Here is a 47,032-nt window from a genome sequence, read left to right on the forward strand (position 1 = left end):
GTGCACCAGGATGGCCTGATCCACATCTCCGCCTTGTCCGATACCTTCGTCAAGGACCCGCGCGACGTGGTCAAGGCCGGTGACATCGTCAAGGTCAAGGTGCTGGAGGTGGACGTGCCGCGCAAGCGCATCGCCCTGACCCGTCGCCTGGACGACGCACCGGCGCCGAAGAAGTCCGAGAGCGAGGAGCGCGGCGCAGGGCAGGGCATGGCGCCGCGTCGTGACAGCGGCAATGGCGGCCGCGGGGCACGTCCGGGAGGCAATGGCAACCCGCGCCCGGCGCAATCGGCGCCGCCGATCAACAACGCCCTGGCCGAGGCCTTTGCCAAGGCCCGCAAGGGCTGAAGCGAGGCGGAGCATGCCTTCTCCCGGGTAACGGGAGGAGGCGGGCGAGCGGGAGGAGTCCGGGCGTCGTCAGCGCCTGCGGCGGCTCAGGCCGGCGCCAGCGCCCTGCGCAATGCGGCGCCGAGGTCCGCGCCGGTATAGGGCTTGCGCAGCTTGATTCCCGCGTTGAACACGGCCGGCAACTGGCTGATATCCATGCCCGTCGCGACCAGGAAGGGCGTGCCCAGCGCCACCAGCCGTTCGGCCACCGGGGTGCTGTTCTCGTTGCGGGCCAGCCAGTAGTCGAGGAACACGACCTGCGGCTGCAGCTCATCGACAAGGCGCAGGGCATCGGCCACGGACGGGGCCACGCCGGCCACGTGCATGCCTTCACCTTCCAGCTGCAGCTGCAGCAGCATGGCATTCAGCTCGTCGTTCTCGACGACGAGCACCTGCACGTCCTGAAGCGAGGTCATCGCTTGTCTGTACCCTTGATCAGTCAGTCGAAACAAGTATAGCCAGTCGGCGAAACACCCATTACACAAAAATTGTGCCGCAGAGGCTGCCCAATCGCCGAGGCGTCCGCTATACTCCCGCTTCGGCCAGCCGAAGTGGCGGAATCGGTAGACGCAGCGGATTCAAAATCCGCCGCCCTTAAAAGCGTGTGGGTTCGAGTCCCACCTTCGGCACCATTTGAAAACAGGCACTTAGGTGCCTTTTTCTTTGCCTGCGATTTGGGTCGGCTGCTCCGCAATATAGGAGCAGCTCCGCAATCTGATTTGGTCGGGGTCACCTTGTCGCCCTTGCGCTTCCGGGCGTGGTGCTCGGTCATTGACGCTGTGGTGTGCCCGAACTGCCTCTGAGTCTGCCGGATATGGTCGTATCGCCGGCCGCGGTGATCCTTGCGGGCTTCAAGGTCGCTTACGTTCGACGTGCGGCGCAGTACTTCGGGATCGATGGGGGCCGACCGTAGAGCCCAAGGGGCCGACGTCGCCGTGACGCAGAGCGATGCTTGGTTCATCCGCGGCGAACCCTTCGAGTATGGACAGCGTCGTGAAGTCTGCATTGGCATCTATAAGCGCAAGGTCACAACCGATCTGTCCGTGCTTGGACGTGTGGACAGTGCGTGTATCAGAACGCCACCGCTGTCGTTCCAGATCGGGAATGGCTCCGATGGGGGATGGCCCCTATGCAGGCTGGGAGGCAACTTCGGGAGCGAGGCCATTGATGAATGGCGTCGCGTCCATGACCGCGTGAGGTATCTTGACGAAGGGGAGAAGGCCACTCTTTCGCATGAAGCCATGCTTCAGAACTTTCCCAAGAATCAGGCATAGACCGCTCGTTTCGATGGTCAAGAAGAGCGATGGCGTCCAGCTCAGGATGGACGACCATCAGATGCTGCGCGCACGGGTGCAGACCGGTTGCAACCGTCAGTCAAGTGCTGCCGGCGTACGTCAGGCAGTGGACGGTGACATGGAACTTCTCGTTGCCTGGCATCCGCCCGTTGGAGATGCCTGATTCTACGAATCCCACGGATTTGTAGAATGCCAATGCGGCCTCATTCCCGGACAGGACCTCGATGGAAAGTCCGTTCGGTCGTTCCAGCAGCGTCGCCTTCGTCAAAAGCTTTCCGACGCCGGAGCGGTAGGATCCCGGGTCTACGTACAGCCACGCGAGTTCGTCCTCACTGAAGGCGACGAAGCCCAGAACAGTGCCGTTCCTCTCGGCGACAAGGATGTCATAGTCAAAGAGACCTTCTTTCTCGGCGGCGATCTCCAGGGGAATGAATGCATCCTGCAGGCCCGCTTCGCGCAACTCATCCATGCGGGCCAGGTCATGAATCGCGCATAGGCGGGGCCAATCGGCATTCTGGTAGGGACGAATGTTCATGCGATGCCTGCGTCTGGTTACCAGCTCGTTGTGCTGGGCTGCATGCGGATTGTAGCCATGGTGGTTGGCGGGTTGAGGCTGGGGCCCCGGTCTGGCTGAGTCCCGGTTCCCGGCAATCTCTACGTGTTCCATGACATCCTCGATGGCACGCGGCCCCGTTCTACGAGTACGAAGTTGCTGCTTGAGGGCCCGACTTTTTCTGATTGCGATGGTGCCGCCTGCGCGGGCGATTTGCGGGTGCGCCTGGCCATCACTTGGCTTCGATTGACGTCGCGCCCACGCTCAAGCAGGTCGGCGGGCGCAAATGTGCGCCGCGAAACAGAATGGTCGTTACATCGCGTCCTATGCTCTGTCTGCCTGAATGATCAGGCCTACAAGGAGAGTGGCATGAAGAAGTGGATCAAGCGCGTCGTCGCCTGTGGCTTCCTGTCGATGGCCGTTTTCGGGGGAGTGGCCTCCGCGTCCTGGTGTGGCACGGGCTGTCTCAACAGCTACAACGCCTGCATTGCCCGTGGTACCGCGCAGGACAAGTGCGAAGCCATCTATGAAAGCTGCCTGGAACTGATGTGCCCGAACGGTTGATGCGGTCCCAAGGCATTGCTTGAAGACGCCGCCGGCTTACGTGCCGGCGGCGTTCTTGCGAGGGGTTCTGTTTCGAAGCGAAGGAGTAAGCGCTGTCAGTGTGAGCGTTGCTTGATCCGGGTGAGGGATTGGACCATGCCCTCCTTGGTGACCATGCACAGGAAGCGACCATCGGGATAGTCCACGATGAGCTCGTCCAGAGTGTCGTTGACCGGGACACGGGTGACCAGGGCACCGTCGGCGTTCGCTCGCATGTTGCAGGCGCCCAGCTGGACGCCGCCATTCGCGCTGGCGTGGTGCGGCGTGTGGCCCTCGGAAGCGCTGTTGCGGAACACGGCGCGGCAGCCGTCCTTGACCCAGATCGAGTGGCGGTTGAGGCCCCAGCTTTGGCCTTCGACGCAGGCGCTGTGGCTCAGTTGGCGTACCAGCTCCACGTTGCCGCGGGTATCCATGTCGCATTCCTGCTGCTCGCTACCGCGTGATTCGCAGGTGACTTCCATGGGCAGTCCGCTGGACGTGGCGGGCCCGCTTGTTGCGGGGGCGGGCCCGGTTCCGGCGACGATCTGCCTGGCGACGACGCAAACGCCATTTGCACCACCGCGCCCCGTGTAGGAGAGGTCCACGCCGCCGTCCGGCTTGCGGCTGAGTGACAGGGTCACGCCGCTCTGGCTGTCGAAGGCCTCGTAATAATTCTCGTTGAATTGCTTGAGCTTGGTCTCACGACCGTTCACGTAGATCGGGCCACCTTCGTCCGCGTGGACTTCAAGGTCACCCGGGCAGAGGGCGTTGGTCAGCGGAATAGCCGCCTGGACAGCTGCGGCGTGGCCCAGGAGTCCGGCAAGTGCCAAGGTCGGGAGAGCGAGTGAGCGCAGCATGGGCGGACTTCCTGCAGGTGGTTTGTGCGGAAATCCTATAGCAGGTCGGGGCGAGTGTCTTTACAGAGCGGCACCTGCGCAACCCCTGCCTGGAAGGCGCCTCACGACAGGGGGCAACCGCCCGACAACCGCCATCACCGTGGATCAGCCGGGGCTCACTGCCGATGGGCAAACCGGGGTTGCAGCACGCCGCCCACCTCCACCTGTTCGACGAACATGGTGTAAGGCCGTGCCCAGATGCCGAGATCTCCGTACAGCGGCTTGTAGAGGACCAGCGGCTCCAGCGTCTCGCTGCTCCTGGCAAGGCCAATCACCTCGTATTCGCCCCCTTTGAAATGCCGGTAGCGACCGAGCGGAAGGGGCGGGAGGGGTGGCAGGTCGGTCATGGCGCGTCTTCCGTGCGTGGAGGGAGCGGATCGTAGCATCCGTGGAAGCGATGGCATCCGAACTCGAGGAAAGGGGGGGGAGGCTGTTCGCGGGAGGCCATGCCGTACCTCTCTCAGGTCCCCGGATGCTCACGTGATTGGTGAGGAAAGCAGCGTGTGTCGATCACAAATGCGGCACTGTCGAGAGTGACAATGCATCGCGTCCCGGGAGGGCGGCCGGGTATCGGGTCTTCTGCTTTCGCGACGAATCCGTGAGGGATACGCAGACCTGTGAGCAGGACATCGGCAGGTGACGCGCGTATGCAGGGCGGAATGAGAACGAAGCGAGTGAGACGCAGCGGGCGTGTCTTCACTCCAGTGATGAGGCAACGGCGTACTGCCGTTGCCTCATACGAGAACTTTCACGCCAATTCTGGGCTTCAACGAGCGGCTGTCGCTTGATTGAAGCATTGCGCTCATTTGCTACGGCATCGCAGCGGCCAAGGATGGCGGCTCGGGATGGCTGGAGAGTCGTGCCTAGCTGGAAAAAGAGAACTTTCGCGCTGCGTTGGTGAGGCCTCGTGGCAGTGCGTCCAGACCCGCAGCATCGCTTTGCCCTCCCATGAACGGATGCTCGCTTGCCTTGACGGTGAATTCGCCCGGGCAACTGAAGGTGATGTCGCCGCCCTCCAGCGTGATCGCACTGCTGCCGGCCTGCAGCACCACCTTGCTCTGGGCGAGCACGTCGATGCGCTTGTCGGTGGCGGTCACCGTGAGTGCCTGTTCGGCGAGCAGTTCCAGTTCACCGTCATTGGCCTGCAGGCTGACCGGTCCCTGCGCGGCGATGACCCGCAACGGGCCGGCCTGCGAGAACAGGGAAACACTGCCGCCGGACACCGAGGCCAGTGTTTCGCCGGCGTTGGCATGCAGGTCCTGTTGTACGGTCAGTTCCAGGTTCTGGCCAGCGAAGGCCACGGCGCTGGCCGGGGTGGCCCACGCAACGTGATGTGGTGCTTCGGCCAGCAGGAGCGGCTTGCCGAAGCGTTCGACCGGCGTGTCGCCGGGGGTGCGGCCGTCGTCAGGCTTGAACCCGGATTGCCCGTTGACCTCACCCTGGTAACGGCCCTGTTGCTCGGGGTCGATCAGTTCGCGCAGCTTGCCGGTCTGCTGCCAGGCACTGAGGCCGGGCACCTGCTGCTGGCCGAGCGTCTGCTGCATGGCGTCCAGGCTGCGCTCGGCGCCCTTGAGCTGGGAAACGACGCTGGCATTCTCCATCACGGTATTGGCAGCACGCTCCTGCGCGCTTGCCGACAGCAGCATGCCTTCGGCGGCATGCACATTGCCCCAGCCCGTGGTGGCCAGTTCGAACCCTTCACCGCGCAGGTTTCCGCGCGAGGTGTTCTGGTGTTCGATCAGGTAGCCCAGTTCCAGGCGGCTGTCGGCCAAGGAGCTGTGCAAGCGGGTGCGCAGCTGCCCGGGGGTATCGTCGATCACCCATTGCTGGCTGCCGCCGCCATCATGCGAAGTGGTGTGCAGGCCGCTCAGCACGCCGGGGTGCTTGGCGTCTTCGTCCACGCCGCCACCGAAGGGCGGCGCAACCTCCCCGTTGTACAGCTGGCCGGTCACGCGTGGCTGGTCGATGTCGCCGTGAAGGAATTCAACGAGCACCTCGCTGCCAATGCGCGGCAGGAATGCCGTGCCCCAGTTGGGGCCGGCCACCCATTCGGCAACGGGAACCCAGCTGCCGGTGGTCTGGTCACCGGGGGCATGGCCGTCCTGGGTACTGCCGGTATCGCTCAGGCCGCCGCTGTTGGGCTGCGCGCCGCGCTGCCAATTGAACTGCACGCGGACCTGGTGCTCGCGATTGGGGCTGAGTGCGGCGTCGGCGACGCCAACCACGCGCGCGGATTGTGGGCCGTGCAGGGTGGGGCGGTCCTGCGGCAAGGCGCGGATGGCTACCTGCGCGTCGGTGGCGAGGAACTGGTTGCGGTAGCTGCCACGCTCGAGTTCCGCACTGCCAAGCAGTTCGGCGATGCCATGTTCCAGATTGTTGACCGCGACGTGCTGGACCGACAGCAGGTGAAAGGACTGCCCTTCATGCTGGGGGTGCTGGGCCAGGGCGAAGCGGCTGCCCGCGGCAAGGCGACGTTCGCTGCCGCCGCCGCTGAACAACTGCTGCGGCACGCGCAGGGCATCCAGTCGTGCCTGCGCCTCGTCTTCGGCCCACTGCGCCTCGTTGAAGCGGCCGGCACGCGGCTGCACGTAGACCTCCAGCGGGGGCAGGTTGCCGGCATCGGCCTCCAGTTGCGCAGCCACGGCGACAAGTTTCTCGCTGTGCCAGCTGGAGGTCGTGCTGATGTTGGGAACCAGTTGCCGTCGCTCCGAAAACTGCGTGATGCCATCGCTGCTCTCGGTGGCATGGGCGCGATGGAAGCGGATCGTGCCAAGGTCGGCCAGCTCGCTGGCGGGTTCGTAGATCACCAGTTGGTGCTTGCCATCGCCGTCCTGGTTCTGCTCGATCCGCCAGGCCAGGCCAGCTTCGGCGAGCAGGCGGTTGATGAACTCGCCGTCGGTCTCGCGGTACTGCGTGGTGATGGCGCGGCGGGGGAGGCTGGCCTTCACGTCAAAGCGATAGTCCGCCTGCGGGTAGTCGGCGAAGATGGCCTCGCAGATGGCACGCGTATCGATGTCCTGGAAGATCACGGCGTTGCGGCGCAGGCCGAGCAACGCGGTCCATGGCTCCATCACCAGCCGGTAGCGCGCCAGGCCGCCGTCGCTGCCCAGCAGCGCGGTGGCCGTGCACAGGCCGTGCCACTGGCGCGTGCTGCCATCGGCCTGGCTGAGCTGCAGGGTGAGCGGCTGTTCCAGCCAGGCCTCGGTATCGAGGGAGGCATCGGTGGCCAGGCAGTCGATCTGGAAGCGGGTGTCGCCGCAGACGCTTTCCTCGCCCTCGAAGCGCTCCACCACCAGTGCATCCGAAATGCCCTGCAGGCGGATCAGGCGATCACGATGCGAAAGCTTGGAGAGCGAGGCGAGCAGGGTGGAGCTTGGGATATCCATATCGGCAGGCTCATGGCAGGGTGATCGTGATGTGGGCCGTGCGTTCCGGCATCTGCACCACATCGTTGTAGGCGGCCAGCTGCTTCTGGGTTTCATGGCCCATGTAGAACCGCAGGCCGAAGAAGGCCAGCACGCCGAAGCAACCGACCAGCACCGCCGGCAGCCACATCGGGATCACGCGGCGCAGCTGGTGGCGCACGCTGTCCGGCGGCAGGGCGTGCGGTGCGAAGCCGTGGCGCTTGCCCTTGAGGTACACGATTTCGTCGCCGAGCCGCGCGGTGAGGTAGCCAAGCTTCTCAGTGCCTTCCAGGCGGTACTTGCCTTCGAAGCCCATCAGCAGGCAGTAGTGGTAGACCTCGAGCGACGGCAGCCGCGGAGCGCCCTGGCGCCGTAGTTCCTCCAACCGGTCGAAGAAGTGCTCGCCGGCCAGGTGCTCGCCGAACAGCCGCAGTTGCAGCGGGTTGCGTTCCCAGACCTCATGCAGTGCCGAGGGCTGGGACAGGATCGCCTCGTCCACGGCCGCGCAGAACGCGTACTTGGACGCATAGACGTCCTCGGACGAGATTCCCAGGCGCATGGCGTTGCGTTCCACGCCATCCAGGAATTTCTGCACGGTCTGCACGAACGACTCGGCATCGTTCGGCAACTGGCCGCGCTTGAGCAGCAGCAGCAGGTAGAAGCCATCGGACATCAGGTCCAGCAGGCTTTGCGGCGCGGCGGCATTGGGCGTGGCATTGGCCATCGTCGCGTTGGAGGTCAGCGACGGCATCGGCCCGGGGGTCGGGGGAAGCTGGGAGTTCATCATGAGGTCACCGCGACAAGTTCCATCTTCAGGTCGGTAATGCCGGCCGGCACGTAGATCATCAGCGACTGCGCCTTGAGCATGCGCTCATACAGCGCGCCACGCGCATCCAGTTCGAAGTAGTGGCTGCCCGGGCGTACCGGGATGGCGGCAGGCACCTGGGCGGCGTGCGCGAGCTTGACGCCGGGCAGCGCCGAGAGCACGCACTTCTCCACGTCGTCCGGTGCGCCGACCTTGAACCGGACCGGGACGGTCTGGATGAGTTCCTGGGCGGGCAGGGCCGCCGACACGGACAGGTAGAACGAGGCGTTTCCATCGATGCGCTGCGAGTCCAGCCGGCCCAGGTGATAGGACGGCTTCACCTCGCTCAGCGCGATCTTGAAGTAACGCGTGGAGATCACCGTATCCAGCAGTGCGCGCACGATGTCCAGCAACCTGCGGAACGACTCTTCCGGTTGGTCGTGGCGGTACACCGGCAGGTCGCTCAGTGCATAGGCGTTGGAGAAAGTGAGCAATGCGCCGGCCATGCGCAGCAACTCCTGGTGCAGGCGCTCGGGATGCAGCTGCGGATGGTGCAGCAGGTGCGCCAACGCACTGAAGGAGGTGTTGATGGTGTGCAGCAGCCAGAACGAGGCAATGTCGCCGGAGCGGAACTCGATGATGTTCTGCGAGGTCTGCCGGTGCAGGCCGTACAGCGCGTCGACCTTGGCCTGCAGGGCGTCGAGCACCGAGCGCAGTTCGCGATGGAGGTAGGGCGAGGCCTGCAACTGCGCGCACGGCGGGATGAATTCGTCGTCCAGCTCGAAGCCGCCACTGGACGTGCGGCGGACACGGGCGATCGGCACGGTGGCGTAGGCGTCGCGCGGCTGGTCATCGGTGAGCAGCTTCACTGCCTTGCTCAGGTAGGCCAGCTCGGCTTCGGCGGCATCGGTGAACAGATCGCCGGTGACCTGGTTGGCCTGCCGGTAGCGCGCGAGCTGGGTACCTTCGGCATCGCCGCAGTTGTTGCCGTCGTCACGCAGCAGCGGCAACGCCAGGTGGATCACCGTGGATTGCACGCCCTGTGGCAGGCCCTGCAGCGAAACGGCATCGGGGAGGCTGTCGTGCGCCGGCGCGTCGTAGGTCTCGCCATCGGGGAACACCGCAGACAGGTCCAGTGGACGCAGCGCACCGCCGTTGAGCGCGTGCGGATCGAAGCGGACGCGGCGTGCGCCCCAGCCGTAGGGGTGAAGTGTGTGCGAAAGATCCTGCAGGCGTGCCTCGTAGTAGGCGTCCTGCCGCTGGAAATGCTGGGGGCGCAGGAACAGGCCTTCACCCCAGAGAACTTTGGACATCCTGCTTACGTAAGCCACATTTCAATCCTTGGAAATTCCGTTGAATCGACGGCCCCTATCCGTCGAGCGTCGCATGCGAATCCTTATGCTTTCCTGTTCACCGACATCGTGTTGACTGTTGTTCCAATGCCATCACAGCGGTGCAAATCCCCTGCCGCCATGTCGGTGAAAGACGCAAAGATACTAGCGCAAGCGTTAAATCCATGCCGCCTTGCTTCGTTGCTGAACAGGCTGAACGATAGAAAGGTCGGCGTTCATTATGAAGACTGCGTCTCTTAATCAGCGTGACGAGGCGCACCTGATGGAGGCCAGGCTGTTGGGATCGCCCGAGATCCTGGTCAGCAGCGCGGCACTGTCACTGGTCAGGGCGCACGCGTGCACGCCGATGGTCACGCCGGTGGCCGGGAGATCCTTGGATTTGGCATCAAAGGTGAGCCGCCAGCGGTTCTCGGCAGGTGCGCGGAACAGCGCCACCACGCCAAGCACCGTGGTTCCATCACTCAGTTGTTCGGACAATTCCTGGCGCACGCCCGGTGTCAGCACCACTTCGTTGGCGGACAGCAGGTCCGCACCCAGGGCTGCCTGCTCGCCGGCCTGATCGAGGAATGCGTTGAAAGGCGCCTGCTCGAAGCGTTGGCTGCTGCGCAGGTGGTAGATCTTCACGACGGCCGCGGTGGCGCGTTTGTCATTGGCTGCATTGAGATTGCTGCCGGCGTACAGCCGCAGTGGAATCACTGGGGGTTCGGCAGGTTTCTTCTCGCGCAGACCCACGGCCTGCAAGGTGCTGTCAACCGCTTTACCGATCTTTCCGTTGCTCGCGCAGCCGGGCGTTGTCAGTAGAACTATCCCCATGACAGTTGTAACTGAAACCACGCGTAGGAAATCTCTCATAGGCGTATTCATTATTGTGGTGACAGTGGATTTGTGTGAGCTACGACACGGAGTGACGTGTGCGCTGCAGCAGGTGTGCAATCTGCAACATGTGAAGAGTGTGTGTAGATCAGTGATTTCTGACTTGTTGAAAATCACTATACCGACGCGTGTTGGCGAATGTACACTCGCGCCGCAGGGGCTGGATTCCCGTGTGTTGTATCGGCGGTTGTCTGGTTCCCTTTAGAGGAACTTTCTCAACGAGGGATCACGATGGATGTGAAGGCAATAAGCGCGGTCGCCTATCGGCCGATGATGGCATTGGTTCTGTTGTCCGGTCTTGCCGCGTGTGCGTCCGCACCGAAGAAGCCGGTCGCAGTGCCATTCGAAACGACCATGGCGAATGCCGAGGCACAGGTCGCAACGGTCGGCGCGGATGCATCGATCAAGGCATTCGAAGATGCGGCGAAGTCGGATCCAACGCGCAAGGAGCCTTGGGTGCGTATCGCGCAGTTGCAGTTCGACCAGGGGAATTACGCGCGTGCGATCGTTGCGGCCGAAGAAGTGCTGCAGCGTGATCCGGATGACCTGGTGGCCGATGGCGTTCTCACCGTAGCCGGCTTCCGCGTGGCGAACCAATCGCTGCAGCGACTGCAGGGGCGTGGCGTGCTTGCCTCCGAGACCGCGCGCCGGGAAGCACAGACGCTTGCCGATACGCTGCGCGCGACGATGGGCGATGCGGTGCTGGTGGCGGAAAAGCCCAAGCCGCGCCCGCGCACGCCGGCCCGGTCGACCGGGCGTCGCGCCGCGACGGCAGCACCGGCCTCGGCTCCGGCCGCGGCGCCGGAACGGCCGCAAACACGCAGCGATAACTCCGATCCCTTTCAGAATATCGGCAACTGAGCCAACGAGCTCACAGTCAGGAGACACGTATGGCCAAGAAGGACAGTGTTCAGAAGCGGCTGCAGAAGATCCGGCCGCCGCGCGTCCAGCTCACGTATGACGTTGAGAAGGGTGACGCCATCGAGCAGAAGGAGCTGCCATTCGTGGTCGGCGTGCTGGGTGACTTCAGCGGCAATCCGGAACAGCCGCTGGCGAAGGTGAAGGACCGCAAGTTCGTCAGCGTCGACCTGGACAACTTCGACGAAGTGATGGAAGGCGCCGCGCCACGCGCGGTGTTCCGTGTTCCCAACAAGATCAGTGATTCGGGCGGTGAGTTCGGCGTCGAGCTGAAGTTCAATTCGATCGACGACTTCCGCCCGGAAGCCGTGGTCGAGCAGATCGAGCCGCTGCGGCGCCTGCTGGAGTCGCGCACCAAGCTGGCCGACCTGCGCAACAAGCTGGCGGGCAACGAGAAGCTGGAGGACCTGTTGACGGACGTACTCAACAACACCGAGCAGCTCAAGCAGCTCGGCGCGGGCAAGGGGGAGTGATCTATGTCGGTTGAAGCCAGCCAGTTGGGCGCAGCAGCAGCGGTCACCGAAGAGGTCGGCCTGCTCGACCAGATCGTCGAGAAGAGCAAGGTCGCCAAGTCGCAGACCGAACACGAGCGCGCCAAGGACATCATTTCCGCGTTGGCGCAGGAGGTGCTGGATGGCACGGTGGTGGTGTCCGACAACCTCAACCTCACCCTCGATGCACGCATCGCCGAGATCGACCGGATCATCTCCGAGCAGCTCAGCGCGGTGATGCATGCCAAGGAGTTCCAGCAGCTGGAAAGCAGCTGGCGCGGCCTGCACTACCTGTGCTCGCAGACCTCCACCGGCCCGAACATGAAGATCAAGGTCTTCAACGCGCCGAAGAAGGACCTGGTCAAGGACTTCAAGTCCGCGATCGACTTCGACCAGAGCGCGCTGTTCAAGAAGGTCTACGAGGAAGAGTTCGGCACCTTCGGTGGTGCGCCGTTCGGCGCGCTGATCGGCGACTACTTCCTTGGCCGCCAGCCGGAGGACATGTACTTCATCGAGCAGATGTCGCACGTGGCCGCGGCGGCGCATGCGCCGTTCATTTCCGCGGCGGGCGAGGGCATGTTCGGCTTGGAGTCGTTCACCGACCTGGGCAAGCCGCGTGACCTGGCCAAGGTGTTCGACACCGTCGAGTACGCCAAGTGGAAGTCGTTCCGCGAGAGCGAGGACAGCCGTTACGTCGGCCTGACCATGCCGCGCTTCCTCGGCCGCCTGCCGTACAACCCGAAGGACGGCACCACCGTGGAGGGCTTCAATTTCGTCGAGGAAGTCGAGGCCGCCGACCACAGCAAGTTCCTGTGGTGCAACACCGCCTACGCCATGGGCGCGCGCCTGACCCAGGCGTTCGAGAACTATGGCTGGTGTGCCGCGATCCGTGGCGTGGAAGGCGGTGGCCTGGTCGAGGACCTGCCCACCCACACCTTCCGTACCGACGATGGCGAAGTGGCATTGAAGTGCCCGACCGAAGTGGCCATCACCGACCGCCGCGAGAAGGAGCTGAGCGACCTGGGCTTCATGCCGCTGGTGCATTGCAAGAACACCGACTACGCCGCGTTCTTCGGTGCGCAGTCGGCGCAGAAGGCCAAGAAGTACAACACCGACTCGGCCAATGCCAACGCGATCCTGTCGGCGCAGCTGCAGTACATCTTCGCCGTCTCACGCATCGCCCACTACCTCAAGGCGATGATGCGCGAGAAGATCGGCAGCTTTGCCTCGGCCGGCAACGTCGAGGAGTTCCTCAACCGGTGGATCGCCCAGTACGTGTTGCTGGACGACAACGCCAACCAGGAAGCCAAGGCGCAGTTCCCGCTGCGTGAGGCTTCCGTGCAGGTTTCGGAAGTGCCGGGCAAGCCCGGTGTCTACCGCGCGGTGGCCTTCATCAGGCCGCATTTCCAGCTCGATGAGCTGTCTGTTTCGTTGCGTCTGGTGGCCGAACTGCCGGCTTCCGCGAAAAAGGCGTAACGGTTTTGCTGTTGCTGTAGCGTCGGGGGGACCCCTGTCCCTGTACGCAGCGACGCGATTAGAGGGCATAGCCCCCTGAACCGCCGGGCCCCCCCGCCCGGCAACCCAAATCTCACGGAAGAACGGAACTTAGGAGACCAGATATGCAGCACGCTTTTCTCTCGATTGACACCATCAAGGGCGAGTCGCACGACGACAAGCACAAGGACTGGATCGAGATCCAGTCGTTCTCGCAGGACCTGTTGCAGCCGCGTTCGGCCACCGCGTCGACCTCCGGCGGTACCACGGCAGCCCGCGTGAACCTGTCACCGATCGAAATCACCAAATCGATCGACCTCGCCTCCACGGCCCTCAACCAGGCCGCCGCCAACGGCACCACCTTCCCGAAGGCCCGCGTGGAGTTCATGCGCGCCGACAAGGACGGCAACGCGATCAATTACTACCTGGTCGAGTTGATGAATGTGCTGGTCCACCGCGTCACCACTACGGTGGACAAGGAGGGCATGCCCCAGGAGGTTGTTCAGTTGAGCTTCGGTGCCATCAAGTGGACTTACCAGCAGCAGAAGCCGGAAGGCGGTGTTGGTGGCAAGACCGTGGCGCAGTGGAGCGCAACCAAGAACATCCCGAACTACACCGTGTGATGTTGTGTCGCTGCGATGGCGCCTCGTGCGCCATCGCAGTCTGATCCGGCGGGGCCAGGAGCGGCCTTGCCTCGCTGCACCGCTGCCGCATGCACGGATGCCGAAACCTGAGTGGATGGACCAATGAAGGGACTCGAACCCAGTCTGCTGGAAAAACTGTTCGACGATACCCCCAAGCAGCCGGGTGCCGGGCCGGTATTCAAGTCCGTCTCGCTCGAGCAGTACAAGGAATCCATCGCACGCGACCTGGAAGGGCTGCTGAACTCCCGCGCCGCGTTCCAGGAGAGCGACATGCAGGAGTTCCCGAACTGCCGCCAGTCGCTGCTGACCTACGGGCTGGCCGATTTCTCGGCGATGAGCCTGGCCAATGCCTACGACCGCTCGGCGATCTGCCGTTCGCTGGAACAGGCCGTGGCACGCCACGAGCGACGCCTGAAGAACATCAACGTGCACCTGGACGCCGGCAACCAGTTCGCCGGCGGCCTGCACTTCACCATCCATGCGCTGCTCGACCTTGAGCCGGCGCGTGAGCCCGTCAGCTTCGATGCGATGTTGCAGCCCTCGACATTGCAGTACCAGGTGACGCGCGCGCGTCGCACGCAGGCCGGCTGATGCAGGACCTGCTGCCCTACTACGAGCGCGAACTGGCTTACCTGCGCCGCTATGGCCGCGAGTTCGCCGAGCGCTACCCCAAGATCGCCGGGCGCCTGCAGCTGTCGCCGGAGGGCAGCCAGGACCCGCATGTCGAACGCTTGATCGAGGCCTTCGCGCTGCTCAGTGCGCGCGTGTCCAAGCGCATCGAGGACGACTACCCGGAGTTCACCGACGCGCTGCTGGACGTGCTTTACCCGCATTACCTGCGCCCGTTCCCGTCGTGCTCGATCGCGTACTTCGACATGGACGGCGTGGCATCCAAGCTCAGCGCGCCGGTCCGCATCCCGCGTGGCACCGCCCTGCAGAGCCGGCCGGTGCGTGGCGTGCCCTGCGACTTCCGCAGTGCCTATGACGTGGTGTTGGCGCCCATCGGCGTGCAGCAGGTGGTGTACCGCGGGGTGGCCGAGGCCCCGATGGCAACGACCCTGCCGGCCGGCGCGGGCGGGCAGATCTCGCTGGGCTTCCAGCTGCTGTCCGACCAGTTGGGGTTCTCCCAGCTCGGCACCGAGAAGCTGCGGTTGTTCCTGGACGGCGAACCCTCGGTACGCGCGGCGTTGCGTGATGCGCTGATGTACGGGGTCAAGGCCGCCTATGTCGAATCGGACGGCGACGGCCGCTGGCGACGCCTGGAGCAGGTGCCTCTGGAAGCGGTGGGGTTTGCCGACAACGAGGCGTTGATCGATTTCCCCGCGCGCTCGCATCCGGCCTATCGGCTGCTGACCGAGCTGTTCGCCTACCCGGAGAAGTTCGGCTTCGTCGACCTTCACCTGCCGACGGTGACCGCCGGCGCCAGCCGTCGCTTCACCTTGCACCTGGTGCTGCAGAGTGCCGGCAACGACCGCAGCAACACGATGGTCCTGGAGGAGCTGGGCGTGCACAACGTGCGCCTGGGCTGCACGCCCATCGTCAACCTGTTCAAGACCAGCGGCGAGCCGATCCGTGTCACCCACCGTACGGTGAACTACCCGGTGTTGGCCGACGCGCGGCGCGCGTTCGCCTACGAGGTGCATTCGATCGATTCGGTGCACCGCATCCGGCAGACGCCGCAGGGCGAGGTGATCCAGGCATTCCGGCCGTTCTATTCGCTGCACCATGGTGAGGACCCGGAGCGGACCGGGCAGTACTGGGTCGCGCGCCGCGACGAGGACGTCGCCCGGCAGAGCCCCGGCTTCGAGATGGAGATCAGCTTCGTCGACCTGTCCTTCAACCCGGTGTTGCCGCAGACCGATACGGTCAGCGTGGAACTGACCTGCAGCAACCGCGACCTGCCCAACCAGCTGCCTTACGGCGCGGCCGGCGGTGACCTGAGCATGGAAGGTGGCAGCCCGGCCCGCTCGATCGGCCTGCTGCGCAAGCCGACCAAGCCGCTGCGATTCCGCCATGGGCGCAACGCGCAGTGGCGGCTGATCTCGCACCTGTCCTTGAACCAGCTGTCGCTGACCGGCAGTGGCCTGCCGGCGCTGAAGGAGATGCTGCGCCTGTACGACCTGTCCGGCTCCAACGTCTCGGCGCGCCAGATCGACGGCATCCTCGGCCTGGAACAGCACCCGGCCACCACGTGGATGTCCGGCCGCCAGTTCGCCTCGGTGGTGCGTGGCCTGGAGATCCGCCTGACCATCAATGAAGCCCACTTCGTGGGCACCGGTGTGGCCGCCTTCGCCCAGGTGATGGACCACTTCTTCGCACTGTACGTGCACGCCAACAGTTTCACCCGACTGGTGCTGGTTTCCGGCGACAGCGGGGAGGAGATCGTCCGATGCCCAGCGCGCAGCGGCGAATCGATCCTGGCGTAGCGCAGCAGCTGCTCGCCGAACCCCACCGCTTCCAGTTCTTCCAGGCGGTGCGGTTGCTCGAGCAGGTGTTCCTGCGCCAGGGCGTCACGCCCGGGCAGGCGGTGCCCATGCGGGTGCGTTTCCGCAACACGCTCTCGCTGGGGTTCCCGGCGACCGAGCTGTCCTCCGAAGGCACGGTGGTGTCGCTGAAGGGCGAGACCCTGCAGGACGCGCAGGCCATCGAGCAGGCGCTGCACGACGAGACGCTGGGCGAGGTGCACCTGACCCCGCAGTTCATGGGCCTGCTGGGCACGGCCGGTGCGCTGCCGCTGCATTACACCGAGACCCTGCAGCTGCGTGAGCTGTACCAGCGCGACCGCACCGCGCGCGCGTTCCTGGACATCTTCTCCACGCGCGCGGTGTCGCTGCATTACGCCGCATGGAAGAAACACCGCCTGGCCCTGCAGTACGAGTTGGACCGGCGCGAGCGCTTCCTGCCGCTGGTGCTGTCGCTGCTCGGCATGGGCATGAGCGAGCTGCGCGACCGCCTGCACGAGGGCCAGGGCGAGATCTTCGACCAGGCCGTGGCGTACTACGCCGGCGCGGTGCGCCAGCGACCGGTGTCCGCTGCGTTGATGCAGCGCGTGCTGTCGGACTACTTCAAGGTGCCGGTGGAACTGGAGCAGTTCGTCGGTGCCTGGTATCGCGTGCCGTCCGGGCAGGCATCGCGGCTGGGGCAGGCCAATGCCGTGCTCGGCGCCAGCGCGCTGGCCGGCGACCGGGTCTGGCAGCGTGACCTGCGCATGCGCCTGCGCATCGGGCCGCTGCGACGCGACCAGTTTGACGACTTCCTGCCCGGCGGCAGCGCCGCCGAAGCGCTGGCCAAATGGTTGTCGCTGTTGACCGGTGGCACCCTGGAATACGAGGTAAGGCTGGTGCTGCGCGCTGACGACGTGCAGGGCAGCGCATTGGGCGAAGGTGGCGGTGCGCGCCTGGGCTGGGACAGCTACATGACCACGCGCCCGCAAACGGCATCGCGCGAAGACACGACCTATGGCATCCACACGTTGCAATGACCCCATGCCCCTGGCGCCGGCGCCGGGGGCACCCGAACTGATCCAGCATGGAGTGCGCGTTTCTGCATGAGCATCAACCTCAAGACCCTGATCAGCAAGTTGGACGACACCTGCCGGCAGGCCGCCGAGCGGGCGGCAAACCTGTGCATGTCGCGTGGCAACTACGAGGTGGACCTGGAACACCTGTTCCTGGCCCTGCTGGAACAGCCGCAGTGTGACTTCGTGTTGATCGCCCGGCGCAGTGGCATCTCGCCCGAGTCGCTGGAGCGCGACCTCAACGACGAGATCAGCCAGTTCAAGACCGGCAACAGCCGCACGCCGGTGTTTTCGCAGCACATCCCCAAGCTGTTCGAGCATGCCTGGCTGATCGCGTCGCTGGACTCGGAGACCACCCGCATCCGCAGCGGCCACCTGCTGCTGGCGCTGCTGACCGAGCCGGACCTGGCGCAGCTGGCGTATCGCGGTTCCAAGCTGTTCGTGCGCTTCAAGCGCGACGAGCTCAAGCACGACTTCGCCAAGCTGACCGAGGGCTCGCAGGAGTCCGTGCAGACGGTGCGCTTCGCCGATGCCGCTGCGCCCGGCGCAGAAGGTGCGGACGGCGACGATGCCATGCCCGGCGAGGCCAAGGGCGGGCTGTCCAAGACGCCGGCGCTGGACCAGTTCACCACCAACCTCACCCAGCGTGCGCGCGAGGGCAAGATCGACCCGGTGATCGGCCGTGATACCGAGATCCGGCAGGTGATCGACATCCTGATGCGTCGCCGTCAGAACAACCCGATCCTCACCGGCGAGGCCGGCGTGGGCAAGACCGCGGTGGTCGAGGGCCTGGCCCGGCGCATCGCCGAAAAGGACGTGCCCGAGGTGCTGCAGGGTGTTGAACTGCACACGCTGGACATGGGTTTGCTGCAGGCCGGTGCCAGCGTCAAGGGCGAGTTCGAGAACCGCCTGAAGAACGTGATCGACGAGGTCAAGAAGAGCCCGCACCCGATCATCCTGTTCATTGACGAAGCCCACACCATGATCGGTGCCGGCGGCGCTGCCGGGCAGAACGACGCGGCCAACCTGCTCAAGCCGGCATTGGCGCGCGGCGAGCTGCGCACCATCGCCGCCACCACCTGGGGCGAGTACAAGAAGTACTTCGAGAAGGACGCCGCGCTGGCCCGTCGTTTCCAGGTCGTGAAGGTGGAGGAGCCCAGCGAGGCGCTTGCCGCAGCGATGCTGCGTGGCATGGTCGGCTTGATGGAGTCCCACTTCGGCATCCGCGTGCTGGACGAGGCCGTGACCGAGGCCGTGCGCCTGTCGCATCGCTACATCAGCGGCCGGCAGCTGCCGGACAAGGCGGTCAGCGTGCTCGACACCGCCTGCGCCAAGGTCGCCTTGGGGCAAAGCGCGACGCCGGCCGTCATCGAGGACACCCGCAAGCACATGGACCGCCTGCAGGCCGAGATCGATGCGCTGCAGCGCGAAACTGCCGGTGGCAACGACCAGCACGGTGAACGACTGGCCGAGCTGCATGCGCAGCAGGCCGAAGCGCAGGCCGTGCTGGCCAACAACGAAGAGCGCCTGGGCCGCGAGCGTGAGCTGGCCGGGCGCGTTGCCCAGTTGCGGCAGCAGCTGGAGCAGGCGCCGCCGCAGGCGCAGGGCGAAGCCGTCGAGGAAGGCGAGGGCGATGTCGCCGTCGCCAAGCCGGCCAGCAAGCGCAAGGCCGCCAAGCCGGCGCAGTCGCCGCAGCATGCCGAACTGGCGACGCTGCAGGCCGAGCTGAAGCAGTTGCAGGGTGAAACCCCGATGGTGCCGCTGCAGGTGGATGGCACCGTGGTGGCGGAGATCGTGTCGGCCTGGACCGGCGTGCCGCTGGGGCGCATGGTCAAGGACGAGATCCGCACCATCCGCTCGCTGGGCAACCTGCTGGTGGAGCGCGTCATTGGCCAGGACCACGCGCTGGATGCCATCGCGCAGCGCGTGCGTACCGCCACCGCCAAGCTGGAAGACCCGAACAAGCCGCGGGGCGTGTTCATGTTCGTGGGCCCGTCCGGCGTGGGCAAGACCGAAACCGCGCTGGCGCTGGCCGACATCCTGTATGGCGGTGAGCGCAAGCTGGTCACCATCAACATGAGCGAGTACCAGGAAGCGCATAGCGTGTCGGGCCTGAAGGGGTCGCCGCCGGGCTACGTGGGCTACGGCGAAGGTGGCGTGCTCACCGAGGCGGTGCGTCGCAACCCCTACAGCGTGGTGCTGCTGGACGAGGTGGAGAAGGCCCACCCGGACGTGCTGGAGATGTTCTTCCAGGTGTTCGACAAGGGCGTGATGGACGATGCCGAAGGCCGCGAGATCGACTTCCGCAACACCCTGATCATCCTCACCTCCAACATCGGCTCCTCGCAAATCATGCAGGCCTGCCTCAACAAGCCGGCCGAGGAGATCCCGGCCGCCGATGCGCTGGCCGAGGCGCTGCGCCCGATCCTGATGCGCAGCTTCAAGCCCGCCTTCCTGGGTCGCCTGAAGGTGGTGCCGTACTACCCGATCAACGACGACGTGCTGGTGAAGATCATCACGTTGAAGCTGGGTCGCATCCGCGACCGTGTCGTGGCCAACCACAAGGCCACTTTCAGCTGGGACGACAGCCTGGTTGAAGCCGTGTTGGCGCGTTGCACCGAGGTGGATTCGGGCGCGCGCAATGTGGACCACATCCTCAACGGCACCCTGTTGCCGGAGATTGCCGAAAGTGTCCTGGCTGCGATGGCGGAAGGAGACCGCATCAACGCCATCAAGGTCACCGCCGGCAAGAAGGGTGATTTCAAGTACAAGGTTTCTTGATTACCAGCAAAGGAGAATGACGATGGAATTCTATGGATTTGACCGCGAAGCCGCCCTCAAGCATTGCGACAGCCTGGAGGTTGGCCTTGCCCGTGACCTGGACCGCGTCCGCGCCTGGAACCGGGTGCGCCCGGAACACGTGATCGAACTGCTGGATACCGCTGCACCGGCCGCACGCTGGGAAGCGCGCAACGTGGCCGCGCAGATCAGCCGTGGCTCCTGGCGGGTGCACATGGACGCGGCGGTGGTCGGCAAGCCGCAGCTGGTCAGCAACGCGCGCGAGGTGCAGATCACGGCCGGTGGCCGCGACTATCGGCTGAAGATCAGCGAAGGCGTGCGCCTGCAGCTGGAAGAGATCGTCCAGGGCGTGTGACCACTCCCGCGCGCACTGGCCGGTACCGGCAATGCGCGGGGCAGGGGGCTGCACGAATGCAGCGGTAGCGTGAACGGAACGCATGCCTGAGGGGGCAGGCACGCGTACTGCAAGGCAGGGAATGACCATGGATCTGGCAAGCAACATACTGGCAGCGCTGGCGGGGCCGGCGCATGCACAACGCTTCCTGCGGCTGCATACCGCGCTGGGAAGCGAGGTGCTGGTGGCTGAAACCCTCGATGGCGTCGAGCAGGTCGATGGCCCGGGCTTCCAATGGACCATCACCGCGTTGTCCACCGATGCCGGGTTGGACCTAGGGCCGCTGGTCGGCCAGGCCGCCCTGCTTCAACTGCAACAGGCCGACGGCAACCTGCGCCCGCTGCATGGCCGGATCACCGCCGCCGAGCGCATTGGCAGCAATGGCGGCCTTGCCCGCTACCGCCTGCGCCTGCAGCCATGGCTGGCGTTCCTGTCCCAGCGCGTGGACAGCTACGTGTTCCACGACAAGACCGTCGTGCAGATCGTGGAGGATGTGTTCGCCGACTACGGCGTGTTGGCACCGGCGTGGCGCTGGTCGTTGCGTGATGCCAACCAGTACGCGCGGCGCAGCCTGACCACGCAGTACCAGGAGAGCGACCTGGCCTTCGTGCAGCGCCTGCTCGCCGAAGAAGGCATCTATTACTGGTTCGAGCACGAGGGGCAACCTTCGGACGCGGACTTCGGCAAGCACACGCTGGTACTGGCCGACCACGGCCACGACGCCACCGATGCGGGCAGCGTGCGTTTCCATCGGCGCGATGAAAGCGAGCGCCGCGACACCGTGCAGCGCTGGGACGTGGCGCGGCGGTGGCGCACCCACCGCGTAGAGCGCGCGACCTGGGACCACCGCACCCTTGAGCGCCGACAGGCCAGCGCCGCGGCGGAGAGTGCCAGCGACTTCGGCATCGTCGACCGCGACACCGGCGGTCCTTACGGTTGGCAGGACAATGCGCGCGGGCAACACCGCGCCCAGCAGCACCTGGATGCGCCGCGCGTCCAGACCCATCAGATCGAAGGCGCCGGCCAGTGGCGGGCGCTCGCACCCGGCACCCGGTTTGGCCTGCAGCAGCATCCGCAGGTGCAGGGCGATGCCCGCTTCTTCTGCCTGTCGGTGCAGCACCAGGCGCGCAACAACCTGGACGCCGATGTGTTCGATGCACTGGAGCAGCTGCTCGGGCCTGCGGCCATCGCGGTACCGTCGCTGCCTGCCGCACTGGCCGGCACCGCCCAAGCCGATGCGAGCCGCAGCGTGGAGACCGCCTTCTACGACAACCACTTCGTCGCCGTGCCGGCCGAGGTGAATTACCGGCCGCAGACAGACGATGGCCATGGCGGGCGCCTGCATCCGCGCCCCACCATCACCGGTACGCTCAGCGCCATCGTGGTCAGTGACGGCGAGCCACTGCTGTCCGACCGTGACCACCGCATCAAGGTGCAGTTCCCGTGGCAGCGTGGCGGCAACGGCAGCAGCGGGCGCGATCATCCCGGGGGTGACAACAATGCCAGTGCCGACGGCAACGCCTGGACCTGGGTGCGCGTGATGACGCCCTGGGCCGGCGACAACTGGGGCGGCGTGGTGTTGCCACGGCGCGGCCAGGAAGTGCTGGTGGCCTTCCTGGAAGGCGACATCGACCGGCCCGTGGTGGTCGGCAGTCTTTACAACGGCCGCGGCCAGCAGGATGCGCAGCACAACCAGATCAACGGCGGCGGCGCCAACGCCACCGGCAACGCGGCGGCCTGGTTCGAAGGCAACGACCACGCCGCGGTGTTCACCGGCTTCAAGAGCCAGGCGCTGGCCGAAAGCCAGTCCGGCACCGGCGGCTACCAGCAACTGCGCTTTGACGACACCCCCGGCCAAGGCCGCACCCAGCTGTCCACCACCCAGCACGAAAGTGCGCTCACCTTGGGGCATATCAAAGCGGGGCAGGACAACGTGCGTGGCGCCGAGCGCGGCTTCGGCGCCGAGCTCTCCACCCGCGCCCAGGGCAGCCTGCGTGCCGGCAAGGGCCTGCTGCTGACCACCGAGCAGGGCGCACAACAGCTCTCCGCGTCGCAGGCGCTGTCGCAGCTGATGGAAGGCCAGAACCTGTTGAAGTCATTGGCCGACTCGGCGAAGGAGCAGAAGGCGCAGCTGCCCAAGGACCAGGATGAACTACCTGCGGACAAAATGCTGAGCGAGTTGCAGGAGCAGCTCAAGGCGACGCAGGGTGGCAGCAGTGGTGGCGCCATCGCCGGTGGCGGCGGTGAGGCGCCGGGTTGGAGCGCACCGGCACTGCTGGGCAGCGGCGTGGCCGGCGTGCTCAGCCTGACGCCTGCCGACCAGGCCTGGGTGAGCGGCACGCACACCCTGCTGAGCGCGGGCGTGGCCCTGAACTGGATGACGCAGGGTGCGCTTACCCTGGCCGTCGCCAACGGCCTGGTCGTCTACACCGTTGGCCAGAAGGCACGGGGCGAGAGCCCCAACCAGGAGAGCGGCATCGCGTTGCACGCCGCGCAGGGCAAGGTCAGCGCCAGGGCGCACAAGAACCTGGCCAAGGTGGCCGCCAAGACCGACGTGCGCATCGCCAGCACCGAAGCAGACGTGCAGTTGTCCGCACCCACCAAGCACCTGCTGGCCAATGCCGCCGGTGCGTACATCCGGATCGAGGGCGACAACATCGAGCTGGGCGCGCCGGGGAAGATCGAGTTCAGGGCAAGCCAGAGGGAGTGGGTGGGGCCGGCGAGTACAAGCGGCTCTCAATCCATTCCGGAAGCCGAGCTGAAAGCATGCCCTACCAAGGATGATGCGGCAGCTGCATCTGGCGCCGCTTTTGTCTGAAGATGGATACAAGCCAAAAAAAGCAGTCCATTCAACGGTTTCTGGCTGAGCGTGCGGCTGGTTCGGAACACGGGCTTGTCGTGATGCTGGATCGCTTCCTGGATCGCGGCGCGGGTTTCCAGGAGTTCGTTGGCCGCGATTGCCATTCGGTTGACGTGTGTTTGAAGCACCCTGCATTCACGGATGTCTGCCGCACGCCGCGACTTGTTCATATCAGGCCAGAAGACTCCGACCTGATTGCGCGCGTCCTCGACCTGGCGTTGCGAGAGCAGGCCTTCCCTCTACAGGAAGCTGCTGCCGGATTGTCCGTGGCCGGATGGATGGAAACGGATGCTCCGCTGGAAGTCTTGGCCAGGCATTTCGCAGTAACAATGGAGCAGCGCCTTGGGACGACCGGCCAACTGCGGGTGTTGCGGATCTCCGATCGACGCGTACTCGAGTTTGTATGGGCTCTTCTGGATATCCCTCAGCGGCGCTCGTTGTTGGGCCCCATCACTCATTGGCATTTTATTGATCGACGCGACGAGATACAGAGCCTTGCTCTTAAGGACGGCGATCAACGCCACGAAGTTTCCGGCCAGAGGCTGCGACTCGATCACGCACAGTGGCTGGAGTTGGAGCAATGTCAACAGGTCCAGGAGATGGCTCGTGGTTGGAAAGGCATGGTTGATGTGCTTCCCAAGGATTACCTTCGCCAGTTGCGTGCGGCGCTTGCCTCCGCAAAACGTCTTGGCTTGTCGGTAAATCACGATATTCAACTGTTGGCGGCCTACATATTGCAGATTCATCCTTTGCTCGCCAGCCATCCCACGGTGGTTGCGTTGGTTGAGCGCTCAGTAGCCGAGCGGTCACCGTTGATGGATGCCTTGGCTGAGATTCCCGATCCGGAGGGTTGGGACCAGATCAAGAGTGAACTGGGGCCGGTCAGGTTCCCCTACTTTGCCTTCGACACGGCGCAAACTTAAGGAACACAGGAATGTTCGACGGTAACCAGCCGATAATGACTTACGGCCCCAGGGCCATTCAAGCCGCGAGTGCAGCAAGCCGATGTGGCCAAGGCGGTTGTCCATCGTGTGTGAAAACAGGATTGCCCGTGCTGGTGGTGAGGCCCGGGGTGGTCGCCAAGCCTTTCATGTCCAATATCCAAGGACATCTTTCCCCATTGCTGCGGGGGATCGGCCTGCCCAAGCTCAAGTACCTCGATTACGCAGCGCGCACGCTGCGCGAGGGGTACCTTTACGCTTTTTATGAAAAGGCCCATACGCCGGAGATCAAGGCACAAGGTGGCTGGCAGGTGAATCTGGTGGACGAAGGTGGCTACCTGACCCCGGTTCCGCTCTCGCCTATTCCATTGGTCGGGGTGGGTGAAGTGCCGCGATTCTCGTGTGAGCGCACGGCCGGTTATGCTGCTGCGATGTTGTTTGTCATTCCCGATGCGAAGAACACGGGAAGAGTATGGGTTGCTTTCAGTGAGAACCCCTGGGCTCCCAAGGTCTTGGAACGCTACGCAAAAGACGAGGGCTTGCGGAACAGGAGAATGACCTGCATCAACGCTCCAGCAGCGTCGTGCCCGGCGTCGCTCCCGTTCACTGCGGGTTCTGCAGAGCAACTCATCTACGACTACTCGTACACGACCGTGGCATTGGCGGGCGATGCTGGGCCATACCCGCGCTGGAGCCCGCGCATGGCTAGCGGACTTTCCATGGAGCTGAAACTTCCGGGAACGGCGCCCCCCCGGATGCGTTCTGAGGTCGCGCAGGATGTTGTGGTTGCTGCCAGGGAAATGCTGTCGCGGGGGCGCAACCAGTATTCCGAATCTGATCTGCGAATGGTCATGGTTGATGATGTTGTGGGCATTGCTCATGAAACAGCGGTGCTGCGCACAACCTACTTCAAGAGTGCGAGTGACTACGTCCTTGGCCGTGCCGACGGAAACGCGGAGAAGGCTGACTGGATGCTCAAGTCGGCCCTGAGCATAGAAGGCTTGATGGGAAGCCTGAGGCAGGCAGGCCAACGTAAGCAGCAGGAGTACGACGAGGCAGGGTATTCGCGCTATCACAACACCTCGATGATGCACGACGTATTTGTGCAACTCCAACAGGGCAAGCAGCTCCCGGCTGAAGCGGAGTTTGTGCCCAATAGGCAGGTGCATGTCGCCCCAGGCGGTCCATTGGCTTCAGGCTATCCCGTTTCTGATTACTCGGTTCCTGGAAGGGTGGTACTGCCTTCCCCGGTCAATCAGGCGGAGGAACAGTGCGAAAAGCTCCGTAAGAAGCTTCGTGGACGGGGAGCGAAAGCGGACTATCGGAGTTTTCTCGACGCCTACGAGACGCATGCTCGAAGGGACGCGGAGGGAATTCTGGCAATGGAGGGGGATCATTTCGATTGCCTCGATTGCGCCCCGAGAAAATTCCTGTTCGAGTACGACTTCGATGAGGACGATAAGCTCAGCGGCTTCTTCTATGCGTGCACCGCTGCCCGCGTCCTTCATGGCGGCCATATCACCGGCAACACCGCACAGGAGCAGGGGGAGGCTGGCGCCGGCAATCTGGGGAAGGGCAAAGGCGGGGAATGGTATGCGCGCTACCTTGGCGATGACCCGACCTTGAAGGAAAACATCCTGTTGAGAGCGTTGCTTGGCAATACCTCGCAGGGCTTCAAGGAGTGGCTCGACAAGCGGGACGGGCACTTCGGCATGATGGGTAACGTTCTCGATAATGTTGAGGAACTTTCGAGGAATCCCGCGGCAGCGGGCTGGGTGAGGTTCGGAGGGAAGCATTCGAATGCATTGCGCATGCTTGCTTCCGGGTATGTGTCCGGGTTGCTGCCGATTGTCGGGGGGGCGGCATGTCTGCTTCAGTTGGCAGGGCGCATGACGCCCGTCGCCGTGGCGCGGATGACGAGTTTGATCTCATTGGTAAGCAATGCCGGTGCCCGCCACGCTGGCGCCACTCTGGTCGGCGTCACCATGCCGCTGTATAAGGCGCTGCGCATATGGCGGCGGATGATGATAAATACGCAGGATGCGGCAATCGCCGCAGGACGTGTCACCGCAGCGAAAGGAACGGCGGTCGTCAACTTCAGCAGCATGCTGAAATCGATTGGCGCGACTGCCGCTGCTGACACGTTGGTTGAAGTCTACATGTGGGTGGATAAGGCTCCGCGCGAGATGGAGGCTTGGGCGCAGGCAAATGCGCTGAAGTCGGTTGCGCTGACAGGGGCCATTCGTCAAGGATCGAGAGCGGCCCAGTACGCCATTCGATTGATGCCAGGCGTAATGAGTGGAGCCTGGACTCAGGCGACCCGCCATATCAACGGGGCCACGCTTGCACAGCTGACAGGGACAAGCGGAAAGGTATTGGCCAATGGAACGGCGATCATGGCCGGTGGTGCCGGGGTGCTTTCTGTTCTTTCGATCATGAAGAACTATGAGCAGTTTTCCAAGGGAAATGAGGCGGAACGGGCGGAGGCGGCAATAGGAATTTTGACTGGTTCCCTTGCGTTCGCTGGTGCAGCGTTGACGCTCCAGGAGCAGATCTATAGGGCAAATGCGAACAATCTGGGCGCGGCAAACATGAAAATGCTGGCGGGAAGGTTGGTGGCTGCAGCGTCGTTTGTGGATGCCTCTGTCAGCGTTGTTAGAGCTTTTCGCGCGCGATCGCGCGGCGACTATGGGGCTACCGGTATCCTGTTGTTTCAGGCCCTCGTGCTGGTGGGTGCGGGTGCGGCGGCATGGGCTGCGGCCGTAGGATCGTCTGCAACGTTCCTCGGGCTGGGGATGACCGGCTGGGGTTTGATTCTTGCTTTGGTTGGCGTGGGTTTGATTTTTGTTTATTACTATTTCAAGGATTCGCCTTTGGAAGAGTGGGCGGCGAGGTCCATATGGGGTGAAAATTCTGGAGGGGGGTTTAGGGGTTTGGCGGAAGAGCAGTTGAAACTGAATATGCTGCAGTCCGGTGCCAAGTTTGAGTTTGAGGATAGGTTGTTTACGGATATGAATACTCCTGGCGGTAAAGGAATATTCTCCAATATAACGCCATGGATGGTTCTTAAGAATATACTCGGTGACAAAGATCGCCTGAAGCGGGGAGGGGTGCGTGAGGGCTGGGTTAGGATCACTATGCCCAGTGAGCTCAAGAGTACGGTCCGCATTTGCATAGGAGTATATGCAAGAAAGACTTTCAGTAGGCGTATGGTGCTGGCCGGGGCATATTTGCCTGGCGATATGCCCTTGGGTGTTCTCATGAATGAGTACCCGAATGTTGTAGATATTCGTGATGAGGCTATCGATCTTGGGATCGAGAAGAATGAGAGTGGAGTCTTTGAGTTGGTGGCTGCATTCGGAATTCCTAATTTCAGGTATACAGACGCGCATGCAATTATCTGGTTGCAGGAGATGGAAGAGGATGCTGTTGACTTTGCGGAATCTTCGTCAAAGATAAAGTTGATGGATGGTGAGGGTTCGTAATGCTTAGAGAAACAACAGTGGCGGTGTGGAAGAGCGCTGAGCCGGAAGTGGTATTTGTGTCGGAGCTTTTGAAGAATAATGCTCATGCACGACGCGCTCCATTTCGTATTCTTCCATCGAATCATGGCGAGTCATTGAATGTCGATCCGGTTGCATTTGATGCTGTGCTGCGAATCCATCCTGATGCGTTGGAGGTGGGCACGGTTCGTGGCGAATACTCCAAAAATGTCAGCTGGTCAAGATTTTCCGCCTTCTTTATGTGGGGTTTTGGCGTTTTTCTGCTCGCTGTTATTGTCGTGGCGATTGGGCAGTCGGCGAAGTTCGCGGGTTTTTATGATTTGATGTTTTTTGGTTTGCTTGGATTTATGTCGTATTTTATGTTGTGCTTCGGATCTTATTTTTGGCGCTCGGCTAACATTAACTCTCTGGATGACCCTGTCATGTTCAACAGGAAGTCTAGATTGGTCTACATCCTTCCCTATATAAGTGGTGGCTTTTTCAAGTTCTGGAAGAGCGGTTCTCATGGAACTCCAGTCTCCTATAGGTGGGATGACCAGATCAAGGCGCGCATCTACAGCTACATCTATTTCCGAGGGGCGAACCTCGCTTCCGAAGGTTTCGAGCTGGGATTGCTGGCGATCCGCGAGGGAACCGGTAACGAAGTCGAGCATCTGATCCAGTTGGGTGTCCAATCCAACGGTTTCGACAGCACACAGTTGGCGCTGTGGGAGCACATCCGGCAGTACATGGAGGAAGACGGTCCGCCGCTGCAGCCAGGCGACAAGCTGCGCGCAACGGATCTGTCGCGTGTCCCAGAGTTCCCGCCTGAGATTATTGCCGCAGCCGGTGGCCCGGCATTGGATCAGGAAGCTATTGATCAGTTGGTACAGCAGAAGGCGAGGCCATAATCAGGAACGGATGCTTCCTTCGTCCTTGCAATGCGATGCACGGATGCACGGATGCAGGCCTGGTGATGTGGGCTTCTTCAGAGGAGAGAGATGATGTCGATCATTGAGTGGTCAGCACAACCTGATAATTGGACGTCACTAGCTAACGGATGCATCTCTTGATGCTTCGCGAGACGACAGTAGCGGAATGGAAGAAGGCCGAACCGGAAGTCGTGTTTGGGCCCGAGCTCTTCAAGGAGAACGCGCATGCGCGGCGTGCGCCATTTCGCGTTCTACCTGCGGATCATGAAGTGTCATTGGAGGTCGATCCGGTTGCTTTTGATGCCGTGCTGAGAGTTCATCCCGATGCGCTGGAGGTGGGCACTGTTCGTGGCGAGTATTCGAAGGACATAGGGTGGTCTAAGTTTTCGGCATTTTTTATGTGGTCTTTTGGGTTGCTGTTTTTCTCCCTCATGGTTTATGTGAATATTTTATCGATCCGCTTTGAAAGAGGCATTGATCTATTCATAATTGCAACTTTTGGTTTCGGCGCATATTTCATGTTTTGCTTTGGCTCATACTTTTGGAGATCCGCCAGAATTAACTCTCTGGATGATCCTGTCCTGTTCAACAGGAAGTCCAGGCTGGTCTGCATTCTTCCCTATATAAAGGGTGGATTTTTCAAGTTCTGGAAGAGTGGTTCCCATGGAGCGCCCGTCTCCTACAGGTGGGATGATCAGATCAAGGCGCGTATCTACAGCTACATTTATTTCCGAGGGGCGAACCTCGCTTCCGAAGGTTTCGAGCTGGGTTTGCTGGCGATCCGCGAGGGAACCGGTAACGAAGTCGAGCATCTGATCCAGTTGGGTGTCCAATCCAACGGCTTCGACAGCACACAGTTGGCGCTGTGGGAGCACATCCGGCAGTACATGGAGGAAGACGGTCCGCCGCTGCAGCCAGGCGACAAGCTGCGCGCAACGGATCTATCGCGTGTTCCAGAGTTCCCGCCTGAGATTGTTGCCGCAGCCGGTGGCCCGGCATTGGACCAGGAAGCTATCGATCAGTTGGTACGGCAGAAGGCACGGGTGTAGTGACCCACTGAATCCGTGCTCAGGTGTCTGTTTTCCCAACGGAGACACCGATGAGCGAACTGATGGACGAAGAGATCAAACGCTGGGCCGCCGGCGCAAGTCGGCGCTGGCCCTCGATATCACCTCGGGCAAGACGAAGGCGGCTGCAGCCAGCCATTGGTTATGGGCGTGGCAGTAAGTACATGATTACCGAACACCGCCGTCTGGCTAGCACTCGTGGCGCGGGTATGAGTGGCCCGAAAAGACTGGCTTCGGGAATATTGGGGTGCGTGCGAGTTCTTAGTCCTCCCAGTACAGGTGGCGTGTTGAGTGCGACGGATAAGGGCGGGGTTCGATGGGCTATGGGATATTCTGGAAGTGAGTTGTCGATGGTAACCGTGCGTCTCAGATATATGCCGGAAGCTGTTTCGCAGCCGAACCTTGTGATACCAGCGCCTGATGGTTTGTGTAGATCAATCACGATGGCTGACGCGATATGATCTCGGAAGATCGGCTGCGCGCAAGCCCCGCTGAAGAAGTGTCGCTTGATGGCGGTATCCCGTTGATCGTGCCACGACGCCGGCCTATGTATCCCTTGCCCCTTAAGGGTAAGTATGGTCGGTCAGATGATCTGGTGCTCGACGTGAATTTCAATTCGATGAGAATTTCCTCCGGAGGAAGCGGCTCCATTGCTGCGAATGGGGGTATATTCTTCTTGATGCTTATTTGCGTGGGCATGGTGTTTCTTGGGGGCTGGGTTATATTTAATGAGTATCAAAGAACTGGCTCGGTTGGTATTTCTATAATATTTGTATGCGGTTTTATTTTTTCCATATTTGGAGGAGGGGCGTTTGGTTTTTTAAGGCACTTGATGCGTGAACCTGTCGTTTACCCGTTGCTCATTGATCGGAAGAATGGGCGGTTGGTGCAAATGCAAGGCAGTCAGCGAGTGGAGGCTCAGTGGAATGATCTGCGCCCATATATTGAGCCAGTCACCAGTGTTAGTACGGCTGGCGCCTCCACCTCCTGCAATCTGCACCTGATCCAGCCCAGCGAGGATCGTAAACGCGCATGGAAGTGCATAATGGTGCAGAATGCCTTGGGTCTATACGATTGTCTGTCGACCTACGAATTTCTGGCGCGCTATATGGAGGGGGACTGGGAAGGGCTTCCTGATATTCATTTATTGCCAGGGGGGCGGCCTGGTTTCTGGGATGCTTATCGTTATGGTTTCTTTAATCCATGGATCGGCTTGCCTCGCTGGGAAGATCGCTCGCCTCGCTCACGTCGATGGATGTGGATCTTCACGCCGCTATGGACGATCCTGTTCTGGCCATTCGCGGTGATGCCTATCATTGGCAGTCGCTTTGGTTACATTCCAAAGTTCAATTCTCAAGATCTGACGCAGGCCGAGTATGACCCTGTGCGTGACGGTCCTGTGCCGGCAGTACTGCGGAGCAAGATCAAGCCCCCGCAGCCATTAGCTGCAGGTGAGAAATTGCTGTACTGGATCTCCTTGGGTGGAGGTACTTCCGTTTGGCTTGGGTTTGGTCTGATGATGCTGTTGCTAATGCTGGATTGACCAAGATGGGTTCCAGCGGGCCATGTTATTTCGAACTGCCTACTCACGAAGGACTCGGAGCGATGTGGAGCTGCTGTTTTCGGCTCGGCGTCCAGTCCAACGGCTTCGACAGCACACAGTTGGCGTTGTGGGAGCATATAGCGCAGCGACACCGTGCAGCGCTGGGACGTGACGCGGCGGTGGCGCACTCACCGCGTGGAGCGCGCGACTTGGGGCCACCGCCCCCTTGAGCGCCGACAGGCCAGCGCCGCGGCGGAGAGTGCCAGCGACTTCGGCATCGTCGACCGCGCCACCGGCGGTCCTTACGGTTGGCAGGACAATGCGCGCGGGCGACGCCGCGCCCAGCAGCACCTGGATGCGCCGCGCGTCCAGACCCACCAGATCGAAGGCGCTGGCCAGTGGCGGGCGCTCGCAGCCGACACCCGGTTTGGCCTGCAGCAGCATCCGTATGTGCAGGGCGATGCCCGCTTCTTCTGCCTGTCGGTGCAGCACCAGGCGCGCAACAACCTGGACGCCGACGTGTTCGATGCACTGGAGCAGTTGCTTAGGCCGGCGGCCATCGCTGTACCGTCGCTGCCTGCCGCACTGGGCCGGCGACAACTGGGGGGGGGGGGGGCGGCTCTCCAATCATGACCCAGGTCCCAACTGGTGTTTACGAAGCATGGGTTCGACTTTACGTTCCGGTTGAGCTCCGGAAATTGGTTCGTTGTGAGCTGGGCTTCTCTGTTTACGAAAGCGTAGAACAGAGGAAACAGTGGAAGCTTAATTCTGATGATAGGATTATTGATGGCGCAGGAATAAAGGTGCTTCCTTTTATAGAAAGTGGCAGCTCGATGGAGCGACGATTGGAGATGAATCGTTCCGCCCTTTCGAAGGGTGTTGGATATGTAAGGGTCTGCGATTCGCCTGCGGACGGGGTGTTATTAATGAAGTTCTGGAGTGAGTGATGTCAAAAGAAAACAATCCGGACTATCAAGTGTTGGTTCCTGTCTGCAAATCAGGTGAGCCCTGGTTCGAATTTGATGCTGATATTGGAGGCAAGACATCTTTGCCCGTGCTCTCCCCGTATCGCGCTGCTCAGCCGGCAAAGGATATGCCGGCACACGAGAGGGCGAGCGGCTGTGATTCCATTTTGGCAGTGCATGAGGACGCAATTGTTGTTGGGGCGCCAGCCGGAACCTCGGATGCATTCGCGATGTTGGTTGTTTTCTCTGTGCTTTTTTTTGTCGCGGCAGCTGGGATGATGTATTTGTCGGTTGATGCATTTTTGGCGCATGTCAATGCTGAGGTCGGCTTTAATTTGCCGATCTCTATAATCGCCTCATTGGTCTCACTGTTTCTATTGAACTTCTCATTTTTCTGTTTTCGGCTGGCTTTCTTGACTCCCCGAGATCAGCCGGTTGTTTTCAATAGGAGAACGGGCGAGGTTCATTTCTTTACGATAATTCCAGTGCGTTTCTGGAAGTTCTGGAGCCTGGCTGGCGTTGGAGCGGTAAAGACGCGTCGTTGGGAGGATGCCTACGTACGGAGCTACCATGTAAACGAGTTGACCGGAGAGGCAATGCGCTCGTCTTACTCGTTGGCGCTCCTTTGGGCTGCTCCGGCGACGCGTCGTTTGTGCACTGACGTCGTGAACATTGGCTATAAGGGCTGGTGGGAAGATGAGTTACTTTGGAGGCTCTACGAACACATTCGTCGCTACATGGAAGAGGGAGGGGCACCGCTTCCAGAGGGGGAGCGCCTAAGGACGTCGGGCCATGGAAAAATGCCTGAGTTCCCGCAGCATGTGATCCTTGCCGCAGGCGGGCATGCATTGAGCGAGGCGGAGATCATTCAGCGATTTAATTCGCAACGGTGAACTGGCGGGACAACATCAAGCTTAGCTTCGCGGAGTTGATCTGGCCGGCGGTCCGTGCCCTAGTCGGAGTGGCATCCGGCGACTGGATTGCCTGGGACATTCGGGAGGCAACCAGCTGATCTCTTGCAACACGGGTTGCTTCAACTGGTTATGCTGGATGATGACCCGCCCCCAAGGAGAGCAGCTTGCATAGGAGGAATTCACTTATTGCCCGCCGCGCAGCGAAATGTGTTTGATCTATTGGGATTAATCGGAATTATGGATTGGTCGAGCGGCGACATCTTTGGGGGCGGAGATGGTAAGGAATGAAATCGAGTTATTGTCATTGAGACGATGAAGAGCGAATCTCCGCCCCTATTTGAATGACCTCGCTGCACTTTCTCCGTTCCAGTGGGTGGGCCGTGAGGGTCTTTGGTGGTGGCTGGTTGATATGAGGGAGAGTACCAGTCAATCACCCACTCGAATCCATGGTCGATCATGTCATATAACCCAAGTGGGGTAGGTGGGTATAAGCCAATAGATGAAAAGTAGGTCCGTGCATTGTGTTTGGTGGCGAAGTCCGCGTAAGAATTGTAGTTGGCTACATTTCTTCCATTATCGACCACTCCGTTATCAGTCGGCCAGACGATAAACTGCCCGCGATTTCGAGCAGCGAATTCCCACTGGGCTTCAGTAGGCAGGTCCATCTTTCTGCCAATCTCTCTTCCGATCCATTGGCAGTAAGCTTGCGCGTCGTTCCAGTCCACCCCGGCAGCCATGTTGGGTAGGTCGCGGTAGCTCAAATCCATTTCTTGCTGTGCAATCTTTGGTTTTCCCATTGCGGCAGTGAAGATGTCGAAATCTTCATAAGTTACCTTGTAAGCACCCAGGGAGTAGTCACTGAGTGTTACTTCATGCAGGACGTCATCGTTCCGGTCACCTGAATATGGCAGGTTGACTTTAGGATCTATGGGGCCGAAATCCCCCATCAAGAACTTCCCGCCCTCGATGGCGACGAGGTTCTTCAATGTCTTCTCCTTCAAGGCGTCAATCCTCTGCTGAAGGGCTGGATCGACAATGCCATGAGAATTGGGACTTGGTTCAGCGTTGCAGCCGCCAGTAGCAAAAAGCGGAAAGGTCGTAATGCAGAGTAGTAGCGGTTTCCGTAGGATCATCGGTTTGCGTCATTGAGGCCGGAGGATTGAGTTGATCGTACCAGCCTGCATGTGATCGGATGGCGTCATCTTAAGGGTCAGGGGGTTGATCCGATAAATAGAGGTCAATAGATCGATGGCGTTGGGAATAGCTATATGGAAGAGTACGGGAAGCATGGAGAAAAGCTTCTTGGGGCGTTTCCAAAGGGGCGTTCAGTTGCATCTCTGGGTAATATGGATGCGGCGACGTCGCCCAACGGAGACAATGAGACGAAGCACGGGCTGTCCAATCCAATGGATCCGATATCACGGGTACAGTTTGATATCGGATGCAAGGAGGCACGTGCGCGTGGATGGTTCACCGAACGGAAACAATGACACCGATGCGTGGGAGTAGCCGCGGGATGTTGTTTGGGATGCGCCATCTTCCGGACAGGAGTGGTGGGTGGGGACAGCTGCTGGGCATCGGGCACGATGACGGGGGCGCCGAACCCGCCTCTCTGAATGCCATCCAATCGATCAATGATTCTTTCATGACGTTTTCACCTGCCGTGGAAGCTTCAGGCCGGGGATTTACGTTCGTCCTAGGCTTGGTGATCGGATGTGCCGGCGTGAGCATGGTTCTGTCACGGGTAGTGATTGGAGGAATACTCTCAAGAGCGGATTTTTGGCCTTACCTCGTGGGTGTCTATGGAGTCATCCTGCTGTTTGCGGGTGCGTTCTTTGCTTGGTCGATTTCCTCTGCAACACGTCTCTCTGTGCCTCCCGTGGTGCTGAGCAGACGGCTAAGAAAGTTCTTCTGCTGGATTGACCGGAAGAACGGCTGGGTCAGCATCGACTACGATGCGGCGCAGCCAATCTCCATGGTTTCCAGGAGCTACGGCTTGGCCGGCGCGGCCACCGGCTATGTGTTTGCCGTGGTCGATATTGAGGCGTCCGATCGTCGTATCCGTTCGTACGTTCCCCTGGCACAACCGTATCGTGATGATCGCGCGCCCGGGATGATCTGGGAATTTATTCGTCATTACATGGACGGCGACCCGGAAACGTTGCCGCCTGCGGATCCACTACCGCCTGCTGATGATGCGCGGGCGGACTATGTGCTGCTGGATCGGCAGTTGTTCGGCGGCTTGGTGGATGCGCATCATCGCGTCAAACCGGGCGCGTTTCCGATGACGTATGTGTGTGTGGTAGGTGCCCTGATGTACTGGTTCGAGCGCGCCGGGCTCTGGATATGGCGCATCGCCCCCAGGCCGGAGTGGCCGCCGGAGATCCGTGCCGAGATGTCGATGCCCGCGCCCGCGAGCTCGTTCCGGACGCGGCCTCTCACCGAGGCGGAGCGTCTTGCGTATGCGGGCAAGCTTGGCTATCTGAACCGACGTTGGTTTGTGCTCGGCGCCATTTGCACGGTGATCGTGTTCATGATGTTTGCCGTGCCTGGCATCCCGCCGTGGTTCTCGGAGCTGAACCGCTGACTGTGCCCAGGCGAGCCCAGACAACCCTCCGTGCGGTGGTGATCATCACGATTACCATCCCGACGATCACGGATGCCCAGCGGGAACGATGTCCGCGCTTGGCCGGGTCGCGATCAGGGCAGGGTATGCGCGTGCCAGCGAACGCATTGCGATGAAAGCTTGGGCTTTGCGCTTCGCGCGTGACCTGCTGCAGCTCACGCCTTTACATCGCGGGGCAGGCCGGATCCTTCCCGGTGACGTTGGCACAGACGCGGCGGCGACATTCCAGGCCTTGCAGGGTATTGGCGCCCGGACAGCGGCGCAGCTGTGCCTGGATGCCGGATTCGGTCGAGGCCGACTTCTTGCTGGCGACCTGGTCGAAGGCGGTGCGCTCGTCTTCGGCACGCTGTTGCTGGTCGGCTTCGATCTTGGCGATCAGGTCGTCCATGGTGCGCGGTTGCTGCGCTGCCGGCTTGGGCTTTTCATCTTCCTTGATGATGCCGAGCAACGTGCCGAGCAGGTTGTCGTTTTCCTTGCCCTTGGTGCCGGCACGCGTCGCTGGTTGCGCCCTGCGCGCAGGCGCAGATGCAGTCCGGCTGGCGGTTGCGGGGGAGGGCGTGGCGCCGGCTGCCGCCGGTGCCGCAGTGTTGCCGGGGTCGGCGAGCGCATCGAGCGGGTTGCCCTGCGCGGTGCCATCGGTGTCAGGGGCATCGACGATCATGGCCGCGCCATCGTTGGGCGCAGCAACAGGTGCGATGGGATGGCCGGTCGGGGCGCTGCTCTCGGGTGTCAGCGAGTACTCGTCCTGGTCCATGCCGGCACCGCCGCGCATCAGCGCCCACGCCAACAGCGCCACGATGACCAGCACCGTGGCGGAGACAATCCACCACCACTTGCGATGGCCATTGCTGCTGGCAACACTGGGCGCTCGCGGCGACGCGGCAGCCTGCCGGCCTTCCATGTCAGCCAGGATCCGTCCCGAGTTCGGGGCTTGGGCCTTGGTCTGCTCTCCCCCTGAGAGAAGACTTGGCCGGTTGATTCCGCCATTATTCAAGTGCATCCAGCCCTTGGTTTGAGTCGGCTTCCGCCGAAGCGAATGGTGCATTCTTAGGGCATGCTTTTCGGCGCGTCAACCTGTCGGTTTCCATGGAGGATCAGTGTCAGTAGTTGCCGGTGTAGCGATTGCGGCTTTTTTGTTGGCGGCCTTGGTGTGTTGGGCACTGCTGTTTCCGGATGCAGTTGCGCGATTGCGCGAGCGCTTCCGAGCAAAGCAGATCAAGTCTCACAGCGTGGGTGCGGTTCGTCGGACAAAGGATGAGACGCCCATCGCCAAATCACGTATTTCATTTCGTGAAGAGCGACATGGTCTGCGGGGTTGGTTGATGCGGCATTGGGTCGTCCTGACAACCGCGCTTGCGTTGTTGGCGGTGCCGCCACTGGTCATCCTGTTGTCGCGGCAGACCGTCGTGCTTGCGGATTTCCGCGGCGATGACCTTTCCGAGTCCGGCTCGATGGTGGCGCAGCTGCTGCGGGGAGAGCGCCTGACACCGCCACCGCCGCCGCCGCCCGAGGTCTTCACGACTCAGGAAGTCCGTCGTCTACGCCCCGAGATCGTGACCGCGGACCGCAAGTGGGAGCAGATCGACGCCGATCTGCAGCAGCGCGTGTTGGCCATCTACGAGGTCATGCGGCGCCAGTACGGCTACGAGATGGTGTTGATCGAGGGATACCGCAGTCCCGAGCGCCAGGCCGAGCTGATGGCCGGTGGCAAGGCCACGCGTGCCGGTGCCTGGCAGAGTTGCCATCAATACGGGCTTGGCGTGGACAGCGCGCCCATCCGCGATGGCAAGCTGCAGTGGGACATGAACGATGAATGGACACGCCGTGGGTATTATCTGTACGGCGAGCTGGCTGAACAGGCAGGGCTTGATTGGGGCGGCAACTGGCGCAGCATCAAGGACTACGTTCACGTCGAGATGTCTGACAGATGCAAGGCAGCAAGGGCCATCAAACGTGCGGAGTTGTCTCAGCAAGGGTGATAAGAACACCTGACTGCTGGTATCGTTTCGCGAGGATGAGTCGGGTTGCTGCGACGCGGCGATGGAAAGACCGGTTCACACAGGATCAGGGAGCGTGATGTATGGCACGACCTTTCATAGTTGTCGGTGACAAGCTGTCCCATGGCGGCAGCGTGGTCTCTGGCGCGGAACACACCGACGTCGCGGGAAAGCCGGTGTCGCGGGTGACCGACCGCGCCGTCTGTGCGGTTCATGGGGCAACCACCATCGTCAGTGGCGATGCCACCGTCATCATCGACGGTCAAGCGGTGGCGCGTGAAGGCGACAGCACCGCCTGTGGGGCAACATTGATTTCCTCGCAGACCACGACGGGCCTGGGTTGAACCCGGCGATCACAGGAGCGCGCATGGAGCATAGCGACTGATGGCGGGATGGACGGGCAAGGCTGCTTCGGTGCTGCTGGTATTCATTGCCACCTGGGGCAGCGCGATCATGTATTGGCGCAGCACCGGTGCCACGCCGAGCGGCATGGACATGCTGCTGTACCTGGGGCTGTTGCCGGCGGGCGTGAGCAGTGCCGGCTTCATGGCGACCGGCTTGCTTCGCCAAGGGGCCGACAAGGCCTTGGAGAAGGCCACCCGCAGCCCTGACAACGATGCGGCGCCGGTTGTGCGTGAGGATGGTGTGAAGGCGGCTGCTGCCGCCGCGTTGACCGCCGGCCAGATCAACCTGGGCGTGGGCCTGGACGCGCCGGCATTGCTCGCGGCTGCAGCTGCACCGCCGCGTCCTGCCTTGAGTGCACGGTTCCGCGATGGCCAGAACCTACCGGTACGCGTGAGCGAGGCGACGCAGCTCGATGATCTGGAAGTGCTCGGCGAGCGCGAACAGGGCATCGATACCACGCCACGCGAGCGCCGGGCGCTGGCCCTGCTTGCGCCGGTGCTGGATGAGCTGTTGGGCGAGGCGGCGATGGCATTGCCCGTGCTCGAGGCCCGCGAGGAAGTGGTGGTCGCCGGGCTGCGCCGCAACGATGAAGGTCGCGTGGACAACGTGCTCACCATCGAGCTGCTGGTCGCGCATGGCTGGTCCGATGCGCTGCTGCATTGGGTGCGCGATTGGCTGATGCAACGGGTGCTCGAGTTCGGCGTCGATGGACGCCGGTTCGACGTGGCCGTCACCGTGGTCGGGGATGACAATCAGGCATGGCGCCACCTGCATCGGCTTGCCGATGCCCTGTCGCGTGCGCCTGACCGATGGCACCTGCTGCTGGCGTGTGACTCCTGCATCGACCCGGACGTCATCCAGGGCTGGCTGGTCAATGGCGTGCTGGCCACGGCCCGTCACCCGGAAGGCAGGACGCCGGGCGAAGGCGCCGCCGGCGTGCTGCTCGCAAGTCCCGGCATGGCCACCGAAGGCAACGGTTGCCTGTGGCCGCCGCTTGCGCTGGAGGCCGATGCCACGCAGATGGCGCGGCCGGCCGAACGTCGCCGCCACCTGACCACAGCGGCGAGCCAATGGAAGCAGTCCTTGCCGCAGGACGAACACAGCGTGCAGTTCGTCCTGCACGATGCGCGGCAGGGCAGCGACGGCGTGGTGGATGCCGCGCTGGCGGCGTCGGCCTTGAACCCGGACCTGGAATTCGGCACAGGCAACCTGTCGCTGCCGGCCAGCGCGGGCGAGCTGGGGCCGGTGCTGCCAGTGGCGATGCTCGCGCTGGCATTGGAACAGACACGACGAAACACCGGGCCGGTGCTGCTACTGGCCGGCACCGAAGCGCAACAGCGTGTGATGGCACTGGTCAGTGCCGGCAGCACACCTCAGGCGGCTGATCTGCCGTCGACTACTTGAACCTGGATTCCCCCGCATGAGTTTGAGCAACTTCAGCTATTACCTGCGCGACTACCGGCTATGGATGTTGGTGGGCCTGATCGGCGCAGGCGGACTGGCCTGGTATGGCGAGGCCGAGGCGCGCGAGATCGGCATCTGGGTGGCGATCGTGCTGGGCGCGCTGCTGTTGCTGGCGTTGATCGTGTGGATCATCAAGCGGATATTGGCGCGGCGCGCGGCCCGGAAGGTCGAGGCGCTGGTGCAGGGCGAGGCCGACCGTGCGGTTGCCAACGCCCAGCCCGCGCAACGCGGCGACACCGAGGCGCTGCGGCAGCGGATGATGGATGCCGTGAAGCAGATCAAGTCCTCGCGCATGGGCGTGCTGAAGGGCAGTGCGGCGCTGTACGAGCTGCCGTGGTACGTGATCATCGGCAACCCCGCCGCCGGCAAGAGTTCGGCCATCCTCAACTCGGGGCTGCAGTTCCCCTTCGAGGACAACCGCAGCAACGTCGTGCAGGGCATCGGCGGAACGCGCAACTGCGACTGGTACTTCACGACCAATGGCATCGTGCTCGATACCGCCGGCCGATACTCGGTGAGCTCGGAAGACCGGATGGAATGGTTGACGTTCCTTGGGCTGCTGAAGAAGAACCGCCCGCGCGCACCGATCAACGGGGTGATCATCGCCGCCAGCATCGCCGAGCTGTCCGGCGGGAAGCCCGAGTTCGCGATGGAGCTGGCCAAGAACCTGCGCCAGCGCGTGCAGGAGATCACCGAGCAGCTGGAAGTGTTCGCACCGGTGTACGTGCTGTTCACCAAGGCCGACCTGATCGCCGGTTTCAGCGAGTTCTTCCGCAACCTGGACCCGGGTGAGCGCGAGCATGTGTGGGGGGCGACGCTGCCGTTCGATGCGCACCAGCAGACCGATGCCCTGGCCGCCTTCGACACGCACTTCGATGAGCTGGCCGATGGCATGAAGGAAATGGGCCTGACCCACATGGCCATGCAGCGCGGGCGCGAGGTATCCCCGGGCCTGCTGTCGTTGCCGCTGGAGTTCGTGGGCATCAAGCCGGCGCTGCGCACCTTCATCGCCACGCTGTTCGAGGACAACCCCTACCAGTTCAAGCCGGTGTTCCGGGGCTTCTACTTCAGCAGTGCGTTGCAGGAAGGCCGCTCGGTCCACCATGCCTCCGAACGCGTGGGCCGGCAGTTCGGCCTGCAGCGTGGCTCGAACGAGGACGTCGCGCCCACCGGGCAGACGGCGTTCTTCCTGAAGGACCTGTTCCGCAAGGTGATCTTCGCCGACCGTGAACTGGTACGGCAGTACTCCAGCCCGCACCAGAACCGCCTGCGCTACGGCGTGTTTCTCGGTGCGGTCGGCGTGCTGGCCTTGGCGCTGGGCATGTGGACCTGGTCGTACACCACCAACGCGCAATTGGTGGAGAACGCCACCAAGGACCTGCAGCAGGCCGTGCAGGTGCAGAAGGACCGGCTGGACCTGAAGTCGCGCATCGATGCGTTGCTGCTGCTGCAGGACCGCATGGAACAGCTGGACCGTTACCGCAAGGAAGGCGGCATCACCACCAGCCTGGGGCTGTACCAGGGCGATGCGATCCGCGAGAAGCTGCTGCGTGAATACAACCACGGCATGCAGCAGGTCATGCTGGCGCCGACGGTGTCCAACCTGGAGAACTACCTGGGCCAGGTGGTCGCGCAGCGTGACAAGCTGGGCCAGGCCGGGCCGGCGGTCGCCGACGGCGAGGTGCTCTACCAGAATGCATCGCCGACCAATACCAATGATGCGTACAACGCGCTCAAGACCTATCTGATGCTGGGCAATCCCAAGTATGTGGAAGGTGCGCACCTGTCACAGCAGCTCACCCTGTTCTGGCGCAACTGGCTCGATGCGAACCGCGGCCAGATGAGTCGCGAGGAGATGGTGCGTTCGGCCGAGAAGCTGATGACCTTCTACGTGGCCCAGGCCGACAAGCCGGGCTGGCCGCAGGTCCAGAACCGGGTCACGCTGGTGTCGGACAGCCGCGAGGCGCTGGGCCAGGTGATGAAGGGCCAGCCGGCGATGGAGCGCGTGTTCGCGCAGATCAAGGCGCGTGCCGGCGCGCGCTTCGGCACGGTCACGGTGGACAGCCTGATCGGCGAGGAGCGCAACGGGCGCCTGATCAACGGTAACTACGCGATTTCCGGTGCCTTCACCCGCAAGGCGTGGGAAGACTACGTGCAGGACGCCATCAAGGAAGCGGCCAACACGCAGCTGAGCACCACCGATTGGGTGCTGGGCACCACCGAGCAGAGCGACCTGTCGCTGGCGGGCAGCCCCGAGCATGTCTCGCGTGAACTGGTGGGCCTGTACAAGCAGGAGTACGCCCGCGAGTGGGGCAAGTTCGTGAAGGGGCTGAGCATCGCCGAGTTCACCACCTTCGACCAGGCCGCGGCCAGCATCAACCGCCTGGGCGATGCCAGCACCTCACCGTTGCGGGTCCTGCTGGAGCGCATCAACGAGGAGACCGTGTGGGACAACCCCGCCGCGCAGGCGCAGTCCAGCAAGGCCCGCAAGGGCTTCGTGGCGTGGTTCCAGCGCACCATCCTGCGCAAGGACCCGGCCGCCGCTGCCGCGGCGCAGCCGGTCGGGCCGATCGGCAAGGCGTTCGAGGGCATTGCCCGCCTGACCACCGAGCGTGGTGACCAGCCGGCCGTGATCAAGGCCTGCCTGAACGCAATCAAGAGCCAGGGCGACATCGGCGTGGGCGCGCGCAAGCTGATGCAGGACACGCTGAGCAACGAGGGCTCGGACCTGAGCACGGCGCTGGCACTGGTGGACGAGCAGGTATTGACCGGGTTGGACGACAGCCAGCGCGAAGCGCTGCGTCCGTTGCTGTTGCGTCCGTTGACGCAGACCTTCGGTGCCTTGGTGGCGCCGACCGAGGCCGAGGTCAACAAGACCTGGAAGGCGCAGGTGTACGACCCGTTCAAGGCGCGCATCGGCCAGCAGTATCCGTTCAACCTCAATTCCGACGTGGACGCGGCGGCCAGTGACGTGGCCACCATCTTCGGTGCCAGCGGCAGCATCGCCAGCTTCAACAAGGAAGCGCTGGGGACGCTGGTCATCCAGCGCGGCCCGTTGCTGGAGGCGCGCCGCTGGGCCGGGCAGGGCATCAACCTGTCGGCCGAACTGGTGGCCAACTACGGCAACTGGGTGGGCGGTTCGGTGGCCGGTGCCGCGCAGGACAGCACCATCTTCGAGATCCTGCCGTCGCCGGCGGCCGGCGCGGTGGAATACACGATCGAGATCGATGGGCAGTCGCTGCGCTATCGCAACACGCCGCCGCAATGGACCACCATGCAGTACCCGAACGTGGGCCAGATCCCGGGCGTGAAGATATCGGCGGTGACCGGTGACGGGCGCACCGTGGAAGTGTTCAACGCACCGGGCACCAATGGCTTCAAGCGCTTGATGTCCGAGGGCAAGTACGAGCGCCTGGATGACTCCAGCCGCATCACCTGGGAAAGCGACGGCGTGGCGGTGACGGTGGAGATGCGCATCGTGCGGCGCGCCGGTGCCGGCACCGATGGCGGCGATTGGCAGCGTGGGTTGCAGCTGCCGGAGACGGTGGCGGGTGGCATGCCCGCCGCGCAGCCGGCGGCACAACCGGCGGCGGCAACGACGGCGGCGCCACAACAAGGAGGTGGGCAATGAGTCGCGCGGTGAATGCCGGGGTTTCCTATTTCGGGAAGGTGCCCTCACGGGGAGACTTCGTCCGCACCGCGGACAACCACCAGTTGCTGGGCTGGCTCGACCGCTGGGCGGGCGAGAGCCTGGAGCTGCTGAGCCAGAGCCCGGACTGGAAGCAACGCTATGACGCGGCGCCGGACATCCACTACGCCTTCCTGGGCTCGCGCAGCAAGACCGTGCTGTGCGGTCACCTGCTGGCCAGCCGCGATGCGTCGGAACGTCGCTTCCCGTTGTTGTCGGTGGTTCGCCTGGATGCAACCGACCCGTTGCCATTCATCGGGCGCAGCCCCTTGGCGATGTCCAACGCGTGGTCCGGCCTGGCGCGGTTGGCGCGGCAGGCCTACCAGGACGATGACGCCACCGAGGCGCTGTCCAGGCTGGGCGAGGCACGTTTCAGCATCAGCACCGAGGTGGGGGACTACAACGGCAGCTTCCAGGACTTCCTGGAAGGCTGCACGGTGGGCGAGCTGGAACAGCGCCTGCGCGAGGCCGGCCACGGCGACGTATCGCTGAAGCACATGCTGCCGGCGATGGGCATGCTGCTGCAGCCGGTGCTCAGCGGTGGCGACGTGAACATCGACAAGGCGCTGGTGTTGCCGCTGGCACGCGACGCGGTCTACCGCCCGCTCATCGCCGCGTTCTGGCTGGACATGATCTCCAGCTTCGTCAGCCGCGGTGACTTCGAATTGTCGGTGCTGGTGCGCAACGATGCGACGCCCACGATGGTGGTGGGCTTCAACGGCGCCGACCGCCAGGTGCTGCGCGCGGTGCTCGACCCCAGCGACGACAGCGGGTTCCTGATCCACCTCAAGCATGCCGAATGGGTGGAGGAATACCTCGGCAGCGACTACAACCTCAACCGGTTGGGCAGCTTCCTGGACCGCGATGACCTGGCCCTGGCCACCGCGCGCAAGCTGTTCGGCGAGACTTTCCTGGGAACCTGACGATGGCCTCTTTCAGAAACACCGGCGTGGCGATGCTCCTGATGCTCGCGGCTGCGCCCTTGCTGGCGCAGAACCCGGCGCCGCCCGCCACCTCCACCGGGGAGCGGCCGGTCGTCATCGAAGGCGTCGTGCCCGACCAGGCCACCAAGGCCAAGCTGCTCACCAACCTGCGCGCGGTGTATGGCGCCGACCGCGTGGTCGACCGCATCCAGGTGGAAAGCATCGCCACGCCGCCGAACTGGGGCGATTACGTGGCCGGGATGATCAACCCGGGCCTCAAGCGCGTGTCGCCCGGCAAGCTGGAAGTGAACGGGCAGGCCGTGCGCATCAGTGGCGAGGTTGGCAACGAAGCACTGCGGCAGCAGGTGGTCAGCGACCTCAGCCTGGCCAGCAATACCTCGTACACGGTGACCAACGGCCTGAAGGTGGGCTCACAGCAGAGCGTGCTCGACCAGACGCTGGCCAACCGCATCATCGAGTTCCAGAGTGGCAGCGCGAAGCTCACGCCGTTCGGCATGAGCATCCTGGATGAAATGGTGGCCAAGATGGCGCAGATGCCGGACAGCCGCTTCCTGATCATTGGCCACACCGACAACGTCGGCCAGCGCGAATCCAACCTGGCGCTGAGCCATGCGCGTGCGTTGGCGGTGAAGAACTACATGATGGGCAAGGGCATTCCGTCCAGCCACATGGACGTGCTGGGCAAGGGTCCGGACGAACCGGTGGCTGACAACACCAGCAACGACGGTCGCGCCCGCAACCGCCGCATCGAGTTCAAGATCCAGTGACGCTGCGGTGACGCGGAGGGCTCAGTAGCCCTCCGTGTCCTGGTTGACGTCGAGCATCTCTTCCATCTGGTCCAGCGTGGACTGGTCCTTGACCACGCGCTTGAGCCATACGTGCAGCGGCATTTCGCCCCAGCGCGCCGCCTTCTCGGCCAGGTAGGCCACGGGACTGTGTGGCTCGGTGCGGCGGAAGAACTCGGCCACCTGGCGCAGCTGCTGCAGGGCTTCCTTGCGCGTCGTGGGCGCGCCACCGGCGGGGCGGGGTGCCTGGCTGGCCGGGGCCTGGGCGGAAGGGGCCGCTTGGGCGAACACATCGTGGTCGGCATCGTCGGGGGCGTGGACCTCGCCGTCGAGCAGCATGCCCGCATCACGCGCGAAGCGCTGCGCGGTGCGCTGGATATGGTCGAGCTGTTCCCGTACGGCGCTGAAACTCGGGCCGTCCATGCCGAGGCGGTTATCCACCGCGGTCTGCAGGTCGGACAGCGCCGCCATGCATTCGGGCAGGGTTTCGATCAGCTGGCGGTAGAAGTCATGGCTGGTGTCGCGGCGCGCGGCCTCGAGCAGATCGAGGCTGGGGCGGCCGTCATCCGGTTCGCCACTGTTGGCGCGGGCGTGGGCATGTTCGTAGTCGGCGATGCTGAAACGGCCCTGCGGTGCGGCCACGATCGGAACGATGCGAAGCCATTGCAGCGAGTTGGCAAGAAGCCAACTCAAGTTGCCAATGCGTTCTTCCTGATCACCATCGTAGGCCAGCGGGTGCACGTCATCCCAATAGCGGTCACACAGGCCGGCGATGGTGCGGAAGCCGCCCGAAAGACCTACGAAGCCATTCAACTGGGTATTGGCTTCACACAGCCAGCCGGCCAGGCGCAGGTCCTTGGTACGTGTCTGCAGCAGATCGATACAGTCGCGCAGCACGCCTTGCCAATCGGCGTACTTGATGTCTGTTTGCCATGCCCCCTGATCCAATGTGGGGTCATCGGCGCGACGTTTCTCGATGATCCGGTCAAATTCGGCCGAGAAGGAAAGGTCTTCGCCCGTCGGCGCGTGGTCCGAAATCGGGGCCAGCAGGGCATCCTGATCCAGCATGGCAAGTCTCGCTATGGGTTGTCAGGGGATTCTAGCGTGGGCTGTCGGGTTGAGTGCTAGGGTGTCACCGGTTAGCGATGCTCCACACGAAGTGCGGGTGTCACTTCTTTTCGCCCGTTCAGTGATTTGAAATTTCCGTGAAGATTGCTCGTACATCTGTATGTCGCGAGTTCTGGTAAGTTGCGCGGCAGGACTCCGACAATGTTCCGCTGGAAGCGGGGATTGTCATGACATATGGACACGACATGGATCAGCTGACGAACCTGATGGCACAGGTCGCCGCGTTGAACAGCGCGCAGCGCCTGTACCGGCTGGAGAGTGACCTCCTTGGGGAGGGCGTGGTGGAGCGTTGGTGGGGGCGGGATGCGTTGGGGGCGCATGCGCGCACCGACGTGGATGTGCTCTGTACCGACGAGACGGTGGACCTGGAGGCGCTGCTGGGTTCGGCGGCGATGCTGGTTGCGCGTACCGCCGCGGGCGGTGAGTGGAAGCGCAGCGGGCTGGTCTGCGAAGCGCGCCGGCTGGGCAGCGATGGCGGGCTGGTGCGCTATCGGCTGTCGCTGGCCTCGTGGACATGGTGGTTGCAGCACGCACGCAACAGCCGCGTGTTCCAGGACAAGAGCGTGCGCCAGATCGTCGATGAGGTGCTGCAGGCACACGGCGACCTGGCCAGCTGGCAATGGGCCGAGGGCTGCGATGCGCTGCTCGGTGGCCGGGTGCGCAGCTACTGCGTGCAGTACCGCGAGAGCGACCTGGACTTCGTGCAGCGCCTGTTGGCCGAGGAAGGGCTGGGCTGGCGGTTGCAGGACGATGCGCAGGCACGCTGTGGCAACGGCATGGAGATCTTTGCCGACAGCGTGCGTCTGCCGGAGAGCGCGGCGAGCACCGAAGGCGTGCGCTTCCACCGCAGCGATGCGACCGAATCCAGTGACAGCATGGGTGGGGGTTTG

General features: G+C 62.8%; 38 protein-coding genes and 1 tRNA gene (1 of these 39 running past the window's edge). 28 read left to right on the plus strand and 11 right to left on the minus strand.

What is annotated here, in order from left to right:
- Window positions 1-345 carry the final stretch of a Tex family protein gene (locus VA603_RS17790; protein ID WP_323439604.1) on the plus strand. The gene continues 2,025 nt to the left of window position 1, outside the view, so the window shows 345 of its 2,370 coding nt (coding positions 2,026-2,370); its start codon lies off the left edge, out of view; the stop codon is at window positions 343-345.
- 86 nt (window positions 346-431) lie between these two features.
- Here the strand turns inward: VA603_RS17790 and VA603_RS17795 are convergent, their stop codons facing one another.
- The gene (locus tag VA603_RS17795; RefSeq protein ID WP_323439605.1) at window positions 432-800 is read right to left on the minus strand and encodes a response regulator; all 369 of its coding nucleotides are present in this window, start codon (window positions 798-800) and stop codon (window positions 432-434) included.
- 129 nt (window positions 801-929) lie between these two features.
- On the opposite strand from VA603_RS17795, the gene VA603_RS17800 reads away from it, so the two are divergent.
- Window positions 930-1,016, plus strand: a tRNA-Leu gene (locus VA603_RS17800).
- Window positions 1,017-1,758: 742 nt separating this feature from the next.
- Here the strand turns inward: VA603_RS17800 and VA603_RS17805 are convergent.
- Window positions 1,759-2,214: a GNAT family N-acetyltransferase gene (locus VA603_RS17805; protein WP_323439606.1), complete on the minus strand. Its 456-nt coding sequence runs from the start codon at window positions 2,212-2,214 to the stop codon at window positions 1,759-1,761.
- 387 nt (window positions 2,215-2,601) lie between these two features.
- Between VA603_RS17805 and VA603_RS17810 the strand changes: the two genes are divergently transcribed.
- The gene (locus VA603_RS17810; RefSeq protein WP_192288481.1) at window positions 2,602-2,796 is read left to right on the plus strand and encodes a hypothetical protein; all 195 of its coding nucleotides are present in this window, start codon (window positions 2,602-2,604) and stop codon (window positions 2,794-2,796) included.
- Window positions 2,797-2,891: 95 nt separating this feature from the next.
- Here VA603_RS17810 and VA603_RS17815 read toward each other — a convergent pair whose 3' ends face one another.
- The 6 genes from VA603_RS17815 to tssJ all read right to left on the minus strand — a co-directional run bounded on the left by VA603_RS17815 (window position 2,892) and on the right by tssJ (window position 10,123).
- Window positions 2,892-3,671 carry a DUF3011 domain-containing protein gene (locus VA603_RS17815; RefSeq protein WP_323439607.1) on the minus strand — a complete coding sequence of 260 codons (780 nt, stop codon included), beginning with the start codon at window positions 3,669-3,671 and terminating at the stop codon, window positions 2,892-2,894.
- Between the two features lie 155 nt (window positions 3,672-3,826).
- A complete protein-coding gene (locus tag VA603_RS17820) occupies window positions 3,827-4,057 on the minus strand; it encodes a DUF1653 domain-containing protein (protein ID WP_323439608.1) in 231 nt (76 codons plus the stop codon).
- Between the two features lie 516 nt (window positions 4,058-4,573).
- Window positions 4,574-7,096: a type VI secretion system Vgr family protein gene (locus VA603_RS17825; RefSeq protein WP_323439609.1), complete on the minus strand. Its 2,523-nt coding sequence runs from the start codon at window positions 7,094-7,096 to the stop codon at window positions 4,574-4,576.
- A gap of 10 nt (window positions 7,097-7,106) precedes the next feature.
- Window positions 7,107-7,898 carry a type IVB secretion system protein IcmH/DotU gene (gene icmH / locus VA603_RS17830; protein WP_425603734.1) on the minus strand — a complete coding sequence of 264 codons (792 nt, stop codon included), beginning with the start codon at window positions 7,896-7,898 and terminating at the stop codon, window positions 7,107-7,109.
- On the minus strand, window positions 7,898-9,232 hold the full coding sequence (gene tssK, locus VA603_RS17835; protein ID WP_132864115.1) for a type VI secretion system baseplate subunit TssK: 1,335 nt from the start codon (window positions 9,230-9,232) through the stop codon (window positions 7,898-7,900). The genes icmH and tssK overlap by 1 nt, the downstream gene beginning before the upstream one ends.
- A gap of 279 nt (window positions 9,233-9,511) precedes the next feature.
- A complete protein-coding gene (tssJ, locus tag VA603_RS17840; RefSeq protein WP_323439610.1) occupies window positions 9,512-10,123 on the minus strand; it encodes a type VI secretion system lipoprotein TssJ in 612 nt (203 codons plus the stop codon).
- A gap of 252 nt (window positions 10,124-10,375) precedes the next feature.
- Between tssJ and VA603_RS17845 the strand changes: the two genes are divergently transcribed.
- From VA603_RS17845 to VA603_RS17925, 17 genes are all read left to right on the plus strand, one after another.
- Window positions 10,376-11,005: a tetratricopeptide repeat protein gene (locus VA603_RS17845; protein ID WP_192288487.1), complete on the plus strand. Its 630-nt coding sequence runs from the start codon at window positions 10,376-10,378 to the stop codon at window positions 11,003-11,005.
- Between the two features lie 29 nt (window positions 11,006-11,034).
- Entirely contained in the window at window positions 11,035-11,535 is a 501-nt protein-coding gene (tssB, locus tag VA603_RS17850; RefSeq protein WP_132864113.1) for a type VI secretion system contractile sheath small subunit, read from the plus strand.
- 3 nt (window positions 11,536-11,538) lie between these two features.
- The gene (tssC, locus tag VA603_RS17855; protein WP_192288488.1) at window positions 11,539-13,029 is read left to right on the plus strand and encodes a type VI secretion system contractile sheath large subunit; all 1,491 of its coding nucleotides are present in this window, start codon (window positions 11,539-11,541) and stop codon (window positions 13,027-13,029) included.
- A gap of 143 nt (window positions 13,030-13,172) precedes the next feature.
- Window positions 13,173-13,670 carry an Hcp family type VI secretion system effector gene (locus tag VA603_RS17860; RefSeq protein ID WP_132864111.1) on the plus strand — a complete coding sequence of 166 codons (498 nt, stop codon included), beginning with the start codon at window positions 13,173-13,175 and terminating at the stop codon, window positions 13,668-13,670.
- A gap of 123 nt (window positions 13,671-13,793) precedes the next feature.
- The gene (gene tssE / locus VA603_RS17865; protein WP_132864110.1) at window positions 13,794-14,282 is read left to right on the plus strand and encodes a type VI secretion system baseplate subunit TssE; all 489 of its coding nucleotides are present in this window, start codon (window positions 13,794-13,796) and stop codon (window positions 14,280-14,282) included.
- The gene (gene tssF, locus VA603_RS17870; RefSeq protein WP_323439611.1) at window positions 14,282-16,117 is read left to right on the plus strand and encodes a type VI secretion system baseplate subunit TssF; all 1,836 of its coding nucleotides are present in this window, start codon (window positions 14,282-14,284) and stop codon (window positions 16,115-16,117) included. The genes tssE and tssF overlap by 1 nt, the downstream gene beginning before the upstream one ends.
- Entirely contained in the window at window positions 16,081-17,172 is a 1,092-nt protein-coding gene (gene tssG, locus VA603_RS17875) for a type VI secretion system baseplate subunit TssG (protein WP_192288490.1), read from the plus strand. Before tssF ends, tssG begins: the two co-directional genes overlap by 37 nt.
- 66 nt (window positions 17,173-17,238) lie before the next feature.
- Window positions 17,239-19,989, plus strand: coding sequence for a type VI secretion system ATPase TssH (gene tssH / locus VA603_RS17880; protein ID WP_323439612.1), 2,751 nt, complete (start codon window positions 17,239-17,241; stop codon window positions 19,987-19,989).
- Between the two features lie 22 nt (window positions 19,990-20,011).
- Window positions 20,012-20,362, plus strand: a complete 351-nt coding sequence (locus VA603_RS17885; RefSeq protein ID WP_192288492.1) for a hypothetical protein — start codon at window positions 20,012-20,014, stop codon at window positions 20,360-20,362.
- A 127-nt stretch (window positions 20,363-20,489) separates the two neighbouring features.
- A complete protein-coding gene (locus VA603_RS17890) occupies window positions 20,490-23,219 on the plus strand; it encodes a type VI secretion system Vgr family protein (protein ID WP_323439613.1) in 2,730 nt (909 codons plus the stop codon).
- Between the two features lie 2 nt (window positions 23,220-23,221).
- The gene (locus VA603_RS17895) at window positions 23,222-24,184 is read left to right on the plus strand and encodes a DUF4123 domain-containing protein (RefSeq protein WP_323439614.1); all 963 of its coding nucleotides are present in this window, start codon (window positions 23,222-23,224) and stop codon (window positions 24,182-24,184) included.
- A gap of 11 nt (window positions 24,185-24,195) precedes the next feature.
- The gene (locus VA603_RS17900) at window positions 24,196-27,687 is read left to right on the plus strand and encodes a T6SS effector BTH_I2691 family protein (RefSeq protein WP_323439615.1); all 3,492 of its coding nucleotides are present in this window, start codon (window positions 24,196-24,198) and stop codon (window positions 27,685-27,687) included.
- A complete protein-coding gene (locus VA603_RS17905; protein ID WP_323439616.1) occupies window positions 27,687-28,595 on the plus strand; it encodes a DUF6708 domain-containing protein in 909 nt (302 codons plus the stop codon). Before VA603_RS17900 ends, VA603_RS17905 begins: the two co-directional genes overlap by 1 nt.
- Before the next feature lie 161 nt (window positions 28,596-28,756).
- Entirely contained in the window at window positions 28,757-29,665 is a 909-nt protein-coding gene (locus VA603_RS17910; protein WP_323439617.1) for a DUF6708 domain-containing protein, read from the plus strand.
- A 475-nt stretch (window positions 29,666-30,140) separates the two neighbouring features.
- Window positions 30,141-31,226 (plus strand): hypothetical protein, encoded by a 1,086-nt coding sequence (locus VA603_RS17915; RefSeq protein WP_323439618.1) that lies wholly within the window; start codon window positions 30,141-30,143, stop codon window positions 31,224-31,226.
- 153 nt (window positions 31,227-31,379) lie between these two features.
- Window positions 31,380-31,859, plus strand: coding sequence for a contractile injection system protein, VgrG/Pvc8 family (locus tag VA603_RS17920; RefSeq protein WP_323439619.1), 480 nt, complete (start codon window positions 31,380-31,382; stop codon window positions 31,857-31,859).
- 313 nt (window positions 31,860-32,172) lie between these two features.
- Window positions 32,173-33,084 carry a DUF6708 domain-containing protein gene (locus tag VA603_RS17925; RefSeq protein WP_323439620.1) on the plus strand — a complete coding sequence of 304 codons (912 nt, stop codon included), beginning with the start codon at window positions 32,173-32,175 and terminating at the stop codon, window positions 33,082-33,084.
- Window positions 33,085-33,284: 200 nt separating this feature from the next.
- On the opposite strand, the gene VA603_RS17930 is transcribed toward VA603_RS17925, so the two are convergent.
- The gene (locus VA603_RS17930; protein ID WP_323439621.1) at window positions 33,285-34,091 is read right to left on the minus strand and encodes a formylglycine-generating enzyme family protein; all 807 of its coding nucleotides are present in this window, start codon (window positions 34,089-34,091) and stop codon (window positions 33,285-33,287) included.
- Window positions 34,092-34,633: 542 nt separating this feature from the next.
- Between VA603_RS17930 and VA603_RS17935 the strand changes: the two genes are divergently transcribed.
- Window positions 34,634-35,692 carry a hypothetical protein gene (locus VA603_RS17935; protein ID WP_323439622.1) on the plus strand — a complete coding sequence of 353 codons (1,059 nt, stop codon included), beginning with the start codon at window positions 34,634-34,636 and terminating at the stop codon, window positions 35,690-35,692.
- A gap of 202 nt (window positions 35,693-35,894) precedes the next feature.
- Here the strand turns inward: VA603_RS17935 and VA603_RS17940 are convergent, their stop codons facing one another.
- Window positions 35,895-36,776 carry a hypothetical protein gene (locus tag VA603_RS17940; protein ID WP_323439623.1) on the minus strand — a complete coding sequence of 294 codons (882 nt, stop codon included), beginning with the start codon at window positions 36,774-36,776 and terminating at the stop codon, window positions 35,895-35,897.
- A 52-nt stretch (window positions 36,777-36,828) separates the two neighbouring features.
- Between VA603_RS17940 and VA603_RS17945 the strand changes: the two genes are divergently transcribed.
- From VA603_RS17945 to VA603_RS17970, 6 genes are all read left to right on the plus strand, one after another.
- Window positions 36,829-37,710, plus strand: coding sequence for a M15 family metallopeptidase (locus tag VA603_RS17945; protein ID WP_323439624.1), 882 nt, complete (start codon window positions 36,829-36,831; stop codon window positions 37,708-37,710).
- 101 nt (window positions 37,711-37,811) lie between these two features.
- Window positions 37,812-38,072 (plus strand): PAAR domain-containing protein, encoded by a 261-nt coding sequence (locus VA603_RS17950; protein WP_132862274.1) that lies wholly within the window; start codon window positions 37,812-37,814, stop codon window positions 38,070-38,072.
- Window positions 38,073-38,112: 40 nt separating this feature from the next.
- Window positions 38,113-39,537, plus strand: a complete 1,425-nt coding sequence (locus tag VA603_RS17955; RefSeq protein WP_323439625.1) for a hypothetical protein — start codon at window positions 38,113-38,115, stop codon at window positions 39,535-39,537.
- 16 nt (window positions 39,538-39,553) lie between these two features.
- A complete protein-coding gene (gene tssM / locus VA603_RS17960) occupies window positions 39,554-43,228 on the plus strand; it encodes a type VI secretion system membrane subunit TssM (protein WP_323439626.1) in 3,675 nt (1,224 codons plus the stop codon).
- Window positions 43,225-44,208, plus strand: coding sequence for a type VI secretion system-associated protein TagF (tagF, locus tag VA603_RS17965; RefSeq protein WP_132862272.1), 984 nt, complete (start codon window positions 43,225-43,227; stop codon window positions 44,206-44,208). The genes tssM and tagF overlap by 4 nt, the downstream gene beginning before the upstream one ends.
- Window positions 44,209-44,249: 41 nt before the next feature.
- Window positions 44,250-44,996 (plus strand): OmpA family protein, encoded by a 747-nt coding sequence (locus VA603_RS17970; protein WP_207911834.1) that lies wholly within the window; start codon window positions 44,250-44,252, stop codon window positions 44,994-44,996.
- Window positions 44,997-45,017: 21 nt separating this feature from the next.
- Here the strand turns inward: VA603_RS17970 and tssA are convergent, their stop codons facing one another.
- A complete protein-coding gene (gene tssA / locus VA603_RS17975; RefSeq protein ID WP_323439627.1) occupies window positions 45,018-46,082 on the minus strand; it encodes a type VI secretion system protein TssA in 1,065 nt (354 codons plus the stop codon).
- 245 nt (window positions 46,083-46,327) lie between these two features.
- Here tssA and VA603_RS17980 point away from each other — a divergent pair.
- On the plus strand, window positions 46,328-47,032 hold a 705-nt coding region (locus VA603_RS17980; protein WP_323439628.1), incomplete at its 3' end, for a type VI secretion system Vgr family protein.

It is taken from the genome of Stenotrophomonas capsici (genome assembly GCF_034961085.1).
In the GTDB taxonomy this organism is placed as follows: domain Bacteria; phylum Pseudomonadota; class Gammaproteobacteria; order Xanthomonadales; family Xanthomonadaceae; genus Stenotrophomonas; species Stenotrophomonas capsici.

Excerpts from the sequence above, each read along its gene's own strand:
- VA603_RS17935 (WP_323439622.1), top strand. The coding sequence starts at position 34,634 with ATGCGCCATCTTCCGGACAGGAGTGGTGGGTGGGGACAGCTGCTGGGC.
- tagF (WP_132862272.1), top strand. The coding sequence starts at position 43,225 with ATGAGTCGCGCGGTGAATGCCGGGGTTTCCTATTTCGGGAAGGTGCCC.
- VA603_RS17925 (WP_323439620.1), top strand. The coding sequence starts at position 32,173 with ATGTCAAAAGAAAACAATCCGGACTATCAAGTGTTGGTTCCTGTCTGC.
- VA603_RS17805 (WP_323439606.1), bottom strand. The coding sequence starts at position 2,214 with ATGAACATTCGTCCCTACCAGAATGCCGATTGGCCCCGCCTATGCGCG.
- VA603_RS17845 (WP_192288487.1), top strand. The coding sequence starts at position 10,376 with ATGGATGTGAAGGCAATAAGCGCGGTCGCCTATCGGCCGATGATGGCA.
- VA603_RS17915 (WP_323439618.1), top strand. The coding sequence starts at position 30,141 with ATGATCTCGGAAGATCGGCTGCGCGCAAGCCCCGCTGAAGAAGTGTCG.
- tssG (WP_192288490.1), top strand. The coding sequence starts at position 16,081 with ATGCCCAGCGCGCAGCGGCGAATCGATCCTGGCGTAGCGCAGCAGCTG.
- VA603_RS17900 (WP_323439615.1), top strand. The coding sequence starts at position 24,196 with ATGTTCGACGGTAACCAGCCGATAATGACTTACGGCCCCAGGGCCATT.
- VA603_RS17890 (WP_323439613.1), top strand. The coding sequence starts at position 20,490 with ATGGATCTGGCAAGCAACATACTGGCAGCGCTGGCGGGGCCGGCGCAT.
- tssM (WP_323439626.1), top strand. The coding sequence starts at position 39,554 with ATGAGTTTGAGCAACTTCAGCTATTACCTGCGCGACTACCGGCTATGG.
- VA603_RS17950 (WP_132862274.1), top strand. The coding sequence starts at position 37,812 with ATGGCACGACCTTTCATAGTTGTCGGTGACAAGCTGTCCCATGGCGGC.
- tssA (WP_323439627.1), bottom strand. The coding sequence starts at position 46,082 with ATGCTGGATCAGGATGCCCTGCTGGCCCCGATTTCGGACCACGCGCCG.
- VA603_RS17955 (WP_323439625.1), top strand. The coding sequence starts at position 38,113 with ATGGCGGGATGGACGGGCAAGGCTGCTTCGGTGCTGCTGGTATTCATT.
- tssB (WP_132864113.1), top strand. The coding sequence starts at position 11,035 with ATGGCCAAGAAGGACAGTGTTCAGAAGCGGCTGCAGAAGATCCGGCCG.
- icmH (WP_425603734.1), bottom strand. The coding sequence starts at position 7,898 with ATGAACTCCCAGCTTCCCCCGACCCCCGGGCCGATGCCGTCGCTGACC.
- VA603_RS17885 (WP_192288492.1), top strand. The coding sequence starts at position 20,012 with ATGGAATTCTATGGATTTGACCGCGAAGCCGCCCTCAAGCATTGCGAC.
- tssC (WP_192288488.1), top strand. The coding sequence starts at position 11,539 with ATGTCGGTTGAAGCCAGCCAGTTGGGCGCAGCAGCAGCGGTCACCGAA.
- tssE (WP_132864110.1), top strand. The coding sequence starts at position 13,794 with ATGAAGGGACTCGAACCCAGTCTGCTGGAAAAACTGTTCGACGATACC.
- VA603_RS17810 (WP_192288481.1), top strand. The coding sequence starts at position 2,602 with ATGAAGAAGTGGATCAAGCGCGTCGTCGCCTGTGGCTTCCTGTCGATG.
- VA603_RS17825 (WP_323439609.1), bottom strand. The coding sequence starts at position 7,096 with ATGGATATCCCAAGCTCCACCCTGCTCGCCTCGCTCTCCAAGCTTTCG.
- tssH (WP_323439612.1), top strand. The coding sequence starts at position 17,239 with ATGAGCATCAACCTCAAGACCCTGATCAGCAAGTTGGACGACACCTGC.
- VA603_RS17910 (WP_323439617.1), top strand. The coding sequence starts at position 28,757 with ATGCTTCGCGAGACGACAGTAGCGGAATGGAAGAAGGCCGAACCGGAA.
- tssF (WP_323439611.1), top strand. The coding sequence starts at position 14,282 with ATGCAGGACCTGCTGCCCTACTACGAGCGCGAACTGGCTTACCTGCGC.
- VA603_RS17820 (WP_323439608.1), bottom strand. The coding sequence starts at position 4,057 with ATGACCGACCTGCCACCCCTCCCGCCCCTTCCGCTCGGTCGCTACCGG.
- VA603_RS17895 (WP_323439614.1), top strand. The coding sequence starts at position 23,222 with ATGGATACAAGCCAAAAAAAGCAGTCCATTCAACGGTTTCTGGCTGAG.
- tssJ (WP_323439610.1), bottom strand. The coding sequence starts at position 10,123 with ATGAGAGATTTCCTACGCGTGGTTTCAGTTACAACTGTCATGGGGATA.
- VA603_RS17940 (WP_323439623.1), bottom strand. The coding sequence starts at position 36,776 with ATGCACCATTCGCTTCGGCGGAAGCCGACTCAAACCAAGGGCTGGATG.
- VA603_RS17795 (WP_323439605.1), bottom strand. The coding sequence starts at position 800 with ATGACCTCGCTTCAGGACGTGCAGGTGCTCGTCGTCGAGAACGACGAG.
- VA603_RS17860 (WP_132864111.1), top strand. The coding sequence starts at position 13,173 with ATGCAGCACGCTTTTCTCTCGATTGACACCATCAAGGGCGAGTCGCAC.
- VA603_RS17815 (WP_323439607.1), bottom strand. The coding sequence starts at position 3,671 with ATGCTGCGCTCACTCGCTCTCCCGACCTTGGCACTTGCCGGACTCCTG.
- VA603_RS17970 (WP_207911834.1), top strand. The coding sequence starts at position 44,250 with ATGCTCGCGGCTGCGCCCTTGCTGGCGCAGAACCCGGCGCCGCCCGCC.
- tssK (WP_132864115.1), bottom strand. The coding sequence starts at position 9,232 with ATGTCCAAAGTTCTCTGGGGTGAAGGCCTGTTCCTGCGCCCCCAGCAT.
- VA603_RS17905 (WP_323439616.1), top strand. The coding sequence starts at position 27,687 with ATGCTTAGAGAAACAACAGTGGCGGTGTGGAAGAGCGCTGAGCCGGAA.